This window comes from Gulosibacter sp. GYB002, assembly GCF_036577665.1.
GTDB lineage: Bacteria > Actinomycetota > Actinomycetes > Actinomycetales > Microbacteriaceae > Gulosibacter > Gulosibacter hominis.
In genome coordinates this window covers 1-55,892 of sequence record NZ_JARBDD010000009.1, presented here as the reverse complement: position 1 = coordinate 55,892, position 55,892 = coordinate 1, and the positions used below count along the sequence as shown (strand labels likewise).

The 55,892-nt window shown below is 61.8% G+C and carries 57 protein-coding genes and 3 tRNA genes (1 of these 60 running past the window's edge); 24 read left to right on the top strand and 36 right to left on the bottom strand.

The window, feature by feature from the left end:
• Positions 1–541 carry the 5' portion of a GNAT family N-acetyltransferase gene (locus tag PV375_RS05925; protein ID WP_332106548.1) on the bottom strand. 95 nt of this gene lie to the left of the window's left edge, so only the first 541 of its 636 coding nucleotides appear in the window; it begins with the start codon at positions 539–541; its stop codon lies off the left edge, out of view.
• Positions 538–1,482, bottom strand: coding sequence for a UTP--glucose-1-phosphate uridylyltransferase GalU (gene galU, locus PV375_RS05920; RefSeq protein WP_442903938.1), 945 nt, complete (start codon positions 1,480–1,482; stop codon positions 538–540). The genes PV375_RS05925 and galU overlap by 4 nt, the downstream gene beginning before the upstream one ends.
• 51 nt (positions 1,483–1,533) lie before the next feature.
• Here galU and PV375_RS05915 point away from each other — a divergent pair, with 51 nt between their 5' ends.
• Together PV375_RS05915 and mscL are read left to right on the top strand one after the other, a co-directional pair.
• Entirely contained in the window at positions 1,534–2,187 is a 654-nt protein-coding gene (locus PV375_RS05915) for a 5-formyltetrahydrofolate cyclo-ligase (RefSeq protein ID WP_332106546.1), read from the top strand.
• 80 nt (positions 2,188–2,267) lie between these two features.
• Entirely contained in the window at positions 2,268–2,669 is a 402-nt protein-coding gene (gene mscL, locus PV375_RS05910; RefSeq protein ID WP_332106545.1) for a large conductance mechanosensitive channel protein MscL, read from the top strand.
• Positions 2,670–2,820: 151 nt separating this feature from the next.
• On the opposite strand, the gene PV375_RS05905 is transcribed toward mscL, so the two are convergent.
• The 3 genes from PV375_RS05905 to PV375_RS05895 all read right to left on the bottom strand — a co-directional run bounded on the left by PV375_RS05905 (position 2,821) and on the right by PV375_RS05895 (position 8,607).
• On the bottom strand, positions 2,821–4,104 hold the full coding sequence (locus PV375_RS05905) for an MFS transporter (protein ID WP_332106544.1): 1,284 nt from the start codon (positions 4,102–4,104) through the stop codon (positions 2,821–2,823).
• A complete protein-coding gene (locus PV375_RS05900) occupies positions 4,091–4,330 on the bottom strand; it encodes a hypothetical protein (protein WP_332106543.1) in 240 nt (79 codons plus the stop codon). The genes PV375_RS05905 and PV375_RS05900 overlap by 14 nt, the downstream gene beginning before the upstream one ends.
• Positions 4,331–4,440: 110 nt before the next feature.
• Positions 4,441–8,607 carry an AAA family ATPase gene (locus PV375_RS05895; RefSeq protein WP_332106542.1) on the bottom strand — a complete coding sequence of 1,389 codons (4,167 nt, stop codon included), beginning with the start codon at positions 8,605–8,607 and terminating at the stop codon, positions 4,441–4,443.
• 96 nt (positions 8,608–8,703) lie between these two features.
• Here PV375_RS05895 and PV375_RS05890 point away from each other — a divergent pair.
• Both PV375_RS05890 and PV375_RS05885 read left to right on the top strand, forming a co-directional pair.
• Positions 8,704–8,775, top strand: a tRNA-Arg gene (locus PV375_RS05890).
• Positions 8,776–8,832: 57 nt separating this feature from the next.
• Positions 8,833–9,375 carry an SRPBCC family protein gene (locus PV375_RS05885; protein ID WP_332106541.1) on the top strand — a complete coding sequence of 181 codons (543 nt, stop codon included), beginning with the start codon at positions 8,833–8,835 and terminating at the stop codon, positions 9,373–9,375.
• A 125-nt stretch (positions 9,376–9,500) separates the two neighbouring features.
• Here the strand turns inward: PV375_RS05885 and PV375_RS05880 are convergent, their stop codons facing one another.
• From PV375_RS05880 to PV375_RS05870, 3 genes are all read right to left on the bottom strand, one after another.
• Positions 9,501–9,995, bottom strand: coding sequence for an HNH endonuclease (locus tag PV375_RS05880; protein ID WP_332106540.1), 495 nt, complete (start codon positions 9,993–9,995; stop codon positions 9,501–9,503).
• 410 nt (positions 9,996–10,405) lie between these two features.
• A complete protein-coding gene (locus tag PV375_RS05875) occupies positions 10,406–11,491 on the bottom strand; it encodes an NlpC/P60 family protein (protein WP_332106539.1) in 1,086 nt (361 codons plus the stop codon).
• A 152-nt stretch (positions 11,492–11,643) separates the two neighbouring features.
• Entirely contained in the window at positions 11,644–12,348 is a 705-nt protein-coding gene (locus PV375_RS05870) for a metal-dependent transcriptional regulator (RefSeq protein WP_332106538.1), read from the bottom strand.
• A gap of 130 nt (positions 12,349–12,478) precedes the next feature.
• Here PV375_RS05870 and serC point away from each other — a divergent pair, with 130 nt between their 5' ends.
• Complete coding sequence (gene serC, locus PV375_RS05865) at positions 12,479–13,579, top strand: phosphoserine transaminase (RefSeq protein WP_332106537.1); 1,101 nt, start codon at positions 12,479–12,481, stop codon at positions 13,577–13,579.
• A 68-nt stretch (positions 13,580–13,647) separates the two neighbouring features.
• On the opposite strand, the gene PV375_RS05860 is transcribed toward serC, so the two are convergent.
• Positions 13,648–14,460, bottom strand: coding sequence for a DUF3027 domain-containing protein (locus PV375_RS05860; protein ID WP_332106536.1), 813 nt, complete (start codon positions 14,458–14,460; stop codon positions 13,648–13,650).
• Positions 14,453–14,836 carry a cold-shock protein gene (locus PV375_RS05855; RefSeq protein ID WP_201518174.1) on the bottom strand — a complete coding sequence of 128 codons (384 nt, stop codon included), beginning with the start codon at positions 14,834–14,836 and terminating at the stop codon, positions 14,453–14,455. The genes PV375_RS05860 and PV375_RS05855 overlap by 8 nt, the downstream gene beginning before the upstream one ends.
• A 185-nt stretch (positions 14,837–15,021) precedes the next feature.
• Between PV375_RS05855 and PV375_RS05850 the strand changes: the two genes are divergently transcribed.
• The 3 genes from PV375_RS05850 to PV375_RS05840 are packed head-to-tail and all read left to right on the top strand — an operon-like array spanning position 15,022 to position 18,741.
• Positions 15,022–15,291, top strand: a complete 270-nt coding sequence (locus PV375_RS05850) for a hypothetical protein (RefSeq protein ID WP_332106535.1) — start codon at positions 15,022–15,024, stop codon at positions 15,289–15,291.
• A gap of 11 nt (positions 15,292–15,302) precedes the next feature.
• The gene (locus PV375_RS05845) at positions 15,303–17,063 is read left to right on the top strand and encodes a helicase-associated domain-containing protein (RefSeq protein WP_332106534.1); all 1,761 of its coding nucleotides are present in this window, start codon (positions 15,303–15,305) and stop codon (positions 17,061–17,063) included.
• A 34-nt stretch (positions 17,064–17,097) separates the two neighbouring features.
• Positions 17,098–18,741, top strand: a complete 1,644-nt coding sequence (locus PV375_RS05840; protein ID WP_332106533.1) for a DNA repair helicase XPB — start codon at positions 17,098–17,100, stop codon at positions 18,739–18,741.
• 31 nt (positions 18,742–18,772) lie between these two features.
• Here PV375_RS05840 and PV375_RS05835 read toward each other — a convergent pair whose 3' ends face one another.
• Positions 18,773–19,573, bottom strand: a complete 801-nt coding sequence (locus PV375_RS05835) for a methyltransferase domain-containing protein (RefSeq protein WP_332106532.1) — start codon at positions 19,571–19,573, stop codon at positions 18,773–18,775.
• A gap of 87 nt (positions 19,574–19,660) precedes the next feature.
• On the opposite strand from PV375_RS05835, the gene PV375_RS05830 reads away from it, so the two are divergent.
• From PV375_RS05830 to PV375_RS05820, 3 genes are all read left to right on the top strand, one after another.
• Positions 19,661–20,362 carry a response regulator transcription factor gene (locus PV375_RS05830; RefSeq protein WP_201518170.1) on the top strand — a complete coding sequence of 234 codons (702 nt, stop codon included), beginning with the start codon at positions 19,661–19,663 and terminating at the stop codon, positions 20,360–20,362.
• A gap of 4 nt (positions 20,363–20,366) precedes the next feature.
• Positions 20,367–22,127, top strand: coding sequence for a sensor histidine kinase (locus PV375_RS05825; protein ID WP_332106531.1), 1,761 nt, complete (start codon positions 20,367–20,369; stop codon positions 22,125–22,127).
• A gap of 92 nt (positions 22,128–22,219) precedes the next feature.
• Positions 22,220–22,510 carry a WXG100 family type VII secretion target gene (locus PV375_RS05820; RefSeq protein WP_201518168.1) on the top strand — a complete coding sequence of 97 codons (291 nt, stop codon included), beginning with the start codon at positions 22,220–22,222 and terminating at the stop codon, positions 22,508–22,510.
• Positions 22,511–22,620: 110 nt separating this feature from the next.
• On the opposite strand, the gene groL is transcribed toward PV375_RS05820, so the two are convergent.
• From groL to PV375_RS05800, 4 genes are all read right to left on the bottom strand, one after another.
• Positions 22,621–24,240 carry a chaperonin GroEL gene (groL, locus tag PV375_RS05815; protein WP_332106530.1) on the bottom strand — a complete coding sequence of 540 codons (1,620 nt, stop codon included), beginning with the start codon at positions 24,238–24,240 and terminating at the stop codon, positions 22,621–22,623.
• A 272-nt stretch (positions 24,241–24,512) separates the two neighbouring features.
• The gene (locus PV375_RS05810) at positions 24,513–24,725 is read right to left on the bottom strand and encodes a cold-shock protein (protein ID WP_201518166.1); all 213 of its coding nucleotides are present in this window, start codon (positions 24,723–24,725) and stop codon (positions 24,513–24,515) included.
• 174 nt (positions 24,726–24,899) lie between these two features.
• Positions 24,900–25,475: a LytR C-terminal domain-containing protein gene (locus PV375_RS05805; RefSeq protein WP_332106529.1), complete on the bottom strand. Its 576-nt coding sequence runs from the start codon at positions 25,473–25,475 to the stop codon at positions 24,900–24,902.
• Between the two features lie 29 nt (positions 25,476–25,504).
• Positions 25,505–25,759, bottom strand: a complete 255-nt coding sequence (locus PV375_RS05800; RefSeq protein ID WP_332106528.1) for a DUF3263 domain-containing protein — start codon at positions 25,757–25,759, stop codon at positions 25,505–25,507.
• 116 nt (positions 25,760–25,875) lie between these two features.
• On the opposite strand from PV375_RS05800, the gene msrB reads away from it, so the two are divergent.
• Positions 25,876–26,286, top strand: a complete 411-nt coding sequence (gene msrB, locus PV375_RS05795) for a peptide-methionine (R)-S-oxide reductase MsrB (RefSeq protein ID WP_332106527.1) — start codon at positions 25,876–25,878, stop codon at positions 26,284–26,286.
• Positions 26,287–26,306: 20 nt separating this feature from the next.
• Here the strand turns inward: msrB and PV375_RS05790 are convergent.
• Positions 26,307–26,382, bottom strand: a tRNA-Thr gene (locus tag PV375_RS05790).
• 120 nt (positions 26,383–26,502) lie between these two features.
• On the opposite strand from PV375_RS05790, the gene PV375_RS05785 reads away from it, so the two are divergent.
• Positions 26,503–27,591 (top strand): ABC transporter ATP-binding protein, encoded by a 1,089-nt coding sequence (locus PV375_RS05785; protein WP_332106526.1) that lies wholly within the window; start codon positions 26,503–26,505, stop codon positions 27,589–27,591.
• 89 nt (positions 27,592–27,680) lie between these two features.
• On the opposite strand, the gene rlmB is transcribed toward PV375_RS05785, so the two are convergent.
• From rlmB to PV375_RS05765, 4 genes are all read right to left on the bottom strand, one after another.
• Positions 27,681–28,625: a 23S rRNA (guanosine(2251)-2'-O)-methyltransferase RlmB gene (rlmB, locus tag PV375_RS05780; protein ID WP_332106525.1), complete on the bottom strand. Its 945-nt coding sequence runs from the start codon at positions 28,623–28,625 to the stop codon at positions 27,681–27,683.
• Positions 28,625–30,049, bottom strand: coding sequence for a cysteine--tRNA ligase (gene cysS, locus PV375_RS05775; protein WP_332106524.1), 1,425 nt, complete (start codon positions 30,047–30,049; stop codon positions 28,625–28,627). Before cysS ends, rlmB begins: the two co-directional genes overlap by 1 nt.
• Before the next feature lie 48 nt (positions 30,050–30,097).
• Complete coding sequence (gene ispD / locus PV375_RS05770) at positions 30,098–31,300, bottom strand: 2-C-methyl-D-erythritol 4-phosphate cytidylyltransferase (RefSeq protein WP_332106523.1); 1,203 nt, start codon at positions 31,298–31,300, stop codon at positions 30,098–30,100.
• A gap of 101 nt (positions 31,301–31,401) precedes the next feature.
• Positions 31,402–31,884, bottom strand: coding sequence for a CarD family transcriptional regulator (locus PV375_RS05765; protein ID WP_201518157.1), 483 nt, complete (start codon positions 31,882–31,884; stop codon positions 31,402–31,404).
• A 186-nt stretch (positions 31,885–32,070) separates the two neighbouring features.
• Here PV375_RS05765 and PV375_RS05760 point away from each other — a divergent pair, with 186 nt between their 5' ends.
• Positions 32,071–32,655 carry a hypothetical protein gene (locus PV375_RS05760; RefSeq protein WP_332106522.1) on the top strand — a complete coding sequence of 195 codons (585 nt, stop codon included), beginning with the start codon at positions 32,071–32,073 and terminating at the stop codon, positions 32,653–32,655.
• Between the two features lie 63 nt (positions 32,656–32,718).
• Here the strand turns inward: PV375_RS05760 and PV375_RS05755 are convergent, their stop codons facing one another.
• The gene (locus PV375_RS05755; RefSeq protein WP_201518155.1) at positions 32,719–33,402 is read right to left on the bottom strand and encodes a response regulator transcription factor; all 684 of its coding nucleotides are present in this window, start codon (positions 33,400–33,402) and stop codon (positions 32,719–32,721) included.
• 103 nt (positions 33,403–33,505) lie between these two features.
• Entirely contained in the window at positions 33,506–34,699 is a 1,194-nt protein-coding gene (locus tag PV375_RS05750; RefSeq protein ID WP_332106521.1) for a sensor histidine kinase, read from the bottom strand.
• Positions 34,700–34,806: 107 nt separating this feature from the next.
• Between PV375_RS05750 and phoU the strand changes: the two genes are divergently transcribed.
• Complete coding sequence (phoU, locus tag PV375_RS05745; protein ID WP_332106520.1) at positions 34,807–35,484, top strand: phosphate signaling complex protein PhoU; 678 nt, start codon at positions 34,807–34,809, stop codon at positions 35,482–35,484.
• A gap of 71 nt (positions 35,485–35,555) precedes the next feature.
• On the opposite strand, the gene PV375_RS05740 is transcribed toward phoU, so the two are convergent.
• The 7 genes from PV375_RS05740 to PV375_RS05710 all read right to left on the bottom strand — a co-directional run bounded on the left by PV375_RS05740 (position 35,556) and on the right by PV375_RS05710 (position 42,005).
• Positions 35,556–36,311 carry a phosphoglyceromutase gene (locus PV375_RS05740; protein WP_332106519.1) on the bottom strand — a complete coding sequence of 252 codons (756 nt, stop codon included), beginning with the start codon at positions 36,309–36,311 and terminating at the stop codon, positions 35,556–35,558.
• A 67-nt stretch (positions 36,312–36,378) separates the two neighbouring features.
• Positions 36,379–37,116: a hypothetical protein gene (locus tag PV375_RS05735; protein ID WP_332106518.1), complete on the bottom strand. Its 738-nt coding sequence runs from the start codon at positions 37,114–37,116 to the stop codon at positions 36,379–36,381.
• Between the two features lie 66 nt (positions 37,117–37,182).
• On the bottom strand, positions 37,183–37,977 hold the full coding sequence (locus PV375_RS05730; protein WP_201518151.1) for an ABC transporter permease: 795 nt from the start codon (positions 37,975–37,977) through the stop codon (positions 37,183–37,185).
• The gene (locus PV375_RS05725) at positions 37,974–38,936 is read right to left on the bottom strand and encodes an ABC transporter ATP-binding protein (RefSeq protein ID WP_332106517.1); all 963 of its coding nucleotides are present in this window, start codon (positions 38,934–38,936) and stop codon (positions 37,974–37,976) included. Before PV375_RS05725 ends, PV375_RS05730 begins: the two co-directional genes overlap by 4 nt.
• 110 nt (positions 38,937–39,046) lie before the next feature.
• Positions 39,047–40,198 carry a CAF17-like 4Fe-4S cluster assembly/insertion protein YgfZ gene (ygfZ, locus tag PV375_RS05720; protein ID WP_332106516.1) on the bottom strand — a complete coding sequence of 384 codons (1,152 nt, stop codon included), beginning with the start codon at positions 40,196–40,198 and terminating at the stop codon, positions 39,047–39,049.
• Positions 40,195–40,941 carry an FABP family protein gene (locus tag PV375_RS05715; RefSeq protein ID WP_332106515.1) on the bottom strand — a complete coding sequence of 249 codons (747 nt, stop codon included), beginning with the start codon at positions 40,939–40,941 and terminating at the stop codon, positions 40,195–40,197. Before PV375_RS05715 ends, ygfZ begins: the two co-directional genes overlap by 4 nt.
• A 764-nt stretch (positions 40,942–41,705) precedes the next feature.
• The gene (locus PV375_RS05710) at positions 41,706–42,005 is read right to left on the bottom strand and encodes a hypothetical protein (RefSeq protein WP_332106514.1); all 300 of its coding nucleotides are present in this window, start codon (positions 42,003–42,005) and stop codon (positions 41,706–41,708) included.
• 82 nt (positions 42,006–42,087) lie between these two features.
• On the opposite strand from PV375_RS05710, the gene mshD reads away from it, so the two are divergent.
• From mshD to pstB, 7 genes are all read left to right on the top strand, one after another.
• Positions 42,088–43,029, top strand: a complete 942-nt coding sequence (mshD, locus tag PV375_RS05705; protein WP_332106513.1) for a mycothiol synthase — start codon at positions 42,088–42,090, stop codon at positions 43,027–43,029.
• 13 nt (positions 43,030–43,042) lie between these two features.
• Entirely contained in the window at positions 43,043–45,154 is a 2,112-nt protein-coding gene (locus PV375_RS05700; protein WP_332106512.1) for an RNA degradosome polyphosphate kinase, read from the top strand.
• A gap of 73 nt (positions 45,155–45,227) precedes the next feature.
• Positions 45,228–46,178: an NUDIX hydrolase gene (locus PV375_RS05695; protein ID WP_332106511.1), complete on the top strand. Its 951-nt coding sequence runs from the start codon at positions 45,228–45,230 to the stop codon at positions 46,176–46,178.
• A 162-nt stretch (positions 46,179–46,340) separates the two neighbouring features.
• A complete protein-coding gene (gene pstS, locus PV375_RS05690; protein WP_332106510.1) occupies positions 46,341–47,459 on the top strand; it encodes a phosphate ABC transporter substrate-binding protein PstS in 1,119 nt (372 codons plus the stop codon).
• 136 nt (positions 47,460–47,595) lie between these two features.
• On the top strand, positions 47,596–48,555 hold the full coding sequence (gene pstC / locus PV375_RS05685) for a phosphate ABC transporter permease subunit PstC (protein ID WP_332106509.1): 960 nt from the start codon (positions 47,596–47,598) through the stop codon (positions 48,553–48,555).
• 3 nt (positions 48,556–48,558) lie between these two features.
• Complete coding sequence (gene pstA / locus PV375_RS05680; protein ID WP_442903935.1) at positions 48,559–49,734, top strand: phosphate ABC transporter permease PstA; 1,176 nt, start codon at positions 48,559–48,561, stop codon at positions 49,732–49,734.
• A gap of 35 nt (positions 49,735–49,769) precedes the next feature.
• Positions 49,770–50,549, top strand: a complete 780-nt coding sequence (gene pstB / locus PV375_RS05675; RefSeq protein ID WP_332106507.1) for a phosphate ABC transporter ATP-binding protein PstB — start codon at positions 49,770–49,772, stop codon at positions 50,547–50,549.
• A 269-nt stretch (positions 50,550–50,818) separates the two neighbouring features.
• Here the strand turns inward: pstB and PV375_RS05670 are convergent, their stop codons facing one another.
• Positions 50,819–51,463, bottom strand: coding sequence for a DNA-directed RNA polymerase subunit beta (locus PV375_RS05670; RefSeq protein ID WP_332106506.1), 645 nt, complete (start codon positions 51,461–51,463; stop codon positions 50,819–50,821).
• A 79-nt stretch (positions 51,464–51,542) separates the two neighbouring features.
• Between PV375_RS05670 and PV375_RS05665 the strand changes: the two genes are divergently transcribed.
• Positions 51,543–52,256, top strand: a complete 714-nt coding sequence (locus tag PV375_RS05665) for a hypothetical protein (protein WP_332106505.1) — start codon at positions 51,543–51,545, stop codon at positions 52,254–52,256.
• 10 nt (positions 52,257–52,266) lie between these two features.
• Positions 52,267–52,339, top strand: a tRNA-Lys gene (locus PV375_RS05660).
• A 184-nt stretch (positions 52,340–52,523) separates the two neighbouring features.
• Here the strand turns inward: PV375_RS05660 and PV375_RS05655 are convergent.
• The 6 genes from PV375_RS05655 to PV375_RS05630 form a co-directional block, all read right to left on the bottom strand.
• The gene (locus PV375_RS05655; protein WP_332106504.1) at positions 52,524–52,739 is read right to left on the bottom strand and encodes a phage holin; all 216 of its coding nucleotides are present in this window, start codon (positions 52,737–52,739) and stop codon (positions 52,524–52,526) included.
• Positions 52,739–53,035: a hypothetical protein gene (locus PV375_RS05650; protein ID WP_332106503.1), complete on the bottom strand. Its 297-nt coding sequence runs from the start codon at positions 53,033–53,035 to the stop codon at positions 52,739–52,741. The genes PV375_RS05655 and PV375_RS05650 overlap by 1 nt, the downstream gene beginning before the upstream one ends.
• A 12-nt stretch (positions 53,036–53,047) precedes the next feature.
• The gene (locus tag PV375_RS05645) at positions 53,048–53,458 is read right to left on the bottom strand and encodes a hypothetical protein (RefSeq protein WP_332106502.1); all 411 of its coding nucleotides are present in this window, start codon (positions 53,456–53,458) and stop codon (positions 53,048–53,050) included.
• Positions 53,459–53,468: 10 nt separating this feature from the next.
• Complete coding sequence (locus PV375_RS05640; RefSeq protein ID WP_332106501.1) at positions 53,469–54,326, bottom strand: N-acetylmuramoyl-L-alanine amidase; 858 nt, start codon at positions 54,324–54,326, stop codon at positions 53,469–53,471.
• A gap of 520 nt (positions 54,327–54,846) precedes the next feature.
• Entirely contained in the window at positions 54,847–55,254 is a 408-nt protein-coding gene (locus tag PV375_RS05635; RefSeq protein ID WP_332106500.1) for a hypothetical protein, read from the bottom strand.
• A gap of 87 nt (positions 55,255–55,341) precedes the next feature.
• Complete coding sequence (locus tag PV375_RS05630; protein ID WP_332106499.1) at positions 55,342–55,818, bottom strand: hypothetical protein; 477 nt, start codon at positions 55,816–55,818, stop codon at positions 55,342–55,344.
• Positions 55,819–55,892 lie beyond the last annotated feature (74 nt).

Sequence of the window (55,892 nt, the reverse complement as noted above, 5' to 3'; positions counted from 1 at the left end):
CGAAACAATAATGGTCGCGCCAGTCGCCATCGATATGGATATAGCCGCGGCGATACCCCTCATATCGAAACCCGAGTTTTTGCACCACGCGCAGTGATGCGGCATTTTCGGGCCGAATACAAATCTCGATTCGGTGCAGCTTCATCTGTTGAAAGCAATAGTCGGTCGCCATCGCCACCGCCCTCGGCGTGAGCCCGCGACCGGCGAGATCTTTATTCACCCAGTAGCCGATTGACGCCGACAGCACGGCCCCGTACTGAATATTCGACACGGTCAGCTGCCCAACGATGGTCTGGTCAATCGACATCACAAAGGGCAGCGCCAGGCCCTGCCCGGCAAGATCAAGCAGGCTCCGGATGCCCGCACGAACGTCCCAGCGCCCCTCATCCCCCGGCAGCGTTGCTTCCCAGGGTTGCAGCCACTCGCGGTCACGAAGCAGCACCGCTTCGAGCTCGCGCGCGTCCCGCATCCGCACACACCGCAGCCGCAGCTCGCCGTCGTTGAGCACCGGCACGAATGAGCCGGGCAGCATCTGGATCATGCCTCTGGCGGGCCGGCGATCTGGTCGACGTTTTCGCGCAGCCAGGCTCGCAACTCGGCACCAATCGTCGGGTGCTGCGAGGCAAGTTCGAGGTTGGCTTTCACATAGTCGAGTTTGTTGCCGGTGTCATAGCGGCGCCCGTCGAACACCAGCGCAATCACACCGCCACCCATGTCGGGATTCTTGGCGAGAACCTGCAGCGCGTCGGTGAGCTGAATTTCGCCGCCGCGGCCGGGTGCAGTTTGCTCGAGCACATCGAACACTTCGGGGCGCAACACATAGCGGCCAAGCACGGCGAGATTCGACGGTGCCTGTTCGGGTTCGGGTTTTTCGACAAGCTCAGCCAACCGCACGCAGGGCCAGCGGAAACCATCCACGCGCTCGGGCTCGCCGTCTGCCAGCAGCGGGCTGACGACACCGTACGATCGTACATCCTCAATCGGCACTTCTTGCACCGCAATCACGCTGGCGCCGGTGGCCTCATGCACCCGGATCATTTCGCGCATCAGTTCATCGCCGCCGACGATGATGTCGTCACCGAGCAGCACCCCGAAGCTGTCATTGCCAACATGCTGGTGGGCTCTCAGCACCGCGTGACCGAGACCGAGCGGGTTGCCCTGCCGCAAATAGTGCATATCGGCGAGCTCTTGCGGGGCACGAACCGCCGCGAGTTTTTCTTCGTCACCGCGCTGCGCGAGAGTCTCTTCGAGTTCTGCAACCCGGTCAAAGTGGTTTTCAAGCGGTGTTTTGTTGCGCCCGGTAACCATGAGCAGGTCGGTCAGCCCGGCTCCGGCGGCCTCTTCAACCACATATTGAATGGCAGGCCGGTCGACCACCGGCAACATTTCTTTCGGGATGGCCTTGGTTGCTGGCAAAAACCGGGTACCGAGACCTGCTGCGGGAATCACTGCTTTGGTTACGCGTCGAGCCATGGCGAGCATGTTACCCACTCATTGCAGCTTTCGACATGAACCCACGCCTACTCTGGAGGTATGAGCAGCTTCGATGCGCCCGAAACTCCCGATCCGATGGTTCCCGGATCGGTTCTCGACACCCCTCCGGCTGATGACCCAATAGTGCAGGCAAAACGCGCCCTGCGCATCGAAACACGCGAACGGCGAATGGCCCGCTCTGAGGCCGAACGCAACGAGCTCGGCGATGCAATCACCACCCGACTGCAAGAGCTGGTAACCAGTCGAAACGCAATGCGGGTGGCAGCGTTTTTGTCGACCCCGCTTGAGCCGCAGCTTGATCCGTTTCTGCGCTGGACACGCACCGCCGGCATCACGGTGCTCCTGCCGATTTCGCGCGAGGATGGGCTGCTCGACTGGGTGGTTGACACCGGCGAATACCGGCAAAATGAACAGTTGCGGGTTCCCGAACCGGTCGGAGTTCCCGTCGCACCGATTGAATTCGACAGCGTCGATCTCGTGATCTGCCCCGCCGCTCGAGTTGATCGCTGGGGTGGCCGACTCGGCTGGGGCGGTGGCTACTACGACCGGATGCTCGATTCGTGCACGCAGTGCCCCCCGGTTTTCGCGCTCATCCACGACGATGAACTGGTCGACTCGGTGCCGCTGGCCCCGCACGATGTCCGTGTCGATGGCGTGGTGACACCAACTCGGTGCATCGAATTCACCGAATAGCTGCCCAGACCACCTACTAATGACGCCAGATCCGCATAGAATGACTGGCGTTCACTGTCTATCGAATGCAAAGGACCCCAGTGAAGGGCTTTAAAGAATTCATTATGCGTGGCAATGTCATCGAACTTGCCACCGCGGTTATCATCGGTGCGGCTTTCACCGCCATCGTTGATGCGCTGGTTGCTGGCATCTTTGACCCGCTGATCGCCGCCGTATTCAATGCCGACAACATCGCCGATGCGGTGCTGCAGGTCGGCCCCGTGAAGTTCGGTGTGGGTGCGGTTATCGCCGCCATCATCAACTTCCTGATCATCGCCGCAGTCGTCTACTTCTTGATCGTGCTGCCGTTCAACAAACTCAACGAGCGCGCCTACATCATGCGCCACGGTCACAAGCCCGAGCCCGAGGTGGCAGCACCCACCGAGGCCGAGCTGCTCACCGAGATCCGCGACCTGCTCGCCGCAAACAAGCAGCAGCAGTAGTAGCAGCATCCAATAGTTCTTAGCTGGTCGCCACATTCGTGTGGCGACCAGCTATTTTTATCCGGATGCACCCAAAACCGGATGCAATCAAAATCGGATGCAATCAAAATCGGATGCGCAACGACACTGATTCGAGATATATCGAGCGAGTTCAGTGTCGCTTCAAGGTATCCGGTGCCGGCACCCAGGCAAGTAGCGCCATCAGCAAAATCGCCGCTCCCATGGCAAATGACCACGAGAACCCGAACATCGTCACCACCCAGCCGGCAACGATAGGGCCAAGAATCTGCCCCGCATCCTGTGACATTTGAAAAGCCGCCAGCACCCGGCCGCCCGAGCGTTCCCGACCAATAATGTCGCCCAGCGCCGCCTGTTCGGCGGGTGCGGCGAGCCCCGAACCAAATCCGGCCACCACGCTCGCCACAAACACAAACCACAGTTCGCTGGTGAGCGCGTACATCACAAACCCGGCCGCAGCCACCGCGAGACCTGCGATGATGAGCGGGCGTCGGCCCAGCCGGTCACTCGCCCGACCGGCCCACTGCAGGGCGAGCACATTGCCCATCGCCCCAACGGCAACGACGGTTCCCGCAACCCACGGCTCATCGGGCACGAGCGAAGCCACGAACAGCGGCACGACCGCCACGCGCATCCCCATCACGGCCCAACCGTTAGCGAGTCCGAATATGAGCGTGGCCCGGTAGGCCGGCAATTGCAGCGCCTCGCGAAATTTCATGGGCGGCGCTGCCTTGTCTTTGGCGCCGCGCTCATGTGGCCCACGCAGCGCGAAGGCGACGATCGCGCTCGCCACCAGTAGCGCACACCCGTAGGCCACAAAGGGCACGGTGATTCCGAGCTCGGCAAGTAGCCCGCCGATGAACGGGCCAGAGATACCGCCGATGAGAAACATCCCGGCCCACATCGAAGACACGCGGCCCCGCAGCTGGGGTGGCGAGTATTTCACCACCATCGACGCGGCAGCCAGTGTGAACATCACCGACCCCACACCACCCAAGCCACGGAATATCAGCAGCTGCGTGTAAGAACCTGCCATCGCGGTGGCAAAACTCGACGCCGCAACGATCACCATGCCGAGCGAATACATTGTGCGTTCGCCGAACCGGTCAGTCAGACGTCCCGCGATGGGCGAGGTGATTAGGCGCATAAAAGCGAAGGCACTGACCACCACACCGACGAGCAGTTCATCAACACCAAAGGTTTTGGTGTACTGCGGCAGCACGGGCACAATCAGCCCGAAGCCGATGGCCACAAAAAACGTCGCCGACAGCAGCACCCAAATTTCGGCGGGGATGCGCACTGCCGGTTTCGCGTCAAAAATGATTGGAATCTGCCCGGTTTCGAGTGATTCCAGTTGGGCGCGCTGCGCCTCGTGCGACTCAGCCGAATTATCGGGGCGCGGATTAATGCTCGACATTGTGTGGTGGTAGATCGGCCAGCAGGCGGGCATCGTTCGAGTCGCTGGTGTAATCGTCGCGCACCTCGAGTGAGCGGTCGGCGTCGAAATCGCCCCAGCTGTCGAGTCGGTCTTCGCCGGCCGGTTCGCCCTGTATGCGGGTGAACCCCTCACGCTCAAAACGCTGCGGTGTGGGGTCGGCACCGGGAACTGGTTGGGTGCGCACCCGTCGCTGCGGTTTGGCCATACCGGTGACGCCTCTCTACTCGAACGCTATTGGCACCCACTGTACGCTGCAGCGATCGGGCGAAACCGGATGCTGCTCAGCCTGGCCAATTCGCTGCTCAGCCTGGCTAATTAGCGGTCGAGATCCGTCAGCGCGGCCGACTCGGTATCGTTTTCGACCGGTTCGAGTTCGCCAGCCACTCCGCCCTGTTCGAGTTCACCGCGCGGCGCTGCGCCGGCATCCGGCATCGGCACTTCTAGTGCCACTGCGATGCGTTCGGCCACATCCGCCGGGTTCGCAAACAGTTCAAATGCGTGCACCCGCAGGTAGTACCAGCCGAGGCGTTTGAGCAACTCGGGACGCAGCCGCAGCTGTTCGCGCAGGGTTTGCGAGGCCGCCGGGCCCCGCACATCCAGATCAATCGCGATCGCGCGACTGCCATAGCTGGCCGCCAGCGGGATGCGACCGCGATAGTCGAACTCCACGCGCATCCCAAAACTTGCCAGGCGACGCCCCAGATCGACCAGCATTGGAGCGTCCTCGGGGCTCACCTGCCGCCCCTGACCGGGCCGCTCGGTGCGTTCCTCCAGCTCGGTGAGAATCTCTGCCAGGCCGATCGTGCCCGCATTCATCCGGGCCAGATCAAACTCGGCCGGACGCACGCAGGTGACGATCACCAGCGAACGGCGGGCGCGGGTCATCGCCACCGCCAACGAGCGTTCGCCGTCGGCGCCCGCAAGCACGCCAAATTCTGAAAGCACTCGACCGTGCGGGGTCTTGCCGTAGCCGAGCGAAAAAATCACCCGGTCACGCGCCAGGGCCGCAGCACCTTCGATCGTGGTCACCAAAAAGGGTTCGTTGCGTGGGCCCGTGAAAAAATCAACGACCTGCTGTCGGTGCGTGAGCGACGACCACACGGCCTGCTCAACTCGCTGCGCGTGCACGGCCGATGCCGTGACCACCATGAGCGACTCGCGCGGGCGGTGGATGGCGTGGTCGAGCACGAGTTCAACCACGCGCGTCACCTCGGCATCGGTTGCTTCAACCGCTCCCGATTCATCGTCGGGAAGCCCGGTGCCGCCCTCCACATACGAATAGGTCAGCGATGAGTGGCCCAAGAAGGCCCCAGCCCACGGCATCGTGTCAAGCCTGCCGCCATAGAATCGCGCGTTCACCAGGTCGACGAGGTCTTCGCCGCCGGTGCGATACGAGCGGGTGAGCGCCATCTTTGGTACGAACGCCGCCAGCCGAGCGAAGATTGAATCATTCGCGCGTTCGGCCACAACCTCAGCCGAAACATCCGCTGCCTGCCGCTGCTGATGCGGGGTCTGCACCGCAATCGAGAACGGTGCCGGCACCTGCGTTACCGGGTCGCCAAAAGCCACCACCTGCGAACTACGACGGATCGCACCGACAGTTTCGGCAGTCGACATATCCCCCGCATCCACAAGCAGCAGGGTGTCGAATCGGATGCGATCGTCGATACGCGGCACCTCGTACGGGTTCGCGATCCACACCTGAGCGATCGACCGCGACAGTCGCGGTGATTGCTCTACCAACGCCTGCGAATTAACACCCGGGCGGCGCAGCAGCTCGCGCAGCGCGTCTGCTTCGTCGGCGTAGTCGACCAGCCCCACCTTCCAGGCCTGCGAGAGCTGCCAAGCAAGCTGCTGCGCGCTGGATGCGGTGTGTGCCTCATCCACCACGCGGAAGTCGTTCTCGAGGCGGGTAAGCACTCGAGTGTTGGCATTCAACAGCGCCTTGTGTTCTTGCAGCTGGAATTCGAGCACCGATTGCCACCACGATTGCTCGAGCTCGTGTTCGACCAGCTCTTCGCCCACGCGGCGTTCGAGTAGGTCGTCGAGCAACTCGCCGAGCCCCTGCATCCGCAGCCGCTCGGTGAGTTGTAGCCGCTCAACAGCATTGTCGAGCACCTCAGAACCCGCCGCGAGTGCTTCAAGCCGCGGCTGCAGTTCGTCGATGGGGCACTCCGCCAGTAGCGGGATGCCCGAATCGCCCAGCAGATCATCAAGCGGGCGCAGCTGTTTGGCAATCGTGCGGTACTGTTCGCGCACCGGTTCGATTCCCACGGGCACGTTCGGCAGGGCGCCGTCTACCACGTGGCGGTGCCACAGGATGCGCTGCCGATGCACGAACTTCAGTGCCTCGTGCAAATCGTTCACGGTTACGCCGGGCCGCACGAGCTCACGGGCGGCGACCCGCAGTTCGCGGCGGCGGGATGCCGGCATCGAATTACCGTCACGGCGCGCGCCCGTTGCTTCGATGAGGTCGGGCAGATTGGCGTCGAACACTTCGGCGCTGAACCGGTCGAGGGTTTCGCGAATATCTGCCAGCAGGCGCAGGTAGAGGCCGAGCTCTGCCAGTGACTGGGGTGGGGCCAGATTGGTTTGTCCGACGATGCCGCGACCGGCATTGAGCAGCTCGGTGACCCTGCCGTCTGCGAGTTCGCGGGCGGTTTGGTGCATTTCACCGACTTCTTCGGTGGTCGAAAACACCACGCCATACCAGGGTGAGTCGTCGGGGCCGAACCTGAACGCCCCGAGCTGACTGAGTTCGCGCAGCAGCTCGGCGATTTGTGCGCGGCGCTCGGGCTCGCGTAAATCAACCAGCACGTCGCGGCGCAGCCGGGCCGTGGTTGAGGGTGGGGTGTCAAGCAGTTCGAGGCTACTGAGCCGTTCGAGCACGTCGAAGGGCGCCACCCCAAAATCGGGCGAGGGCTCGTTGAGGGCGGCGCGATAGTCGGTGAGCACGTGGCGCAAGCGCACCAGGGCATCATCAAGATCGCTCGTGTTGGGCCGCTCGGCGCGCTCGTCACGCGAGATGGCTGCCACGGTATCGCGGCGCAGGGTGCGTGGCGTTACGGCCAGCCCCGGCAGCCCGGCGCGGCGCAAGCGGGCGCGGATTTCGCGCACTGATGCGGCGCGCGGGGTGACGATCAGCACCTGCCGATCGCGGTCAACGAGCTGTCCCACGGCGTTCACCACGGTTTGGGTGAGGCCGGTGCCGGGAAGCGTTTCAACCACGAGGTTTGAGCCGCCCAGGATGGCATCAACCACGCGCTCCTGCTCGGTATCGGCGTCGAGCAGCAGCCGGTCGGCGGCGGGGTCGCGCAAATCGGGGTCGACGCTCGTTTCGACGCGCAGGTCGCCACCCAGTCGTATCTGCGCCTGTTCGTCACCGGCGAGTGCTTCGAGCATCGGGTGGTCAAGTTCGGTGGCGTCGGCAACCAACTGTTCGGCAACATCCCCGAAGGTCGACAGGAACGCGCGCGCATCCACATAAAAATCGGGCAGGGGTGCACCACGCTCACGAACCAGCTCAAATACCGCTTCGGGAAGCAGACTGCCGCTATCACCGACGGCATCATTGAGTTCGGATGCGCGCAGCGTCACGCCATCGTCGTAGAGCGCACGCAGCAGTGCCACATTTGGATGGGTGCGGCCGCGCAGTCGCAACTCGTAGTCACGACCCAATCGTTGCAGTGTCGCGGCGCGCAGCAGCACGGGACTGCGCATCTGACCGGTTTCGCTGGTCCATGACGCCAGACCGATGGAGAGCTGTACACAGCTCAGCCCGCGGGCCGACTCGAGTTCGGCACCCTTGCGAGCAACATGATCGGCCGCATCCAGTGCGTTACGGAAGGCGAGCGGCTCTCGCAACAGGCTGGTGAGCATGACCGGGCGGCCGGCAAGCAGGGTTGCCACGCCCGATGGGTGGGCGGTGGTCAAATCGATATAGGTGCCTCGCTCGCTACGAAAACGCGTGAGCGTGCTGATGCCGCCGGTTTTCGCAAGTTCGGCAAGCCAGCGTTCTTTCACCTCTTCAAACTCGGCGGAGCTGAGCGCCACAGGATCATCGGGATGCTCGGGCACCTCTACCCGGGCTGTGTGCTGATTCGCGGCTACCTGATTCGCCGCTTCCTGATTCGGCTGAGCGGCATCCTCGTCAGCTAGCGTCTGGTCTGGCGCAGTTTCATCGCCTTCGGTCGCTTCGTCAGCGGCGATTTCGTCGTCGCTCGCCGTGCCAGCTTCGTCGCTGTCTGTCGGAGGCGCGAATGCCGAGTCATCCTCGCGGGTGGCGCGAGCGGCAATTGCGCGGTCAACCCACTCCCCCGGATGCTCGCCGATTTCAACACCGTCAACCAGGTCGCGGTCTGCGCTATCGCGATCAAGGTCCAGCTCTTCAGTGGGCTGGGCACGCGACTCATCGACTGCCTCACGCTGCGCGTGTTCAGTCGACTGTCGCTTACGGAATAGACCCCACACGTAGCCCAACATATTGCAGATCCACCGCGCCCATGGTCAGCCTGTCGGGAGTTTCACGTATCTGCTAGGAATTCTCAGCTGGTTTGGCACGGTACGATAGCTCAGACTGCCCCCGTAGCTCAGTGGATAGAGCATCCCTCTCCTAAAGGGTGCGCGCAGGTTCGATTCCTGTCGGGGGCACCGCTGTGTTTGCATCCGGCATCCCAGTCACCGAGGCTGGGCAGGCATACTGGATGCATGGCTCAACAGACCGAAGCAAGCGTCATCGTCCCCGTCGACATCGAAACCGCATTTGCACTGGCACACACACTGGGTGATGATCGCACCGCGTGGGATACGCAGGTGGAGCGCCGCATGCTCATCCGTGATCATCGACGGGTGCAGCGCGGCGCGCAGGTGTTTGAGCGCGTCGATAATCGCCGCCGCGTCATCGTCGAGTACGACTCGTGGTTCCCACCGCAACAGTCGAGCACCCGACTGCTGAAGGGCCCGTTCTGGCTCGCTGAATACGGTGAGGGCTGGCATTTCAGCACGGCAGAAGCTGGCACGCGGGTCACGCTCAAGCTCACCTGGCGACACAACGCACCACTTTTTGCTGAGGCTGCTGCCCGCACCCTCAAGCAGGCGTTCACGGCCGAGGTCCAGCAGCGCCTGGCAGATCTACTCGCCGCATGCGAGGACGCTTCGTTCGTTGAGCGGGTGCGAACACGGGATGCCGCCGGCGAGCTACCACCGAATGCCCGCCACCGCGACCAGACTCACCGCTCGGGTACACCGTAAACCCTGAAAGCCACCGCTATAGCGGTGTACCCGAGCGGTAGCGGTGTACCCGAGCGGCTGCAGTGCACCCGAGGTGCCGCTGGCTGCATCCATCGAATCGCCCAGCGGCGACGCCTCGCAGCAAATCAGGCTGCCGACAGATATTCCGCCCACTCAGCAGCGGCCTCATCCACATCACGGATATGCCAGCGGCGCGCTGCCGGAGCGCTCGGTTCCCAGCGCAGCTTCCAACCAACTTCTGCGGGTGTGCGGTCGCCCTTAATGTTGTTGCACTCGAGGCAGCAGGCCACCAGGTTTTCCCAGCTGTCACGGCCACCTCGCGAACGCGGCATAACGTGATCGACAGTGTTCGCGAATTTGCCGCAGTAGGCGCAGCGGTGGTCGTCACGGCGCAGCACTCCGCGGCGCGAGACGGGTGTGCGCCGCACCATCGGCATCTTCACATAGCGGCGCAGCAGAATCACCCGAGGTCGCGCGAACTCGGCATTTACCGAGCACAGGGGATTCTCACAATCGGCTTCCAGCACCGAGGCTTTCCCGCCCAGCACCAGGATGAGGGCACGGCGGTCAGATACCACCGACAGCGGTTCATATCCGGCGTTAAGAACGAGCGTTCGCATTCGGGCGGTTCCTTCCGTTCAGCCACGTGGTTTCGTAGCGGACTGCGGTAGAGGTGTGATTGCTGCGGAAACGCAAAACGGCACCGCCGATTTGGCGATGCCGTGCACTCGCGACGCAGACACTTTCGTGCCGATGCGGGTGAGTAGCGTCCGATATTGAAAATATCCGATGGCGTTCAAACCCCGAGCAGCGTCCACTCGGGCACCGCGAAGCATCCCTGGCGGGGATGCAGCATTGCGGATACACGGGAACTCCTCGGATGTTGCGGAATCAATCTTTGGTGATATTACCGCGCGATTGGCGTCGCGCGGTGATTAGCGGAAGCAAAACGCCCAGCCGTCACGCAACGTTCATCTCGCTGTTGCTTGAGGGCTGGGCGCCGAGGGCGTGAATTCACGCCTCAAAGTGGCTAGTGAAGCCGGATGATCAGGTCGAACTCGTATGGCGATCCCATCTGCGAAGTGACGACGGTGTCGTCTGCGTCACCGTTCCAACCACCGTGCAGCGCGGTGTTGTCACCAAGGTAGATGGCAACGTGGTAGCCGTACGAGATCATGATGTCACCGGGCTGTGCCTGGTCGGGCGACACCGGCGAACCGAACTGGGTGAACGATTCGACACCCATGTCGTAGCCGCCCTGGTCGCGGCGGGTGGTGAGCCCGATCTCGGCGAGAGCGTTCTGCACCGCGTCGGTGCAGTCCTGCGTGATGCCGACCTGGTTGTAGGCGGCGGCAGCAAGCGCGGCACTGTGGCTACCGGCCGGAACGGTTCGCTGCTGCGGCGCGGGTGCTGCAGCTGCGTCTGCTGAAGTCTCTTCATAAGCAGCCGTGTCGACGTCCGCTGACTCGACCGGCACCGTGACGACCGCCTCGGCCGCTTCGGCGTTCGATGCGAGCGCGTCGGCACTGATCGCCGTAACCGAGGTATTCTCGGCGGTGATCTTGACCGGAGCGGCAGCAGCCGCGGTTACGGCGTCAGCCTTCACTACCTGCTCGGGCAGCTGCGATCCGCCACCGTTAACGACTGCGGCCAGGCTGGCGAGGTGCTTATCGGCAATGTCGTGTCCGTCAGCGGTCGCACCCAGCGACCCCATGCCGACCGTTGCAGCGGCAGCCACCGAGGCTGCAGCCGCGAAACCACCGATGGTACGGCGACGACGCTGAGCTACGAGCACAGCGGGAACGGTTGCGCGCACGGTCAGCGAACGCTCGCTGTCAGCGGCCGCTGCAACCTCAGCCTTGGGGGCCGGTTCGTCGCTCACGGCGGCGATGAGTTCGGTGGGCAGAACCGAAACCAGTGCAGCGACATCGTTGCGCTTGATTTCACCGGTGTCGTGGCGGAATGCCTCTCCCTCAGCCTTAACCGGCTTTACCGACTGGCCAGCGATCGGCCGAATGCCGGTACGACGTTCGATCTCGCGAGCCTGACGGCGCGTGAGCGGTGCATCGGTGATAGAAGTGACGTTGTCCAATTCGACCTCCCGCCGCTCACTCATATGAGTGTCCCCGCCCGCCAGTTGTCTGGTTGGGCTCAGTCGAGGGGCAGGGATGCGGCGCCTCGACGTGCGTTGAACACTTGGTGTGTTCGTCGACAGATAGAGACACTAACGAAAGATCACGGAAATGTCACGCCCTTATGACGGAAATCTCACGAATTGATAACGCCGCTGGCTACGTAAATGTGCTTGGCAGTATCGATGGGCACCTGAATTGCCCGGTCAGTACCGGAAACCGAAACCTCGATCAATCCGTTATCGAGTTTCCTTGCAATTACCTGAGAGTCGGGCCGGATGCCCGCCTCAACAAGCACCTCGAGATCGGCGCTGCTTGCCTGCACCGGCTCACCAATCCGCCGAATTTGCAGCACAGTCTCTCCGTCAAGGGGCGTCTGATCGAGCGAAACCACGCCAGATAAAAACGACTCGGAAGCGGACACGTCGAATTCTTCAAGCCCCGGAATTGGGGTGCCATAGGGAGACTCCTGCGGGCGACCAAGCAGCTCATAAATACGCCGCTCGGCCTCGTCGCTCATCACATGCTCCCAGCGGCAGGCCTCGTCATGCACCATCGACATATCGAGCCCGATCACATTGGCCAGGAGCCCCTCAGCAATGCGGTGCTTGCGCAGCACCCGCACGGCAATCGTTCGCCCCTCATCGGTGAGCTCCAGCCGGCGGTCACTCGCCACACGCACGAGCCCGTCACGCTCCATCCGCGCGATAGTTTGCGACACTGTCGGGCCGGAATGTCCGAGTCGTTCAGAGATTCGGGCGCGCAGCGGCACGATCCCCTCTTCTTCAAGGTCAAGGATGGTGCGCAGATACATCTCTGTTGTGTCCACGAGTTGTGCCACGCCCATACCTCCTTTACAAGCATCCCGCCGCTGCGATGGTGATATTACGCTGCGGCCGTGACGACAGCGCTCCTCGCTGTAGCCTACCCGCCGTGCGCCGAGAGACCGGTAATGAGCCTAGGCTGGATGCATGCAGATTCCCGCACACCTCCTCCCCCGCGACGGCCGATTCGGTTCGGGTCCGTCATTGATTCGTCAGCAACAGCTTGATGAGTTGCTCGACCGCGGACGTCACGTTCTGGGCACCTCCCATCGCCAGTCGCCGGTGAAACAACTCGTGGCTCAGTTGCGCCAGCAGCTCGCCAGACTGTTCCAGCTACCCGACGGCTACGAGGTGCTGCTGTCAAACGGTGGCTCGACAGCATTCTGGGATGCGGCTGCTTTCGGCCTGATTCGCGAACGCGCCCAGACCGCCGTCTTCGGGGAGTTCGGGGGCAAATTCGCAAAAGCGGCTGCGGCTCCGTGGCTGAGCGCGCCGGATGTACGCGAGGCGGCACCGGGCTCGGTTGCATTTTTAGAGGCAGCCGCGGACATCGACCTGTACGCAACCCCGCAGAACGAAACTTCGACCGGCGCGATTGTGCCGGTGCGTCGCGTGGCCGACGAGGATGCGTTGACCATGATCGATGCCACTAGCAGCGCCGGCGGTGTCGAAGTTGATCTGCGCGAGTGCGATGTTTACTACTTTGCACCGCAAAAAAATTTCGGCGCCGACGGTGGCCTGTGGGTGGCGATTGTTTCGCCAAAAGCACTTGATCGCATCGAAGAGATTGCCACGAGCGACCGCTACATTCCCGAGTTCCTGCGACTCGACACGGTGGTCACGAACTCGCGCAAAGAACAGACCTACAACACACCGGCCATCGCGACGATTTCACTGCTTGAGTCGCAGGTTCGGTGGATGAATGAGTTCGGCGGGCTCTCGGCGCTTGCTGCGCGCACCCGCGAATCGTCGCACCTGCTGTACGACTGGGCGGAGCGCACCGACTGGGTCACGCCTTTTGTTGCTGACCCGGCCCACCGCTCACCGGTTGTTGTCACGCTTGACCTAGCAGACGGTGTGGATGGAAAACAGCTGAGCTCGATACTGCGTGAGAACGGGGTGGTCGATATCGATCCCTACCGCAAGCTCGGCCGAAACCAGCTTCGCATTGGCACTTTCGCAGCCGTTGAACCGGATGATGTGCGGGCGCTGATTGACTGCCTCGAGTATGTGGTCGAGCGGCTGTAGCACCGACAACGCGACCCCGTGCAATGAACCCCAGAACGGAGTTTTTGCACGGGGTCATTTAATGGGCGCTACTCGTTGTCATCCGACTCAAAGTTGATGCCATCGAGCTGCTGATCACGCTCTTCGGCGAATTCGCGAATATCGTCGGCAACGGGGAGTTCGTCGTCTTCAGCGCTGGCAGCTGTAGATTTATCTTCGCCTGTCGCAGCACCGTTCGTGGTGCGGTCACGACGCAACCGACGCCGCGTGCGGGTGCGGCTCGAGGTGCGAGTGCGAGTGGGAGCTGGTTCGCTCTCATCCTTCGCCGTTTCGATAGTGTTGCCGTGCGAATCGTGTGTGGCGTTGAACTCGGCCAGCCGTTCTGCCCAGGGAATCCACTTCGGTGCCACCAAAGAGTCGGGGCCGGGCACGAGTTCACACTCGAGCACGGACGGTGCCGCTGTGTCGTTCGCTGCATCCACCACCTTGCAGAGCGTGACGTTCCAGCGCCAATCGTGGTAGCCGTCGCCGAGGCTGGCGAAACAGAGCGAATACACGCCCTCGCCCTCGTCCACAGCGCCAATCAGTTCACCGACTAGCTCAGCATCGGTAACTTCGGCCAGCGCCGTTTCGGCAAGCTGCACCGATTCGAGCAGCTGACCGGCCACATCCAGTTCACTGACGGATATGAACTTGCCCACACCCGGGCTGCTGAACGGCACCGGCGCCACTTCGCTTTCGCCCACGGTCCGATACCCGACAGGGTTGGGCAGTTCATTGAGATGGTATTCGTTCACGTCGATCGTCGAGTCACTGTTCGAGTGGTCGTCGGCCGGCTGGCTTTTGTGCTGGCTCTTGTTCTCGGCCGCGTCAGTTTCGGGTTGCAGTTCTGAATCAGGCATCAAGCTCATCCGCCACTCGACGCAGCATGGCGGCAATCTTGCGCCCCTGCTGGTGGTTTGGATAGTGACCGTGACGCAGCTGACCGCCGACGCGGTCGAGCAGTTTCACGAGGTCTTCAACAATGATCGCCATGTCATCGGCGGGTTTGCGGTGCATCTTGGTTACTGACGGCGGCGTTTCGAGCAACCGCACCGATAGCGCCTGCGCTCCGCGGCGGCCATCGGCAATCCCGTATTCGAGGCGGGTACCGCTGCGCAGCGAGGTCACGTGTGGCGGCAGCGCTGTTGCGTGCAGATACACTTCCTGCCCGTCATCGTCTTGGATGAAACCAAAGCCTTTGACTTCGTCATAAAATTTCACGCGTCCGGTCGGCATATTTTCTCCTTCGCCGCTTCCCGCGGCGGTGATCTGGGTGTTGAATTCGCACTTGCCCGATTGGCCACCGCATCGACTCGCATACGCATCAGCCACTGGCAATTACGCGCGTAGCATTCGACGCGCATTACGGCTCAAGTCTAGCCGCCGCCACCGACACTGTTCTGGTCGACTAGGCTGGTGTAGTGGCCAATTCCCAATCTCCACTAAAAGCGTCTCTCACCGAGAGGACCCTCGCGATCAGCGCGGTAACGCTCGCGGCTGTCGCGTTTATGTGTCTGGTCGTGGTGTTTGCAGCCCCGATGTTCGGCGTTGAGTTCGGAACTCCGCCGGCCTGGTACTGGGATGTGCTGCTCGCGGTTGGCTACTACGGCATTCCGATTGCATTCGTGCTGGTTGTCGTGGTCATTGTTCTCCGCACTATCGCCAACCGGAGGGCCAACCGCGAAGCATGATCCCCGCCAAAATGCCCGATTCACTCCACATTGTTGCCGGCCTCCGGCAACTTGATGAGGCCGGGTATGTGCGGGTTTTTCAGGCACGAAAAGTCAGCCCCCGAGGCATTAATACGCTGCTCGACCTCTCGGAAGCCCTCGCCGCACCCGAACAGATCCGAGCATCCCTCACCCGGCTCGACTGGCCCACGCTCAGGGGCATACGTAGAGGCGACACTGCGGCACTCAAAAAGGTTGCCGCCCATCAATTCACGCGCCCCGACACGAATCCGCCTGTGCTGCTTGATTCGGTGGCCGAGCCGCTCGCGCAGCTGCTGCCGAACGTCCCCGACTTCACCGAGTTTGTCGCTGCCGATGCCCGCAGCGGCTCCGAGGCAGCCCGGCTCATCGCCACAACCGCTGCCGACGCGATTGAACAGCTCGACCTGGCGCCGCGCACGGTTCGTCGCGGCCGTGGTGGCATCCGCATGAGCGGAGTCGAAGTGCGTCGCATCGCAGCCGACCTTGACCTCGACCCGGCCGTGGTCGGCTCGCTCTACCGCTGGCTCTTTATTGGCGGACTCATCGCTCCCCTCGACGACATCTGGCTTCCCACCGCTACCGGTCGCGATTTTGCCGAGCTGCCGGTCATCACCCGCTGGCAGACGCTCGCAGCGGCCTGGATGCGGGGGTTGACCAGCAGCGCACTGGCTGAACTCTGCCTGGTAGCCGCTATCCCCGACCCGTGCGTGCCATTCGACGATTACGTCGACGCCACGTCGACCACCTCAGCAATTCAACTTCCCGGCGATTTAGCAGCCCGGGCCCGGTCAGCCGCAGCGCTCGGCATCATCCACATCGATCCGGCAGTTGATCTTGAAGCACCCCTGGATGGCGTGGCACAACTCACCCGTGCCGGGGCGCTTTTACTCAATGACGACATCGCAGCCGCCGCGCAAACCCTTGCGTCCGAGTTTCCTGCCGAGGTGGATCGCGTCTATCTGCAACCCGACCGCACCGTAATCGCACCGGGGCCGCTCAAGCCAGACGTTGAGGTGCAGCTGCGTCAGGTGGCTGATCTCACGCATCGTGCCATCGCCAGCGAATATCAGATCACCGAGCAATCACTCACCCGAGCACGACAGGCCGGGATGACGGCCAACCAAATTTTGGCGCTGCTAAAAAACATCTCACTCACCGGCGTGCCACAGCCTGTGGCCTATCTCATTGGCGATCTCGCCGAACGTTACGGACAGGTGCGGGTGCGCGACCACGGCGGCGGCACCATCGTGCGCGCACTCACCGATGAGCTGGCCGATCAATTACTGGTGGATGCGTCGCTGCGACCGCTGCGCCTGCAGCCCGGTTCCGTTGGGCTCACCAGCGCGGTATCGCCCCCGGCGGTACTCACCACGCTGCGCGAATCCCGCTATCCGGCAATTCTCGAAAATCCGGATGGCAGCCCCGCCGAATCTGCCGGGCAGCTCACCGCCGAACCGTTTGTTGCCGAGGTGCCCCCCAGCATCCAGTCAACCGCCGAAACCCTCGCGGAGCTTGCCGCCCGCAGCCGCGAAAACGATGACCAGGAGTCATGGCTGCGCCGCCGACTCGAGCTGGCTCGACGCGACCGCCAAGCGCTCGAGGTGACTATCGATCTTGGCGGCGGCAAGTCACGCACACTGCTGTTGATGCCGATTTCGGTAACGCCACAGCGGCTGCGAGCGCTCGATGTGGATGCTGATGTGGAGCGTACGCTGCCGCTACGAGCCATCACCGAGCTCAGCGATGAGTAACCACCGCCACTGATACGAACTAGACTCGTCCCTCATGACTGGCCCACTAATTGTGCAAAGCGACCGCACCGTGCTCTTGGAGGTCGCGCATCCCGATGCTGCCCAGGCCCGTCATGATCTGGCGTTGTTTGCCGAACTCGAACGCGCCCCCGAACATATCCACACCTACCGCATCACCCGGCTGGGGCTGTGGAACGCGCGCGCTGCCGGTCACAGCGCCGACGAGATGCTGAACACCCTCAACTTGTACGCCAAGTTCCCACTGCCCGAGGCCCTGGTTACCGATCTGCGCGACACGGTGGCACGCTATGGCCGGCTCGTTATCGAACGCGACGATGAGGGGCTGGTGATGCACAGCAGCGATCCGGCCGTACTCGAGCAGGTTTCTCGCAACAAGCAAATTGCGTCAATGCTCGCTGGCAAGCTGAGCGACGACTCATACCGGGTGGCCGACTGGGCGCGCGGTTCACTCAAACAGCAGCTCGTCAAACTCGGTTGGCCTGCCGAAGACCTCGCCGGATACACACCCGGAACCCCGCACGACATCAGCCTCAATGAAGACGGCTGGCAGCTGCGCAATTACCAGCAGCAGGCAGTCGACCAGTTTTTCAAACACGGTTCGGGTGTGGTGGTACTCCCCTGCGGTGCCGGCAAAACTATCGTCGGTGCCGGAGCGATGGCCGCCGCCGACACCACCACGCTCATCCTGGTGACCAATACCGTCTCGGCACGCCAGTGGCGCGACGAGCTATTGCGCCGCACCTCGCTCACCGAGGATGAAATTGGTGAGTATTCGGGCGAATCAAAAGAAATCAAACCGGTCACCATCGCCACCTATCAGATCCTCACCTCGCGTCGAAAGGGCGAGTACACGCACCTTTCGCTCTTGGATGCGCTCGACTGGGGACTGATCGTTTACGACGAGGTGCATCTACTGCCCGCCCCGGTGTTCAAGCTCACTGCCGATCTGCAGGCGCGCCGTCGGCTCGGGCTCACCGCCACGCTGGTGCGCGAAGACGGCCGCGAAAGCGATGTGTTCTCACTCATCGGCCCGAAGCGGTTCGATGCGCCGTGGAAAGAAATCGAAGCTCAGGGCTTTATTTCGCCGGCAGAGTGCTTTGAGGTGCGAATTGATCTGCCCTATGAAGACCGGATGCAATATGCCTCCGCGGGCGACGACCAGCGGTATCGCATCGCGGCGACGGCGCCCGCAAAACTGGATGTGGTGAAACAGCTGGTGACAAAGCACGCTGGCGAACGCATCCTCATCATCGGTCAATATCTCGACCAGATCGATGAAATTGCCGCCGCGCTCGATGTGCCCGCACTCACCGGGCAAGCTCCGGTTGCCGAGCGTGAAGAATTATTTGCCGCGTTCCGGTCGGGTGCCGAGCCGGTGCTCGTGGTGTCGAAAGTGGCAAATTTTTCGGTCGATCTGCCGGATGCATCGGTGGCCATCCAAATCTCCGGATCGTATGGTTCGCGGCAGGAAGAGGCTCAGCGCCTCGGCCGGCTGCTGCGTCCGTCATCCAGCGGCATCAGCGCGTCGTTCTACACGCTGGTTTCCCGCGACACGGTCGACCAAGATTTCGCGCAGAACCGCCAGCGCTTTCTCGCTGAACAGGGCTACTCATACTCGATTCTCGACGCTGACGACCTCGGCGACCCGAGCAGCTAGCGTACTCGCCGGTCCGCAGGCCTGTCCCCAGCTAGCAGCGGGCCAGCAATTCGACATGCGGCATGACAAAGACCGCGTCCGGATGCTCACCCCAGCTTCGCCAGGCCCGGGCAATTTTCTGCAGCTCGGCGGCATCGGTGAGTCCGAGTCGCTGCGTTTCTTCAGCGAACTGCGAGTGCAGCGCCCGCTCGTGCCAGCTATTTCCCCACCAAGTGGTGAGTTCGGTCGTGGCGTACGTCCAAGTTGAGCTGGTGATCTGCACGTTCCCCAGCTCGGCCGCATTCGCCCAGGCGCGGAGTTGGCGTCCAGCATCCGGAGAGGCATGTTGGGCTCGAGCGGCGGCGAGATACAGCTCACGCCAGCGATCAAGTTCCGGCAGCAGCGGCCACCAGCTCATGGCCGGATAGTCGGCATCACGCGCGGCAACCACTCCGCCGGGAGCGGTGACTCGACGCATCTCGCGCAGGGCTGCCACCGGGTTGCTGAGGTGCTGCAGCACCTGATGCGCATGAACGATGTCAAAGCTCGCATCGTCATATGGCAGCGCGAAGACATCAGCCCGTTCGAACCGGGTGGTGTGATCGCTCCGTGCTTGCGCAGCGGCACGCGCGGTGGCCAGCACTGCATCCTGCGGTTCAACGCCGATCACGAGTCCTTGAGGGCCGACGAGTTCGCCAAAGTCGAGCGTAATTGACCCCGGGCCGCAGCCGATATCAAGCACCCGCTTGCCGGGAACGAGTTCAGGGAGCAGGTATGCGCACGAGTTTGCAGCGGTACGAGTTGCGTGTGATTCGAGCACCGATGGTGCATGACCGTGGAGATACTGGCTCATGACCTTAAGCTAGCACCGAGCAATTTGCTATGAACATGCAAGCATCCAACAGGGCACATTCAGCAACCGCGCGGAATAATGATCCACATGACTGATGGTGGACCCAAGATTCTGGTCGTCGACGACGAACCGAACATTCGCGAACTTTTGAGCACGAGCCTGCGTTTCGCAGGATTCATGGTGCGCACGGTGGGCAATGGCTCGGGCGCAATTGCCGCGGTAATCGATGAAGAACCCGACCTCATCGTGCTCGACGTCATGCTTCCCGACATGTCAGGTTTCGCTGTCACCAAGCGCCTGCGCGCATCCGGTTACACCTCGCCGATTCTTTTCCTGACGGCAAAGGATGACACCGACGACAAAATCGAGGGTCTCAACTCGGGTGGCGATGACTACGTCACCAAACCCTTCAGCCTCGACGAAATCGTGGCGCGTATTAAAGCCATTTTGCGCCGCACCATGCAGACCGAAGAAGAGGCGGTTATCCGCGTGGGCGACCTCACGATGGACCAGGACACGCACGAAGTGTTCATCAACGACGACCCGGTCGACCTGTCGCCCACCGAATTCAAACTGCTGCGCTACCTGATGCTCAACCCCAACCGGGTGCTGTCAAAAGCGCAGATCCTCGATCACGTGTGGGAATACGACTTCAACGGCGATGCGGGTATCGTCGAGTCGTACATTTCGTATCTGCGCCGCAAACTCGACAAGCACACCGAAGAGCCGCTGATCCAAACCAAGCGCGGCTTCGGATACATGCTCAAGGTGCCGGGCACCAAGGTATAACACCGTGGCCAAGCGGCTGCCCCGCTGGGACCACATTTCGATGCGGAACCAGCTCACACTTGTCAATGTTGCGCTGTTAATGCTGTCACTCGTGGTGGCCGGAATCGGCACCACGCTACTGCTACGACCGACGCTCGTAAACCAGGTCGACAGCTCGCTGCTGGCGATCGCAGCCGACCCGTCACTGGTCGTCGGTACCGATCTCACCACCGGTAAATTCGGCTACGACGATATCCAGACCGCACCACAGCCCTACTATGTTGCGCTGCTCGACAGCGACACCGGGCGCCTACTGGTTGACAACCGCAGCTCAAATCGCGGCGAAGCAGCCCCGGATGTTTCGGGCCTGGTGACGCTCGAACACCAACCTGACGGTCGCACCTACACCATCTTCGAGGTGCGTGATTCTCTGGGTTCGGCCTGGCGTACCGTCACCGTGTTCCAGCCCGAGTACGCCGCTGACGAGGTGCAGGGGGTGCTGGTGGTTGCCACCCCGATGTCGGCCGTGAACGCCACCATGGCGAGTTTTCTCGCAATCTTCTCGGGGTTTGGGCTCTCGGTGCTCATCTTCGCGGCCGCACTCACTCGACTGCTGGTGTCGATTACCCTGCAACCGCTACGCCAGGTCGAGTCGACCGCGATGGCATTCGCAGCCGGTGACTACGAACAGCGGCTGCCAGAGCTGACCCCAAACACCGAGGTTGGGCGACTATCACGCTCGCTGAACACCATGCTCGGTCGCATCGACTCAGCTTTCGATGAGCGCGACCGCACGATTTTGCAGATGCGCCGATTTGTTGGGGATGCCAGCCACGAATTGCGCACGCCACTGGTGACCGTGCGCGGCTACGCCGAGCTGTACCGGATGGGCGCGCTGAGCGACGACCAAAAAGTCGGCCAGGCAATGGACCGCATTGAGGGCGAGGCGAAGCGCATGGCGGGCCTTGTTGAAGACCTGCTGCAGCTGGCACGCCTCGATGAGCACCGCGAGATGCCAAAAGACGTCATCGATCTCGAACCGATCGTGGATGATGCGGCGCTTGACACTAACGCGCAGGCTCCCGACCGCACGGTGCGAGTGCATCCAATTCGAGTATTTGTAGCGGGCGATGATTTCAACGCCCAGCAGAGCGCTTTTGGCGCGCCTGAAACCGGTGCCGCGGCACCCGATGAACCGGCTCCGAAGTCGGCGACCGCTGCTGCCCAAGCTGCTGAGCGCCCGCAGCGCAAGGGTGCCGGCCGCATCCGCATCCCCGGTCTGGGTCGCAAACGCCGCACGCAATCAGACGAGGCCGCCCGCGAGGCTGGCACCGACCTGGCTGGCGAGCGGGCTCCCGAAACAACCGAATATCCGGGTGAATCGGATGTGCCGGCAATGATCTACGCCAATAGCGACAAAGTGCGCCAGGCCGTGCAAAACATCATCGGTAACGCACTGCGCTACACGCCCGCGGGATCGCCACTCGAGCTCGGCATCGTGCTGAATGTGCCCGATAAACAGGCGACGGTTGAGATTATTGATCACGGTCCGGGTATTCCGGCCGAAACCCGCAAACAGATTTTCCAACGGTTCTGGCGTGCCGACACGTCTCGCGACCGGCAGACCGGTGGCACTGGGCTAGGCCTGGCAATCGTGTCGGCGATCATGCAGGCGCATGACGGCACGGTGGATGTGGTTGAAACACCCGGTGGTGGTGCGACCTTCCGGCTGCACTTCCCGCTGTTGACCGCACCACCTGTGGAAAGTGATGCATCCACAGAATGATCCATGTCGGCGCCGCGCAAGTTGCGGCGCCGATACCTTCTTCGGTGTCACCCACAACGAGGGGGTGTGGGGACGCAGAGAAAGGGAAACTCATGGCACAGTATCGAGTCGACAGTGATGAGCTTGCGGGCGCGGTGGGCGCGACCCACTCGCAGATTGATCAGGTGCGCTCAGCAGCGGCACAGTTGACGGCAACACTCACCGCGCTCGAAAGCAGCTGGACCGGCCAGGGGTCGGCCGCATTCCAAAACGCCGTTCAAGAATGGCGCACCGCGCAGCTGACGGTTGAGGATGCGATCGCCAGCATCAACCAGGCACTCGGACAGGCCGCCGACCAGTACGGCAGCGCCGAGGCCAACGTTGCCCGGATGTTCTCGGTTTAGGGGGGGGGCGGTCCGCTACTGAGCTCAGACGATTGATTCGCGCAAAAAGCCGCGGGCGGCAGATGGGACCAAGCCATCTGCCGCCCGCGGCGGCTACCGCAAAGACTTGCTTAGAAGTCCATGCCTGCGGTCGGGTCGGCGGCCGGAGCGGCGCTCGGCGGCACCGGCTTGTCGGCAACGACTGCCTCGGTGGTGAGGAACAGACCGGCGATCGAAGCCGCGTTCTGCAGCGCCGAGCGGGTCACCTTCACCGGGTCGAGGATGCCGGTTGCGATCATGTCAACGTACTCACCGGTTGCGGCGTTGAGGCCGTGACCGGTTTCGAGGTTGCGAACCTTTTCGGCAACCACACCGGCTTCGAGACCGGCGTTAATCGAGATCTGCTTGAGCGGTGCGTCGAGGGTGGCGCGCACGATGCTGGCACCGGTTGCTTCGTCACCGTCGAGTTCGAGCGCGTCGATGACGGTCCCCGACTGAGCGAGCGCAACGCCACCACCGGCGACGATACCCTCTTCCACTGCTGCCTTAGCGTTACGCACAGCGTCCTCGATGCGGTGCTTGCGTTCCTTCAGCTCAACCTCAGTGGCGGCACCGGCCTTGATGACAGCAACACCGCCGGCGAGCTTGGCGAGACGCTCCTGCAGCTTCTCGCGGTCGTAGTCCGAGTCGCTGTTTTCGAGCTCGGCCTTGATCTGGGCAACGCGACCCTCGATCTGCTCCTGAGCGCCAGCGCCCTCGATGATGGTGGTCTCGTCCTTGGTGATCACGACCTTACGAGCCTGGCCGAGCATGTCGAGAGTTGCGTTCTCGAGCTTGAGGCCGACCTCTTCCGAGATGACCTGGCCACCGGTGAGGATAGCGATGTCCTGCAGCATGGCCTTGCGGCGGTCACCGAAGCCGGGAGCCTTCACCGCAACCGACTTGAAAATACCGCGGATCTTGTTCACCACGAGAGTGGCGAGCGCCTCGCCATCAACGTCTTCGGCGATGATGAGCAGCTGCTTACCGGCCTGCATCACCTTGTCAACGACCGGGAGGAGATCCTTGACGTTCGAGATCTTGCTGTTGGCAATAAGGATGTAGGGGTCTTCGAAAACAGCTTCCTGACGCTCAGCGTCAGTCACGAAGTACTGCGAGAGGTAGCCCTTGTCGAAGCGCATACCCTCGGTGAGCTCGAGGGTAGTGCCGAAGGTGTTCGACTCTTCGACGGTGACAACGCCTTCCTTGCCAACAGTGTCGATGGCTTCGGCAATGATCTTGCCGATTTCGGGGTCGGCCGCCGAGATCGATGCGGTTGCCGCGATCTGGTCCTTGGTCTCAACTTCCTTGGCGGTCTGCAGCAGGTGCTCAGTAACAGCAGCAACAGCCTTGTCGATACCGCGCTTCACCGACACCGGGTCGGCGCCGGCTGCGACGTTGCGAAGGCCCTCGCGCACGAGTGCCTGGGCGAGCACGGTAGCGGTGGTGGTGCCGTCACCGGCGACGTCATCGGTCTTCTTGGCAACTTCCTTAACGAGCTCGGCACCGATCTTCTCGAACGGGTCTTCGAGTTCAATTTCCTTTGCGATCGAAACACCGTCGTTGGTAATGGTGGGGGCGCCCCACTTCTTCTCGAGCACAACGTTGCGGCCGCGCGGGCCGAGGGTCACCTTAACGGTGTCGGCGAGTACATTCAGGCCACGCTCGAGACCGCGACGGGCCTCTTCATCAAAGGTGATGATCTTCGACATAAGTTATTGGGTCCTTTCCCGGACGGAAGCTTTCGGTCCTGGCAATTTGCACTCACAAGATCCGAGTGCCAGGTCCATATTTGCACTCGCTACCTGTGAGTGCAAGCCGAGTCGTGAGCTTGCGCCGAGGGCGAACAGCGCGCCGCAGCCTCGCATCCAGACTGATATTTCCGGGCCGGTAATGACCAAACGCATTGCGACTGGGAACGCAAAAAAATCGGGTAGGCAAAAACGCCCACCCGATTTCAGACACCGCGCCGCTGCCGCCGCAATTACGAGCTGGCTACTCGAACATCCTCGGCCTGCTGACCCTTCGGACCGTCAACGATGTTGAACTCCACCCGCTGTCCCTCATCCAGGGTGCGGAAGCCATCCATCTCGATCGACCTGTAGTGCACAAACACGTCTGGCGCATTTTTTTCATCAGGGGTGATGAATCCGAAGCCCTTCTCGGCGTTGAACCACTTGACTGTTCCGGTTGCCATGGGCCATCCATCCTGTCGTCTATTTTTGCCGCCGCACAATCAACAAGCGGCACTAACAGGTCGAACGTATGCCATCCAGGTGTGCCGCTCGTGTCTGTACGGCAAGCACCAGTTGAACGTTAAGAAAATCTCATCGGGCGCTCGGCAGCGTCGCATCGAGCTGCCCGGGGAGCACTAGCCCGAGATCAGACCGAGCGAATCATCCCCGAGCACAACCACCACGGTGCCGGGCGCGGCATAGTCGGTGTTCACGGCAGCCGCCCCGAACCCGAGCGTCGCAACAACGGCCTCGGCGGTGGGCAGTTCTTCTTCTGAAGCGACATAGACCATGGTGGTCGGGTTGTCGTAGCTATCGGCGTCACCCACATCGGCAATGGTCCAACCTTCGGCGGTCAGCAAATCGCTACCCGCGGTGGCCAGGCCGCCCGAGCCCTCACCGTTGAGCACCGTAATCGGCATCGTCTTGTCTGGTTCGGGAGTGGTTTCGGTCGGAGTTGGCGTCGGCGTGGGTGTGGCCGACGCTGACTGCGTGGGCTGCGCCTTATTGCTGCCGAGCGAGGCGGTGAACTGCACCTGGCGGTCGATCGCCCACATGACCCCAACACCAATCGCCACCAGCACCAACACCGAGGCCAGCGCAATCAGCCACGAGCCAAGTTTCGAAAGCCGTGTGCGCGGGGCGCGGTGGGCACCGCGACGCTGCACCGACTTCGGAAACTCATCGAATCGATCTTTGGGGTAGTTCGCCAAGCTCGTGAATCCTTTACTGGGCTGCCTGATTATTGGGCTAACCGTGCCGAGGTGCCGAAACGACGCGCACGCATTTCGTCTCGCCGCTGCTGCAAGCGGCGCACCAACAGCGGGTTGGCACGCAACGCAGCGGGCGTGTCAATCAGCGTACTCAAGGTCTGGTAGTAGCGGGCTGATGTCAACCCGAACTCTCTCCGAAGCAGGTCTTCTTTCGCTCGTGTGTGTTGCGGATGCGATTCTTCGAACGCGAGCAGCTGTAGTTCTAGCTCGGTCAATTCCATCATCGCCTCCTTTCCGCGAGCATGTTTTTTGAGTTTACTCCGCACCGCCCGGCGCAAATCAATTGCCGCGCGGTATCGTGCGAAGCATCCATTTTTCTCCCCTGCCGAAAGCGAGTGCCGTGAACGCATCCGAACGCACCGACGAACAGTGGCGCGAAATCCTCGACGCCAGCGCCTACCACGTGTTGCGTGAAGCCGGCACTGAGCCGCCCTTCAGCGGCGAATACAACGAGCACTGGGATGCGGGTCACTATGTGTGCCGCGGATGCGGCAATGAGCTGTTTCGTGCAGAGACGAAATTCGACGCCGGGTGCGGTTGGCCCAGTTTCTGGGAGCCGCTGCGACCCGAGGCGGTCACCGAACACGAAGACAATTCGCTGGGGATGCGGCGGGTCGAAATTCGCTGCGCGGAATGTGGCGGGCACCTCGGGCATGTGTTCCCCGACGGTTTTGGCACCCCTACCGGCAACCGTTACTGCATGAATTCGGTGGCGCTGCGGTTTGTGCCCGATGGCGAGGTCTCGCAGTAGCGGGCCACTGACTTTCCCCTTGGAGCCCGCTACAGGACTCGAACCTGCGACCTGCTGTTTACAAGACAGCTGCTCTACCAACTGAGCTAAGCGGGCATCTCGTCAATATTAGCCCGTCTTGCGCAGCTTGCGTTACCAGCCGTCGACCACGCGCTGTATTACACGCCCGCGTAACAACGACAGCCGCTCAGGCCGGGCCAGCTAGCATGTATCCCTATGGCTGCAGTGACGTTCAAAGGCGTAACCCGCCGCTTTCCCGGCGCAAGCAAGAATGCCGTGGATGCACTCGATCTAAAAATTGCCGACGGCGAGTTTCTCGTGCTGGTCGGCCCGTCGGGATGCGGTAAGTCAACGACGCTGCGCATGCTCGCCGGTCTCGACCCGGTGGATGAGGGCGAAATTTTTGTCGGCGATCAGAACGTCACCGACACTGCCCCCGAAAATCGCGACATTGCGATGGTGTTCCAAAACTATGCGCTGTACCCGCATATGACAGTGGCGAACAATATGGGGTTTGGGCTGCGCACCCGAAAAACTCCAAAGGCCGAGATTGAGGCGCGTGTGCGCGAGGTTGCCAAGATGCTTGATCTTGAAGATCTCCTCGACCGACAGCCTTCAGATCTTTCGGGTGGTCAGCGTCAGCGCGTGGCGATGGGCCGCGCGATCGTGCGCCGCCCGCAGGTGTTCTTGATGGATGAACCGCTGTCAAACCTGGATGCGAAACTGCGCGTGCAGACCCGCGCCCAGATCACTTCGCTGCAGCGCGAACTCGGCACCACCACGGTGTATGTCACGCACGACCAGACCGAGGCGATGACCATGGGCCACCGCATCGCGGTGCTCAATGATGGTCAACTGCAGCAGCTTGGCACGCCGCGAGAACTCTACGATCACCCGGCCAACGAGTTCGTCGGTCGGTTCATCGGATCGCCGGCGATGAGCGTGTGGACCGCTGAGGTTCGCAACGGTGCCCTCCAATTTGGGGATGCATCGGTGCCGCTACCGGCGGGTCACGCTGACGGTCCGGTGCGTGCCGGCGTGCGACCGGAAGATTTCCGAATTGTCGCCGCCGACGAGCCCGGTATTGACTTCACTGTTGAGATTCTTGAAGAGCTCGGCTCCGTTGCCTACCTGTATGGCAAGGCGCAGCTGGGTGGCTCCGGCGAAGCACCCACCGAGGTGGTGGTACGTCGCACGGGCCGCGATCACCCCGAACGCGGTGCGAGCGTGCGCATCGGCGTAGATCCCGAGCGGGTGCATCTTTTTGATACCGAAACCGGTAACCGAGTCTCCCCCGCTGTCTAGCTACATTCATTTGCCCGGCAGCGGCGCGCAATCAATGGTGCTGCCACCGACGCCCCAACCGGCGCTGACGGCCGAAACACTGTTCGCTACTACTCGGCAGCGGCGCGCAGTCGAGACACCTCGTAGAGCGCAACCGAGGTGGCGATTCCCGCATTCAGCGATTCGGTGGCCGAATCGATCGGAATCGACACGATCGCGTCACACAGCTCGGCGGTGAGCCTGGAAAGCCCCTTCCCCTCCGAACCAACAACGATCAGCAGCGGCGAGGTGGCCAGGTCGAGCCCCGGCAGCTGCACGTCTCCCCCGCCGTCGAGCCCAATCACGAACACCCCTGCACGTTTGAAATCAGCGATGGTGTTGTTGAGGTTGCCCGCGAGCGCCACCGGAAGCCGCGCTGCTGCACCCGCCGAGGTGCGCCAGGCCGCAGCGGTCATCCCCGCCGAGCGGCGCTGCGGCACGATCACAGCCTGGCCACCGAACGCTGCCGTCGAGCGGACAATGGCGCCGAGGTTGCGAGGGTCGGTAACGCCGTCGAGCGCAACGAACAGCGGCACCTGGGCGCGCGAAATCGCATCCTGTAGCAGGGCCACAGGGTCGGCGTACTCGTAGGCGGGCACCTTAATCGCCACCCCCTGATGGATGGTGTCGAACGGCACCATCCGGTCAAGTTCGGGACGGGTGATTTCGAGCATTGGGATATTGCGTTTGGCAGCCAGCTGCACAATTTCGCGAATCCGGTCATCGACCTCGATGTGCTGGGCAACATAAACCGTGGTTGCCGGGATCTGGGCGCGCAGCGCTTCGACCGCTGCGTTGCGTCCGGTCACGAGTTCAACACCATCGGGCATGGCGGGGCGACGACGCTGTGGACGTGCTTTAGCTCGCTCTTTTGCCTCGGCTGCTGCGCGGCGCCGACGGTCTTTCGCCCAGTGGCGGTCTTCGGCCCGCGGAGTTGGGCCGCGGCCCTCGAGCGCTTTGCGGCCGTGACCGCCGGTCCCCTTGCGGGGCTTCCCTTTTTTGCCAGTGTTGCTCATCAGTTCACGCTCCAGTGTGCCCCGTTGGGGGTGTCTTCCACGTTGATTCCGGCAGCCGCAAGCGAGTCGCGGATCCGGTCGGCGGTGGTCCAGTCTTTATCGGCTCGGGCCTGCGCACGCTGTTCCAGCAGCGCCCGAACCAGGGTGTCGAGAGCGGCGAAAGTTGTGTCGCCGTCTTCGGATGCATCCGCCCATTCTTCCGCATACGGGTCGCAGCCGAGCACATCCAGCATGATCCGCACCTGCAGCGCCAGCCGCGCAGCTTCGTCGGTGTTGCCGGCGTCGAGTGCCTGGTTGCCCGCGGTAACAGCCTCGTGAATCGCTGCCACGGCCTGTGGCACAGCGAAATCGTCGAGCATCGCCGCCGTGAAGGCTTCCGGCACAACAATATGGCTGGTGCGAAGGGATGCATGGGTGCTCAGGTCTGCTCCCGCTCGCCCGGCACGTTTTAAAAACCCTTCGATGCGCTCGAACCCGGCCTCAGCTTCGCGATACGCATCTTCGGACAGCTCGATTGTGGAACGGTAGTGGGCCGATCCAAGCAGATAGCGCACGATGATCGGGCGGTGCTCATCAAGCAGCTGCCGGGCAGAAACCACATTGCCCACCGACTTCGACATCTTGGTGCCACCGAGCGAAACCAGCCCGTTGTGCAACCAGTGGCGGGCGAATCCGTCGCCCGCGGCGCGCGATTGGGCGAGCTCATTTTCGTGGTGCGGGAAACGCAGGTCACGACCGCCACCGTGCAGGTCAAACTCGTTACCGAGATATTTCGTCGACATTGCCGAGCACTCAATATGCCAGCCGGGCCGGCCCCTACCCCAGGGAGATTCCCAGGCCGCCGACTCGGGTTCATTCGGCTTGTGCCCCTTCCACAGAGCGAAGTCTTGCGGTGAACGCTTCGCCCGCACAGGCCCGTCACCGGCTTCCATATCTCCCACCTGCTGATGAGTAAGCTCTCCGTAGTGCGCCCAGTTGGCGGTGTCGAAGTACACGTCCCCCGAGCCGTCCTCGGCCGGGTAGGCGTGACCGCGCTCAATTAGCCGCGCAATAATTGCTTGCATTTCTGGAATGGATGCGGTTGCCCGCGGCTCGTAGGTGGGCGCGAGCACCCGCAAAGCGCGATAGGCCGCATTGAACTCGCCCTCGACCCGGTACGCGAGCGCCCACCAGGGTTCGTGTTCGGTGGCGTTCGCGAGGGTCTTGTCGTCGATATCGGTGACATTACGCACGAGCACCACGCGCAGCCCGGTGCGTTCAAACCAGCGCCGGATCTGGTCGTACACCAGCGCCGATCGCAGGTGCCCGACGTGCGGGGCTGATTGAACCGTCGGCCCACAGACATACATCGTCACAACGCCCTCGTTCAGGGGCGTGAAGTCAACGAGCTGCTGCTGGCGGGTGTCATATAGGCGTTGCATCACGCAGCCGATTCTACTTGGGCACACCCGGCACCCGCGCGAGCAATCGCGCTATGCGCGCGTGATGGTGGCTACGGCCACAGCGAATACGCCCTCGGTGCGTCCGGTAAACCCGAGTCCGTCGCTGGTGGTGGCCGAAACCGAAACCGGCGCGCCAACATATTCGCTCAGCACTCGCCCGGCTTCAAAGATCCGGTCGCCGAATCGTGGCCGACGGCACACCACCTGTACGGATGCATTGAGCGGTCGCCATCCGGCTTCGGCGAGCAGCTCGACCGTGCCACGCAAAAAGACTTCACCGCTGGCTCCCGCATATCGAGGATCGGCGGTACCGAAACGCGAGCCGATAGTGCCGAGCCCGGCAGCGCCCAGCAGCGCATCCACGATGGCGTGCGCCGCCGCATCCCCGTCTGAGTGACCGGAAAGCCCTGGTTCGTTGGGAAAGTGCAGCCCGGCAAGCCAGCACTCGCAGTCGGTGTCGAAGGCGTGCGCGTCGGTGCCGATACCCACTCGCAGGGCAGCAAGCGGGTCGCTGGCGGTTTCGGGATGCGCGAGCAACTGTTCTGCGCGGGCGAGGTCGGCCGGTGTGGTCACCTTGAACGCCATCGGCGACCCGGCGATGGTCTGCACCTCACCGCCGGCCTGCGCGAACGTACCGGCATCATCGGTTGCCGATTGGTTGTCGGCCAGTCGGTACGCCTCGCGCAGCGCCGCCGCCGGAAACCCCTGCGGGGTTTGCACTGCCCGCAGCGTTGAGCGGTCGGGGGTGCCGATCACGCGGCCATCGCTGGACACTTCTTTCACGGTGTCATAAACCGGCAGCACCGGGATGATTCCGGTGCCGGTCGCCCGCACCGCGCCCGCGACCTCGGCGATAAGGGATGCGGGGGTGAGTGCGCGGGCGGCATCGTGGACGAGCACCACATCGCATTCGGGTAGCTGCGCAAGTGCGCGCGAGACGGATTCGGTGCGGCTTTGGCCACCATCCACCACCGACAGCGACTCGAGCCGCGCACCTAGCGGGGCCAACGCGTCGGCCGCCAGCTGCTGTGCCAGCGCGGCAAGCGCCGTGTCTCCGGCCGGCACCGAGATGCTCACCGCGATGCGGCCAGGAAGCTGGCGCAGCCCGCGCAGCGTGTGCGCCAGCATCGGCTCGCCGGCAAGCGGCACGAACGCTTTCGGCATCCCCTCCCCCAGGCGCGTGCCACTGCCAGCAGCAACGACCACCACGCCGGTGCGCGGTGGTCGTTGCATTACAGCTTGTTTGTCCACTTGGTTTTCGAAGACTAAGTTCTCGAAGCCGGGTTCACAAAGCGGTTGTGCCGTATTGAAACAGCGGCCGGTTCAGCGAGCGATTATGACTCGAGAACCTTGTCGAGGTGCTCGTTCGCGGCTTCTTCGTCGGTGTCTTGTGCCAATGCGAGCTCTGAGACGAGCACCTGGCGAGCCTTCGCGAGCATCCGCTTTTCACCCGCCGACAGGCCCTTGTCTTGGTCGCGACGCCAAAGGTCACGAACCACTTCTGAAACCTTGATGACATCGCCCGATGAGAGCTTTTCTTGGTTCGATTTGTATCGACGCGACCAGTTAGTGGGTTCTTCGGTAAGCGGCGCACGCAGCACGTCGTACACTTCCTGCAAACCAGCGTCATCGATCACATCACGCACACCGACCAGCTCGACGTTGTGGGCGGGGACCTCAATCGTCAGGTCGCCCTGGGCAACGTTCAGCTTCAGAAAGGTCACCTCTTCGCCGCGAATGACTCGAGTCTTGACTTCTTCGATTGTCGCCGCACCATGGTGGGGGTAGACAACGGTCTCTCCGACCTCAAGATTCATAGACAGGGTCTCCTTCCTAAGTGGTCAATTTTACCACGAATTGGTGCTAGTATTCCCCGCCTGAATCAACCGCCCCAACCGAACGACACGAATCGGTCACACAATCGGCTACGCTGAAGGTTGACCACGTGAGCGCGGCAGTTGAAGGTGTTGCTCGCTCGCACATTTCTACGGGAGGCTCCTGCAGTGAAGTTCCGCGCCGTCGCCGCATCCGCACTGGCCCTCGCCCTCGCGGCGGGGCTCACCGGCTGCAACCTCATCAGCCCACAGCGCACGACCATGGAATATGCCGCCAGCGACGGCGTGCACGCATCCGTTGGTGATCTCGAGGTTCGCAATGCGCTGCTCATCGTCGACTCCGACACTCAAGATGTGAACGAGGCCAACCTCGTGCTCAGCGTCGTTACCGAGTCAGACACCCCTGCAACCCTCGAGGTTGCCATTGAAGGCGGCTCAACCGTGAGCATCCCCGTCGAAAAGACCAGCGCAAACAAGGGCCTGGTCAAGGTCGGCTTCGACGAGGCCGGCGCGCAGATCGTTACCGGCAAGTTCCGCTCGGGTGACACTGTCAATGTGACCTTCCGCTCGGCCGACAGTGAAGCGACCGCAACGGTGCCGGTGCTTGGCGCTGACAACCCCGAGAATGTGCTCGACGAGTACAAGACTCTCGCTCCCAGCCAGATTCAGCCCAGCGACGCAGCCAACGAGACGGGAGCCCCCGCCCCGGTGGCGACCGAAAATGAGGCTCCTGCTGAGGAGACTAACGAGTAGTCGATGATCGACCTAAAACGCTGCGGGGCGCATCCAGTTCGGATGCGCCCCGCAATGTTTTGCTTAGCCCTCGAAGCGATAGCCGAGACCGCGGACAGTCACCAGCAGCTTCGGTGATGACGGGGTCTCTTCAATCCGCGAACGGATGCGCTTGATGTGCACGTCAAGCGTCTTCGTGTCACCGTAGTAGTCGGGGCCCCAAACACGGTCGATGAGCTGGCCGCGGGTGAGCACACGGCCAGCGTTGCGCAGCAAGTATTCGAGCAGCTCAAACTCTTTCAGCGGCATCTGGGTCAGTTCACCGCGCACGGTGACGGTGTGTCGGTCGACATCCATACGGATATCGTTCACTTCCACAATGCCGTCATTCTCGTCGTTCTCGGCCTGTTCACTGCGGCGCAGTACGGCACGGATGCGCGCAAGCAGCTCACGGGTCGAATAGGGCTTGGTGACATAGTCGTCGGCGCCGAGTTCGAGCCCCACGATGATGTCGACCTCGCTGTCTTTTGCGGTGAGCATGATGATGGGCACATTTGAAGTCATGCGAATCTGCTTGCACACCTCGCTACCGGGAATCCCGGGCAGCATGAGGTCGAGAAGCACCATGTCAGCACCGTCCCGATCGAACATTTCAATCGCTTCGGTGCCATCTTCTGCCACCTCTACATCGAACCCTTCCCGTTTCAGCAGGAACGACAGCGGTTCGTGCAGGGAGGCTTCGTCTTCAACAATGAGAATTCGTGTCACACAACCATTGTGCATACAGCAGGCTAACCGGAGGTTAATTCTGCCTTCTTCCGCGTGGTGTAATCGCCATCGGTGAGCATTCACCGTGACGGGTGTGGGATGTTTACTGCTCCGGCACCGATAGCGGAATCGGATTGATCTTGGGCGCTTCCGCCGAGTCGACGCCGGGCTTGAAAGCTTCGATCAGCGGCAGTCGAACCGTGAAGGTCGACCCCTTGCCTAACTGCGACCAGACGGCAATATCGCCGCCGTGGTTTTCAACCACGTGACGCACAATGCTGAGCCCCAAGCCGGTGCCGCCAGTGTTGCGTGAGCGCGCCGAATCGACGCGATAAAAGCGTTCAAAAATACGCTTTTGGTCCTCCTCCGAAATGCCGATGCCCTGATCGGTCACCGAAATCTCCACCACATCTCCCTGCCTGCGGGCGCCGACGCCCACTCGCGAGCCGGCCGGTGAATACGAGATGGCGTTGGTGATGAGGTTTTGCATGCACATGACCAACAAGCGCGGGTCACCCCAAACCACCAGGTCGGGATCAACCCGCACGCTCACGGTGGCCGACTTACCTTCGGCGATGGTCACGGTCTGGTCGACGGCGTTTGAAACCACATCGGCGATATTGACGTCTTCAGCCTCCGCCATCGCATCGGTTGACTGCAGGCGCGAAAGATCGATAATTTCGCGCACAAGACGGGTGAGCCGGTCACCCTCAATCAGCAGCCGGTTTGCAAAATACTCCACCTGCTCCTGGTCATCGGAGGCCTCACCGATGGCTTCTGCAAGCAGTGTTACGGCGCCGATCGGGGTTTTCAGCTCGTGCGACACATTAGCCACAAAATCGCGGCGCACCTCTTGCACGCGGATCGCCTCGGTGAGATCTTCAGCCAGCAGGATGAGGTAGCGCGGCGAGAGCTGGTTGGCGCGGATGCGTACGGTAATCGCAGCACTACCGTAGGGGCCGCGCGGCAGCATTAGCTGCGTTTCACTATGGTCATCAGCGCTCCAGGCGACCTGCGCTACCGCCTGCAGTCGCGGTGTGAGCCGGTTATCGCGGCTCACCAAACCTTTCACGGTCGCACCGGGCGATGCCCACACCACGTTGTATGAACGGTCGGTAACGATTGCCATTTGTGGCAGTGCTTTGAGCACTTCAATCACCGAATCGTTCAGCCGGGGTTCCAGCAGCTCGGCGAGGTTCTGCCGCCTGCGGTCCATCACCATGGTTACCGCAGTTGTGGCGACGCCAATGATCAGCCCAACAAGAAAAGTGATGAAAAGTGCGGCACCGACATGCATGTGTTCAAGGATACGGGCGAGGTTTTCACCGAAACGTCACTTTGGGCCGCTAACTTACTCCAGGTCACGGATTGGGCACGCACCATATGGGCTCACCGCATCCGTTGATGTCCAACATCGCAATCAAATGGGAGTTTTCAGTGCGCGAGGTTTTTCAGCAAGAACTAGCCAATATCCAGACCGGTCTCATCGAGGTTGCCGACGGTGTCGTAAACGCCATCCGTAACGCCACCCGCGCCTTCCAGACCTCGGATGTCGCGCTTGCCGATGAGGTCATCAGCAATGACATGAAAATTGACGAGGCCGCCGCACTCATCGATGATCTCACCATCGAGGTGCTGCTGCTGCAGTCACCGGTGGCTCGCGACCTGCGGTTTGTTGTTTCGACCATGCGTATTGCAAGCTCGCTTGAGCGCATGGGCGACCTCGCCGCCCACATCGCCCAGCTTGCTCGGATGCGTTTCCCCGTCGAAGTTTCGCCCGAGCCGCTGCGCGAACACTTCCGTGAAGCGGGCGAGCTCTGCGTCGCGCAGGCTGAGCGGGTACGCAAGCTGATCGAGACCGAAGATTCGGAGCTGCTCGACGAAATTATTGCCAGCGACGACGCCAACGACGCCCTCCACAAGGAGGTGCTCGACGGTCTTTCGACAGTCGACGATTCGGTTCCCGCCGAGCAGGTGGTGGATGCGACCCTCGCGAACCGCTACTTCGAACGCTTCAGCGACCACGCGGTCGCCATCGCTAAGCGGATGCGCTACCTGCAGGAAGGCGCCGCAGCCGAGTAGGCGGCCACAACCATAGAAACGGCGGGTCCGGTTCAAGTTCGAACCGGACCCGCCGTTTTGCTTAGTATTGACTACTTCTGGGCACCCTGATTGGCGACAGCTGCGGCGCCCGCCGCAGCAGCTTCGGGGTCGAGGTAACGTGCAGTCGAGATCGGCTTGAGCGTTTCGGCATCGAGCTCGTACACCAGCGGAATACCAGTGGGGATGTTCAGCGCCGAAATCTCGTCATCACCGATTCCGTCGAGGTGCTTCACGAGGGCACGCAATGAATTACCGTGTGCCGCGACCATCACGGTCTTGCCGGCACGCAGATCACTCACAATGTCCGACTCCCAGAACGGCAGCAGCCGCTCGAGCACATCCTTGAGGCATTCGGTGCGGGGGATGTCGTCGCCAAGGTTTGCGTAGCGACGCTCGCCCACCTGCGACCACTCGTTGTCGTCGGCGAGCGGGGGCGGCGGCACATCGTACGAGCGGCGCCAGATCATGAACTGATCTTCACCAAACTCATCGCGCACCTCGGCCTTGTTCTTGCCCTGCAGCGCGCCGTAGTGGCGCTCGTTGAGGCGCCAGTCACGCTTGGCGTCGATCCATGCAAAGCCGGCTTCTTTCAGCGCAATATTTGCGGTGTCGATCGCACGGGTGAGCAGCGAAGTGTAAAGAATATCGGGGATCAGACCCGATTCACGGATCAGTTCACCGGCGCGCTTCGCCTCGCCCCGGCCTTTTTCGGTCAGTTCGACATCGACCCAACCGGTGAACAGGTTTTTTTCATTCCATTCGCTCTGTCCGTGGCGGACGAGAATGAGCGTAAGCGGTGCATTCATGCTTCTAGCGTATCGGGGTCGGGTGACTGCGCATAGCGCGTAGGTGACATGCGCCCCGCGACCGAGGTTATCCTTCACCGAGCCCAGGGTTCGCCTCGACCAGCGCCTCCAGCGCGCTTTCTGAATAAACCTTGCCGTAGTCGCCGAGCATCGAATCACTGGCGACGGCGAAGCAGATCCACATGTCGCCGATAAAGGTGTGGAAAACAGTTTCTGAGCCTGCCCCTTCATGCACCACGTAATACTCAAATTGCTGAGCTCCGTGCGATTCGCTTTCCATCTCGACAAAATCGGGGTCGTCGCGCAGCGCCGCGATGAGTGCGGCTTTTGCCTCCGGTTTTAACTCAGCGTCGATCTGGAACACCGGCGTACCGAGTGAAAAGGCCCAGTGGCATCCTCGATACTTTTCAACTGAAGCAAGCGCTTTTCCAGCCGCCGGGCCAACCTTTTGTGAAAACTCTTCGCTACTCACTTCTCTCGCGCGCGAGTCGTATCTTCTATCTTCCGGCAGTCTCTCCATGAATCTCTCGTGCTCAGCCTGGGCCAGCGGATTCATCTCGGGGCAATCGGGGATGGTGATATCAACGGCCTGCGCGGTGCTTTCGGTCGCCTCTGCATGATGCCCATCAGCATCTGTTGCTACGCCGCCATCGCCGGCACTTTCGGGCGCGCCCGACTTGCTTTGTGTGGGCGCCGCGCTCACCGAGTTCTCGGCCGCTGACTGCGAGTCGTGCCGCTGACAGCCGCCGAGTGAAACCGCCAGCCCAATTGCAAGCACACCGACGAAGAGTCGTTTGTAAACCATGTCGCCTCGACACCGCCATCGCCTACCGGGTTGCTTTAATGCTAGCTGCTACGCAGCATCCATTCACTAACGGCGACTCGTTCCGCGGCGCACTCCGATCACACACAGCGCCGCAAAGATGGCGCCCCACACTGCCAGGTTGCACACCATCTGCCAGAGCTCATAGTGCACGGGCGAACCGTCGTTCCCGTCAAAATAGACACCCTGATCGAGCGGATACGCCGACAAGCGCACCACTCCCCAAACCGGAGTGAACACCGACAACTGCAGCAAAAATCCGCTCAGCGGCACAAAAGCGTTGCCGAGAAACATCAGGATGACGACAATACCGCTGGCAGCGCCCACCGCAGCTTCACTGCGCAGCAGCAACCCGAAAGCGAGACCGTACAGCGCGAACACCATCGCGCCCACCAGCAATAGGCCGGCGGTTGCTGCCCACACCCAGCCGTCCATCTTCGCGCCAACAATTACGCCGGCGATGTACACGGCAGTGATGGCCAAAATCGCGTAGCTCAGCGCAACGATCACCTTGCTGGTGATATAGCCTGCGTTCGAAAACGGGGTTAGCCCCAATTGACGCCCCCACCCCTGCTGCAACTCAACCGCTGCCGATCCGGCAAGCGATGTGGTGGCGGTGATCGCAGCATACGCACCCATCGACACCATGATGCTCGCGGTGATATTACCGCGACCGCTTTCAAGCGTCGTGCTCGAAAAATCCGACATGGTGCCAAAAATGATGAACATCGCCACCGGCAACACGATCACAAAAAACAGGTTGGTAAACATCCGCAAATTGCGGCGCAAATCAAACCCGATATAGCGCAGGTTCAGCACGCGACGCGGCGTTTCGGTGGTCATGATTGCTCCCTGTCGTCGTGGGCGGTGAGCTGTTCAAAGGCCTCGTCGAGGCTGGCCGCACGAATCTCAATATCGCTCGCGGCAGTGTTGGTGAGCAGATAGCGTGCCGCAGCATCCGCATCATCACATTTGAGTTCGATGCGCTGCGGGTCGAGGCGCACAGCCCGCTGCACCCCGGGCACCGCCTGTAATTCCGCCTCGGTAGCGCCATCAAGCCGGGCGGTGAGCGATTTACCACCGGCCAGCTCGCGAATCTCGCCAACCGCACCGTCGGCGACGAGCCTGCCATCGGCAATCAGCACAATGCGTTCGGCGAAGTCTTCGGCCTCTTTCAAATAGTGTGTGGCGAAGATGATGGTGCGGCCACGATGCGCTTCTGCCCGCATCGCATCCCAAAATTCACCGCGCGCATTAACGTCCATCCCCGCGGTTGGTTCGTCGAGCACCAACAGGTCGGGGTTGGGCAGCAGCGCCAATGCAAAACGCAACCGCTGCTGCTCACCGCCCGAGCATTTTGACACTTTGCGGCCGGCGATCTTTTCGATCCCCGCCCGACGCAGTGCCTCATCCACCCCGATGGTTTCGGCATACAGCGCGCCGATCATCTGCACCGTCTCTTTGACGCTCAGATCGGGCAGCAGCGCGCCGGTTTGCAACACCGCAGCTATCCTCCCCTGCTGCACGATCCCGTCGGGGGTTTCGCCGAGCACGCGCACCTCGCCAGAATCGGGCTGCGTGAGTCCCAACACAATATCGAGCGTGGTGGTTTTACCGGCACCGTTCGGCCCCAAAAAAGCCACAATTTCGCCACTCGGAACGGTCAGTGACAGCTCGTCCACTGCGCGGAACCGGCCACCGCCGGGTTTTCGAAACGACTTGACCAGGTTGGTAATTTGCAGCGCTGGCGGATGATGGCCGGCGCTACCTCTTGGGCTCGCAGGACGTGCTGTGTCGCTCATAGTGCAATCGTGCACAGTGAGTGTAAACAGCGGCTGGACGAGCCACTACGAACGCCACAATGACTGTTTCAGGTGGATGACCGCCCGCAGCACCCGGATGCGCGCGGCAGCTAGCGCTGGCCGCGAAATTTTCGGCGCAGCTCGGCCATCTGGGCGGCGTCACCGGCATCGGGCGCGACAATCACCGTCTGGTACGCATCCACCTGTTCGGGCGCACCGGCCTCCGACTCGGCGACAGCACCGTCGGCAACCTGGGCGGCGAGGTCGAGATCAACCCGCAGCGCCGCCCGCGGATCGACGTTCCGTTTGAGCAGCGCCAGCGCAATCGGCCCCTCGTCGTAGTGCAGCACCGTGCTCGTGACGCGTCCAACGGGCTTGTCGCCGTCACGCACGAGCGCACCGGGGGCTGGGAGCCGGCCGTCCATCCCATCTAGATCGAGAAACGCCAGGCGCCGCGGCGGATGCCCGAGGTTGTGCACCTTGGCGACCGTCTCTTGCCCGCGATAGCAGCCCTTGTTGAGGTGCACGGCGCTGCGAAGCAGGTCGAGTTCATGCGGCAGCGCCCGCTCATCAACTTCACGCGCGAACCGCGGGCGCCACGCGGCAACTCGCAGCGCTTCGAGCGCGAGCATTCCGGCCATCGTCAGCTCACCCGCACGCGCTGCCGCCAGCAGCCGATCGCGATCCTCGGCCGACACGATCGTGAACCGCATCCGGTATCGCGTGCCCGGGTGCTCGTCGGGTGCGATCGCGGCGTACTGCGTGCCTCCCGCGGCGATGCCGGTCCAGGGGTCGTCCCACACCACCGCATCCGAAATACCATCAAGCAAATTCATCCCGCCCATCGATGCGAACACAAACCGTTCGCTGGATAGATCGGTAACTTCCACCTGTTTCATGAACCGCATCCGGTTAAGAAACTCAGCCAGCGGTGCCGCACCATCGTGCTCTGTAATCAGCCAGGTGCACTCGCCATCATCCGCAAACGCGAATTGATGTTCGATGCGCCCCTGGGGCGAGAGGATGAGCGACTCACCATGCCCGCCAACCGTCAGCACTTGCGTACAAAGCGAAGTCAACCAGTCGGCCCGGTCAGGGCCCGCCACGCGCACAACCCCGAGGTGGCTCGCGTCCACAGCAGCGGCGCCGCGCGCCAACGCCCGCTGTTCACGCAGCGGTTCGCCGTAGTGCGCGGCCACTCCCGCATCGGGCACCACACCTTCAACAGCTCCGGGAAGCCGCAAAAACGGGCTATTGCTCACGCTGACACCCGCGTCAGCTGCGCCGAGGCGTGGGTTGCGAGTTCGCCGCCGAGAGCGGCAATATCCCACGCCCAAAACATCCGCCCCTGCACCAGGCCGTACATGCGGGTGGCCGAGCGGTACTCCTCGCTGCCGGATGAACGCACAACACCCTCGGTTGCCAGATCAACGCGCGGCCCGCGAATCATGCCGTAGTAAAGCTCACTCACGCCGGTGGGATGCGCGAGTGTCACCTCAAGGTTGAAACCGTTTTGGTCGTTGCGCAACTCTTCGACTGCATCAGCATTCGGGTACGAGGTTCTATCGCTCGGCGGGAGCATCCCCGGCCCCACGTCGCCGGCATCGCGCGGGCGAGCCAGGCGCCAAAAACCCATTTCGCTGGTCAGCGGCAACAGCCCGTCAAGCTCATCGGATGCGGCAGGGGTGACGGACGGACCCTTGGGCATGAGCGCATCCATGCCTTCGGGGAGGAACGGTTTTTCGGTTCCTTCAGCGGCGCCATTTTCGGCGCCGGGTTCGCTGGTTTCGCCAGCGTCGCTGGATCCGTCCGGCAACAGCCACGAACGCGAACGGTATTCGAGGAACGGCTGGCCGTTGTGGGTGAACTCGACGCGCTGGTGGAACGGATGCATCCGCAGCTTGCCGTCGACCTCGTACTCGACCATGCCCTCGCCCTCCCAGGTGCCGATGAGCCAGGTCAGCGGCACAAGTTCGGGTGGCAGATCAGTGGGAATATCAAACATCGCTCATCCCAGAAATCTCATTCTGCACGCCGCAGTGCTCCGTCGCGCGTGTCGTGTGCGCGGTGAGCAAGCGGCGTGAAAGCCGGCAGTGGTGCCTAGCTCTGCCCCTTGAACAGGCCGCGGATCACGGCAATCGAAACGCCAACGATGCCCACCATTACGGCACCGAGCAGGCCCATGAACAGAATCTCGAAGAACATCGCTGCATCCATGCCTTCAGTCTAGCCGATGCCATGCCGCACCCTCCGCGCCATTCCCGACCTGCATCCCCTGCGCCTGCCTGCATCTGCCCGCCTCCGCCTACAGACGCCTGCAGCTGTCTGCCCCTGCCCACATCTGCCTGCATCTGCCTACCTCTGCCCACAGGCGCCTGCAGCTGTCTGCTTCACATGCGAATTTTGTTTCCTGGCTGCAATTTGCGCCGGAGAATTGTTTCCTGACTGCAGTTTTTTGCGGAGAATTGTTTCCTGGCTGCACAATGCGGCGATTTGGCAGAAAAACACCGTTATCTCCGGGTTTTGCAGCCAAAATTCTGATGTCAGGAAACAAAATTCTGAGGCCAGGAAACAAAAATCTGCAGTACCCGGGCAAGGCAGCTGGGCCGGGCAAGGCAGCTGGGCTGGGCAGCTGGCCGGGACAGGCAGCTGGCCGGGACAGGCAGCGCGAGCAGGGATGCAGTGCAGCTGGCTAGGTCGGGCAGCGAGCAGGGATGCAGTGCAGCTGGCCGGGACACTCGGCCAGGGCTGGGCTGACCAGCAGTGCAGCTAGCGAGCTGTCACGAATCCGGATGCGCCAGTAAGCACAAACACCAGCGAGGCCAGCGCCAGAATAACCGCCGCACCGGCCAAACTCAGCGACATGCGGTGGATGAAGCCGGCCGGCTTGGCGACGATCAGCTGCAGCAGCGCCGACACAAGCACCAGCATCAGCATCGCGATTGAAACCCAGGCAAGCTGACGGTCACGCCCCGCGAGCACCCCAATGAGAATCGCCGCGAGCAGCGCGAGCGCCCACGCAATCCCCACGGATGCGCGTTCACGTTTGGTCAGCGGGCCAGTATCCATACCGCAATTGTGCCGCACCGCCATGACCCACAACACCTAGCATGTTCACACCACCATCATTTCGATGCGAAGGAGCAGCAACGTGGCGCAGCATTCCGGGCAGCAGTTCACCATTGCAATAGCCGGCGAGGCTGCCGAACTGACCGCCGAGATCCAGCAGCTCACCCGCACGGCAACCGAGACCGACGGCCTCCCGCCCTTCAACGAAGAAACCCTCCTCAATCTCGCGCAGCGGCAGGCAGTTACCGCACGGGATGCATCCGGTTCGCTACTTGGCGTGGCCCTGTTTCACGTCGATACCGCGGCCCACGCCGAAGAGGCGATTATGGCCGAGCTGGTCGTGCATCCCAATGCCCGACGCCGCCGAGTCGGCACCGCCCTCGCCCGCGAACTCACGTCCCTACTCACCACCCACGCGACACCGCAGCTACAGGTGTGGGCGCACGGCAGCCTGCCCGGATCTCGCGAACTCGCCGCCTCGCTCGGCGCCACCGCCACTCGCGAGCTCTATGTTCTGGCGCTGCCGCTGCACGCTCCCCTACCGCAGCCAGAACTTCCGGCTGGGATGCAAATTCGCGCTTTCGATGCTGACCGGGATGCTCGCGCCTGGGTTGCGTTGAACGCCAAAATTTTTGCGGCGCATCCCGAACAAGGACGGCTGCAGCTGGCGGATCTTGAGGCTCGGATGCGGCAGCCCTGGTTCAATTCGGAAGATTTTTTGGTGCTCACCTCCGACGATGAGCTTGCCGGTTATTGCTGGTGCAAAATCAACGGTGACGAATACGAAATCTATGTGGTCGGTGTCGCCCCGAACCTTGCCGGCCAGGGGCTCGGTCGCGCGCTCATGAACGCCGGGCTCAACCGCCTCCTCGAGCGCGGCGCCAAGCGCGCCATTCTTTATGTCGACGGCAGCAACACCCCGGCCATGTCGCTTTATCGCCGGCTCGGGTTTGTCACTGAGCGTCTGGATGTTCAGTATTTCCTCGACCGAACTACAGTTGAGACAAGCAGCGCCACGAACTGAAAGGACGCGCGGAATGACCCCGGCCGCAGACCGCCTCGAAGACCTCGGACTCGACCGCTACGTAGATCGCGAACTCAGCTGGCTGGCGTTCAACCAGCGCGTCCTCGAACTCGGTGAAGACCACAGCGTGCCGCTGCTTGAACGAGCAAATTTTTTGGCGATTTTCCCGTCCAACCTTGACGAATGGTTCATGGTGCGAGTCGCCGGGTTGAAGCGGCGCATCGACCTGGGGCTTGCGGTGCCGACCCCCGCCGGTGTGCCGCCCGCCGCCGAACTCGCACAGATTCGCGCCCTGGCGCACGAACTGCAGCAGCGTCACGCGCGCGTTTGGCGTGACGATCTCGAACCAAAACTCGCTGCCGAAGGCATCCGCATCCTGCAGTGGCATGACGTGGATGAATCGAGCCGCAAACACCTCCACAGCGTGTTCACCACCGAAATTTTCCCGGTGCTGATGCCGCTGGCAGTCGACCCGGCGCATCCCTTCCCCTATATTTCTGGCCTCTCACTCAACCTGTCGGTGCGGGTCCGCAATCCGCAAACCGGCCGAGTCGAGTTCGCTCGCCTCAAGGTGCCGCCGGTGCTCCCCCGCCTCTACCCGCTGCGCGCACCAGACGGGCAGCACTGGTTCATCCTGCTCGAAGATCTCATCGCGCAGCATCTCGACGAGCTGTTCCCGGGAATGGAGGTCATCGATTTCCACGCTTTCCGCATCACCCGTAACGAAGACGTCAATATCGAAGAGGACGAAACCGAAGACCTGCTGCAAGCGCTCGAACAAGAGCTGCTGCGCCGCCGATTCGGCCCGCCCATCCGCCTCGAGGTTTCGGACGATATGGATGCCGAGACGCTCTCTCTGCTGAAGGATGAGCTCGACATCACCGACACCGAGGTCACGGTGCTACCCGGGCCGCTGGATCTGACGGCACTGTTTGCACTGTCGGGCATTAAGCGCCCCGAGTTGAAGTTCGCCACACATGTGCCGGTCACCGCTCCCGAGTTTCGCCCCAGTGAGGGTGCCGACCCCACCGATCTATTCAGCGCGATTGCTGAACGGGATGTGCTGGTACAGCACCCGTACGAATCGTTCTCAACCAGCGTGCAAGCGTTCATTTCGCAGGCCGCCAGCGACCCGAACGTGCTTGCTATTAAGCAAACGCTGTACCGCACCTCGGGCGACTCACCGATCATCGCGTCACTAATCAAAGCCGCCGAAGCCGGCAAACAGGTGCTCGCGCTGGTTGAAATTAAGGCGCGCTTTGACGAACAGAACAATATCGTGTGGGCACGCAAGCTCGAAAAGGCCGGGGTGCATGTGGTCTACGGGCTGGTCGGCCTCAAAACCCACTGCAAGCTGCTCCAGGTCATTCGCCGCGAAGACGGACAGCTGCGCATCTACAACCACGTCGGCACCGGTAACTATCACCCGAAGACCTCCCGCATCTACGAAGACATGGGTCTGTTCACCTGCGCACCCGAAGTGTCAACCGATGTCACGCGCCTGTTTAACCAGCTTTCGGGTTATGCCATCGAACGCGATTTCACCCGACTGCTGGTTGCGCCGCTGCATCTTCGCAAAGGTTTGCTCGATCTCATCGAGGGCGAGCGGCGGGCTGCGCTCGCAGGGAAACCGAGCCGGGTGCGCATCAAGGTCAATTCGATGATCGATGAAGAAATTATCGACGCGCTCTATGCGGCCAGTCGTGCCGGAGTTACGGTTGAGGTGTTCGTGCGCGGTATTTGCGGCTTGCGCCCCGGTGTGCCAAATATGAGCGAGACGATGAAAGTGCGCTCGGTGGTGGGCCGATATCTCGAGCACTCGCGCGTGTTTTCGTTCTTGAACGGCGGTGACGAGCAGGTGTACATCGGTTCGGCCGACATGATGCACCGCAACCTCGACCGCCGCATCGAAGCGCTCGTGCTACTCACCGAGCCCGAACACGTGCAGCGCTGTCAGCGCATGTTCGATCTGGTCATGTCGGGCGAGGTGGCCAGCTGGCATCTTGATTCGGATGCGAACTGGCACCGAGTTGCGCACGGTGACGATGGCCAGCCGCTTGCCGAGCTGCACGATGTCATCATGAACGACTACGTGCGGCGGGCTCGTCCGCAAGCAATCCGCTAACCCCTGACCCAGAAGAACCCCTGAGCCAGAAGAACCCCTGAGCCAGAAGAACCCCTGAGCCAGAAAGGCAACTATGCAGCCCGCAACCAGCAGTCGCGATCAAACCGTCTACGCCGCCGGATCGGTGTTGTGGCGGTTCGATGGCAAAAAGCTACGAGTGCTGGTCATTCACCGCAATCGCCACAATGACTACTCATTGGCAAAGGGCAAGGTTGACCCTGGCGAGTCGCTGGCGCAAACGGCAGCGCGTGAAATTTGGGAAGAAACCGGTTACCGGGTCGATCTGGGTGCACCGCTGGGCATCATCGACTACACGCTGCCCAGTGGGCGCCCGAAAGAGGTGCATTACTGGTCGAGCGAGGTCAGCGACGAACAGTTCACGAAGCACAAGTTCAAGCCCAATAGTGAGGTTGACCGGCTCGAGTGGCTCTCGGTGAAAAAAGCGAAGCAGGTGCTCAGTTACGACCGAGATAAAGAGTTACTGCAATTGCTGGCCGAGCGCTACGAGCGAGGTATTGCCAGCACGTTCCCGATCGTACTGCTGCGTCACGCCACGGCCATTCCGGCGGCACAGTGGCCCGGACACGACGAAACCCGCCCGCTCACCTCACGAGGCTTGGAACAATCGCAGCACATTATTCCGATCCTGCGCGCGTTTGGCCCGCAACGCATCCTGACTTCGACTGCGGCCCGCTGCCGCGAGACGGTCGCGCCGCTGGCGGATGCGCTGGGAATCTTTCCCGAAAGCCACGCCTCGCTTTCGCAAAACACGTCGTCGGGCGATGCGGGACTGACCGAGGTGTTGGCGGAAGTGCTCGAGCGGCGCGAGCCCGTGGTGTTGTGCAGTCATTCTCCGGTCATGCCCGAGGTGCTCACCGTGCTCGCCGAGGCCACCAATACCCGGCTGAGCGGACTGTCGCGTCAGGCAATGCTGTCGACAGCCGAGTGCTCGGTGCTGCACGTACCGGCTGGCGATGTGCGTCTCGGGATTGTGGCGGCCGAAACGCACGGTCCGGTGATTTAGGCGGCAGACTCGCTCGTATTTGGTTCAGAACGAACATCACCGCCTGAATGAATGCCGTTCACCAAGCGTTTACCTTCAGCATGATGTCGCGTAACTCGCAGCGCATACTTTCACTTCGAACCCCGTTCTGGTTCCACAAACCCCATCTATGGAGGAAACTCAATGAAGCTTTCGCGCGTAGGCACTTCTGTTGCCTTCTCGGCAATTGCCGCTCTCGCTCTCGCTGGTTGCGCCGGCGGCGGTTCGGATGCAGGCGAGACCGCTGCTGCTACCGGCAATGAGGGCGGCGCATCGTCGTCACTTTCGGGCAGCCTCGGCGCCACTGGCGCTAGCTCTCAAAGCACCGCTCAGACCGAGGCTTGGGTTCCCGGCTTCCAGTCGGAGAACAACGGCGTGACCGTCGACTACACCTCGACCGGCTCGGGCACCGGCCGCGACAACTTCGTCGCCGGCACCTCGGACTTCATCGGTTCTGACCGTGCTTTCAAGACCGAAGAGATCGAGGAAGGCAAGTTCGGCAGCTGCGCCGAGGGTTCGGCCCTGGTCGAGTTCCCCGCCTACATCTCGCCCATCGCTATCGGCTACAACCTTCCCGAGGTTGAAGAGCTGAACCTCGACGGTGAGACCCTCTCGAACATCTTCGCCGGCAAGGTCACCAAGTGGAACGACCCGGCAATCGCCAAGCTGAACGAGGGCGTCGAGCTTCCCGACACCGCCATCAACGCTGTGCACCGCGCCGACGAGTCGGGCACCACCGGTAACTTCCTCAAGTACCTCGAAGCTGCTGCTCCCGAGGCTTGGACCTACGGCACCGAAGACGCCTTCCCGAGCGACCTCGGCGGCGAAGCTGCCGACAAGACCGGTGGTGTAGCGCAGGCCATCGCCGCTGGTGAGGGTTCGATCGGTTACCTCGATGCTTCGGCCGCAACTGAGCTGCAGACCGCCAAGGTCAAGTCGGGCGAAGACTTCGTTGCCTACACCCCCGAGGCTGCTGCCGCCGTTGTGGCTGGCTCGCCGAAGGCTGAGGGCCGCGAAGCGACCGACGTGGTCTACGACCTCGACTACACCGGCGTTGAGGGTGCTTACCCGATCGTTCTCGTGTCGTACCTCATCGGCTGCCAGGAGTACGCCGACTCGGCCAAGGCTGAGCTCGTGAAGGCCTACTTCAACTACGTGATCACCCCCGAGGCTCAGGATGCAGCCGCTGGCGTTGCCGGCAACGCTCCGATCTCGGACGAGATCCGCAGCGAGGCACAGGCTGCCATCGACACCATCAAGTAGTCATCTGCTACTTGAAGACGTTGAACTGATACGTCAAGAACAGTGATGTTGCCCGGCACTCCCCAAATCGGGGTGCCGGGCATCATCCGTTACCAAACTCCCCTTTGCAACCCACCAATTTTAGGAAGGCAAGCAGATGACGAGCGCTGATACTGCTCAGGCTCCGCAGGTATCTCGCCCTGCGACCGTCCGCCGCGCGGGCGACACCATCTTCCAAACTATTTCGACCACGTCGGGTGCGCTCATCCTCGCAATTCTGGCAGCGGTCTTCGTGTTCCTGCTCGCCCAGGGTGCACCAGCCCTCGTCGAACCGCTCGGATCTCGAGCCCCTGACAACTACCGACAGGCTGCAGGCGGTTTCTGGCAGTATGTTGCGCCGCTTGCCTTCGGCACCATCTGGGCGTCGCTGCTCGCAATGCTGCTCGCGCTCCCGGTAGGTATTGGTGTGGCGCTGTTCATCAGCCACTTCGGGCCGCGCCGTTTCGCCGGACCGTTCGGGTTTATCGTCGACATGCTTGCCGCGGTGCCATCGGTTGTGTTCGGTCTGTGGGGCATCATCGTACTCGCCCCCATCGCCGGCCCGCTCTACAAGTGGCTTAACGAATACATGGCATGGTTCCCGCTGTTTAGCGGCAACATCGTACCCTCGGGCCGTAACCTCATGACCGCCGCAATCGTGCTCGCGATCATGATCCTGCCGATCATCACCTCGCTCTCACGAGAAATTTTTAAACAAACCCCGCGTCTGCACGAAGAAGCCTCGCTCGCACTCGGCGCCACCCGCTGGGAGATGTGCAAGCAGGCAGTGTTCCCCTACGCCAGCTCTGGTGTGTTTGCATCCGGCATTCTCGCGCTCGGCCGCGCACTCGGTGAGACCATGGCCGTCGCCATGGTGCTCTCGGGTACCGGCGCCGTGAGCTTCCAGGTGCTCACCGCACAGAACCCCACGACCATCGCGGCATCGATTGCGCAAAACTTCCCCGAGGCGCACGGTATGAACAGCAACACCCTGATCGCTAGCGGTCTGGTGCTGTTCGCCATCACCCTCGCGGTGAACTCGATCGGTCGCTTCATCATCGCTCGAAACAACAAGTAGGAGATGCCAAACGTGACCACTGCAACTTCTGCAACCAAACACACGGGCAAGAAAAAAGTAAACTCGCTCGCTGCCGGGCGACTCAAGGATTCGGTCGCGCCGCTGCTACTGGTTGCCGCCTTCGTTGTTTCGGGCATTATTTTTGGCCTGATGTGGATGACCTCCGGTGACGAGTTCTCGAAGGTCAACGAACGCACCGGCCAGCTCACCGTGAACTTCAACTGGGGCGGTTGGATGGCCCTCGCCGCAGTGCTCTACCTGGTGGCGATCTACTGGGTTAGCCGCACCGTTGAGGGTGCCCGGCAGGCTAAAAACCGACTGGTTTCGGGCCTGCTGCTCACCGCCTTCATCCTGGCAATGATCCCGCTGCTGTCACTCGTGTTCTCGCTCATTGTCCGCGGTGTTCCCGGTCTCGGTCTCGAACACTTCTTCACCAGCGACGCTTCGCGCCCCGGCCAAAAGGGTGCGCTGCACGCCATCGTCGGCACCCTCTGGATCACGCTGCTGACGACACTCATCTCGGTGCCGATCGGTATTTTCACCGCGATCTACCTCGTTGAATACGGCAAGGGAAACATCCTCTCGCGCGCCATCAACTTCTTCGTGGACGTGATGACCGGTGTTCCGTCGATCGTTGCCGGTCTGTTCGCCTACGCCCTTTTCCTGCTTATCGTGCAGCAATCGGGCGGCGACCTCACCAACATCCGCTCTGGTTTCGTCGGTGCGATCGCGCTCATGGTGCTGATGATTCCCACCGTGGTGCGTTCATCCCAGGAGATGATCCGCCTGGTGCCACCCGATCTGCGTGAGGCTTCATACGCGCTCGGTGTACCAAAGTGGCGCACCATCGTGCGCGTCGTGCTGCCCACCTGCCTCGCGGGTCTGGTTACCGGTGTGCTGCTGGCTATCGCCCGCGTCATCGGTGAAACCGCGCCGCTGCTGGTGGCCGCCGGCTTCTCGATCAACATGAACACCAACCCGTTGCAGGGCATCATGACCTCACTGCCGGTGTTCGTCTACAACCAGCACGGTGGTTCGTTCCAGCTCATCGGTAACGCGAAGCACGAGGCCGAGATGCTCGCCTGGGGTGGCGCGTTCATCCTGCTGGTCATCGTGATCGTGCTGAACCTCATCGGCCGCGTTATCTCGCACTACTTCTCGCCCAAGGGCAACCGCTAACCGCGTGGCGGAACAACGTTAGAAAAGGAATTTCAATGGCTAAGCGCATCGAAATCAAAGACCTCGACATCTACTACGACAAGTTCAAGGCCGTTGAAGGCGTGAACATGACTATTGAGCCGAAGAGCGTTACCGCGTTCATCGGCCCCTCGGGTTGCGGTAAGTCGACCGTGCTCCGTTCGATCAACCGCATGCACGAGGTCATCCCCAAGGCCTGGGTTGACGGCGAGATCTTGCTCGACGGTGACAACCTCTACGGCCACGGCGTCGACCCGGTGATTGTGCGTCGCCACATCGGCATGGTGTTCCAGCGCGCCAACCCGTTCCCCACCATGTCGATTCGTGAAAACGTGCTCGCCGGTGTGAAGCTCAACAACAAGCGCATCTCGAAAGCCGATGCCGAAGAGCTCGTTGAGACTTCGCTGCGCGGCGCAAACCTCTGGGAAGAGGTGAAAGACCGTCTCGACGCTCCCGGTGCGGGCCTTTCTGGTGGTCAGCAGCAGCGTCTGTGCATCGCGCGCGCGATCGCGGTGAAGCCCGATGTGCTGCTCATGGACGAGCCCTGCTCGGCCCTCGACCCGATCTCGACGCTCGCGATTGAAGACCTCATCCACGAGCTCAAGGCCGACTACACCATCGTCATCGTGACCCACAACATGCAGCAGGCAACCCGTGTGAGCGACCGCACCGGCTTTTTCAACATTGCCGGTACCGGTAAGCCGGGCAAGCTCATCGAGTTTGATGACACCCGCACGATCTTCGAAAACCCCTCGAACCAGCAGACCCAGGACTACGTGACCGGCCGTTTCGGTTAAGTCTTTTTTCGGGTCAAACTGGCCTCGCCATCTTCGGATGCGCGAGGCCAGTTGTTTTTCTCCGCATCCAATCGGTGCCGGCTGAAGTATGAACGGGATGCGGGTGGCTACCGACGCGTGCCGGCAATAAAAATACCGGGCCGCAGAACGCCTCTCGGCGGAAGGCCGCTCACAGCGGCAAAAATTGGAGCCCGGGGTTACTGCGGCCCGGCGGGTCACCACGATACCGATATTTGAGTCGACTTACCAGTGGTGTTTTGTAAGCCGCGCTAGTCGAGCTTGCCCTGACGCTGCAGGGAGGCGGCAGCAGCCAAATCACGGCCGTACTCCAGGTAGCGGGCACCGCGGATCGCGGCTGCTTCAGCAAGTTTTTGCGGTTCGCTGGTGAGCCCATCCCCCGCATCAATATCGTCGGCGAAGGCTCCAAAACCGAGCGACATGACCATGCAGAAGGATGCGGCCCGGTCGAGTGCGTTTGCGAAGTCGCCGGTGAATGCGCCGCACAAAATTTCGTCGGTCAGTTCGCGTATTTCTGCCGGCCCGGTGGGTTCTGGTGCACCGGCAACCAGCGTGTGAATTGAGCGGTCTCGCGCCACTCCCCTGCGAAACGCAATGGCCGCGCTGTCGGTGTCGCGAGATACCGCTGCGTGCACGAGATAAAGCCGCCACAGCGCACCGGGCAGCGTGCGCGGCGCCGATTTGGCCCACAGTTCGGCCAGGTCAGACACACCGTGCTCGGCGGTATAGCGTACCGTGCGCTTGACCACACTCGGATCATCACTGCCGTGTACCCGGTGCAGGAGGGCACGGGCGGTTTCGTGTGCCACACGGCTGATGGCCGCCGGATCGTCACCGCCGATGTAGTGGTCGAATGCCTCGATTGGCATCCGCACTGGTCGATGATGTCGTTCCACAGGGCTCGCTTCCTTGCATCCGGTATTTTGCGGTCGCGCCGGCGTAGACGTGCGCGGCGATACCCCTAGGCTAGACGTCATGAGCCTGTCAGTTCACGACGCTAACAGCGAACCCACCGAACCGCTTGTCGATTCGCACCAGCAGCAGACGGCGCCGGGAGCCACCGTGAAGCGGGTGACCGCCGCGGTGCTGGCATTGATCATGCTGGTTTCGCTGCTTCTGCCCTGGTGGCAAACGCAATTTGATTTCCGGGATGCGGTGGGCGGCCCGCTGCATGGCTGGCAGCTCATCCAGATTGGTTTTGGGGCTGGCCACGCCGATGTGTCGGGGCTGTCGGCAATCGGCCGGGTGGCGCTGGGGCTGGTACCGACGCTGCCGCTGATTGTGTTGGCGCTGATGCTGGTGGTGCGGGCCGTGCGGCCGCACGCCATTACCGCGCCGACGATCGCGATTTGGGCGGTGCTCGAGCTGCTAGCAATCGGCTGGCTGCAGGTGCTGGGATGGGCGCAGCTCAATCGGTATCTGGGTGTGCACCCGGCGCTGTTCGGCACGCTGATTGCAGCGATGGCGTGCCTGTTTGCACTGATTGCCTTTTTGAACTGGTGGCGGCTCGGCGAACGCGATCATTTTGCGGTGCAGGGGCCCGAGCAATCGGATGCGGTGGCCTCGCTTGGTGCGGATGAGCTCGTTACCGAGTTGACCGATGGTGCGGATGCAGAGGAGGCTGCCGAAGACCGCGCTGCGGACTCTGATGATGGCGAGGATGTGCAAGGACGGGCAAAATCACGTTAGACTGCTCGTTGGGCCTATAGCTCAGTTGGCAGAGCAGTGGACTTTTAATCCATGGGTCGCGGGTTCGAGCCCCGCTGGGCCCACTTTTCTCTACCCGCCGACTTCCGCATGATTGCAACGAAGTCGGCGGTTTGCGTTTGGTCATAGAATCGCTTTTGGCCACATTTTGGCCACATTTCCTCGCAGCTCACCATGCCGGAAACGTGAAAAAGCGCCCCTGCCCGCCAAGCCAAAACGGCTCGGCAGAACAGGGGCACTAACGCTTTCCTACTCATCACCGGGGTTGCGGACGTTCACGCCCGCGAGCGCTGACGAACCAACCGCCAGCACCGCCGCGACCACGGTCAGGATCGCCTGACCCACGTCATCAGCTACCAGGCCAAGCAGCACCAGCAGCGGCACCACCGCCGAGGCGATGCCGTACAGCCACTTCCGCACCTGCACACTCGGCACCAGCGTGCCCTCAGCTCCGTGCTTTCCCATCACTCCCCTCCTTCCTCCCGTAGCTTGTCGACCAGCCGATCAACCATCGCGACCTCGGCCGGGTCCGCTCCCGCTTCCACTGCGAGGATCTTCATCTGTGCATACGCCTCACCCAACACGAGTCGCTTGCGCCACTCACGGTCACGCTCCGCTTTCGCGCTTCGCACCGTCACCTGCTCTCGATGCTCACGCCCGGTCAGCTGACGGCCCAGCCCCTTAAACCCAGCGATAATCGATCCAATTACACCGGTTGTGGCAAGTACCGTCACCAAGGCCGTCAGATCCCAATCAGCCACGACGGCCCCTTTCTATCGCGGATCACGATTCCAATACCGGATATCCCAGTGGCGCACCGCGAGCGCGAGAATGAACGCGACCACGAACCCGAACTGGGTCATCCGGTTGCCGTCCTCGATGATCTGGTTCGCGACAATGGTGGCGCCGTAGATCGCGGCTCCGTGACCGCACAGCAGAATCGCCATCCGCTCGACCACCCAAAACCGTGTGAGCGTCGACCATGCCCCCAGCCCGCCACCAGCGGTGAGCATGAGCCCCCACGTCAGAGTGAGTGCGTGGCCAAGCTGCCATTCCACCGACCTGGGCGGCATGATGACTGCCACCAGCCCGGCCATCAAAATGCTGGCGTAGATCAGCGACCACATCACCCGACGAGTGCGCGGTTCTTCTACCAGGTGCCAAAGCTTCTTCACTATTTCCACAGCACCGCTCCTAGCTCGAGAGACGACGCACAAAGCCCGCCCATGACTGGTGACCAAGCACACCGTCAATCGGGCCTCGGTACCCACCCGCCCGTGCGTACCGCTGCATCGCTCTCGCGGTATTGCGACCTGGGATGCCGTCAATCGGCCCCGTGTAGGAGTCGCGGTCACGGACCGTGATCTGGATACCCCGCCACGTTTGCTGGCCGGGGATGCCGTCGACGGGACCGTGATACCGGCCGAGTTTTCGCAGCCATGACTGGATCACTCGCCACTGGTCCCGGCTGGCCGTGGCGCCGATACCGAACGCGTCAGCCTGCCACGACCTTGGCTGCGAAGGAGTTTTTGATGTCGGTGCTTTTGTGGCAGCGTTGGCACCTGCGTATTTTCGAGCGCGCGCAATCAGCTCGCTCTTACGTCGCTGCAGGTCGCCCGGGCACGCGGTCGGATAGCTCGCACCGTACCGCGTATAGAGCTCCTGATGCGTAATGATGTGCGTGTCATCAATCGGGAATCGATACCGCGTCGCGACATCGGCGATCAATTTCGCGAGATTGTCAAACGTGCGTTCCGAGACGGTCCAGCCGTTGGCGCTGTTGTTGATTGTCTCGACGGTGATTGCGCGCCCATCCCAGTACGACGAAGCGCTCGTCCACGCGCGACGGTCTTCGTCCACCACGCACACGATGCGGTCACCGACGACATAATTCGCTGAAACTTCCCGAGTGGCGCGCACCATCATGTCGACCACGCCACTCAGCGAGGTCGAGGCTGCATGGTGAACGATGAACCGATCAACCTTCTGGCCACCACGGGCACTTGACTGCCCGGACAGTCGTATCTGATTCGTGAGTTTGGAATGCGTCATCCTGCTCTCCTTTGGAAAATGGAGAAGCACCACCCAGAAAATTGGATGGTGCTTCTCCTGCAATCGTTAGAAATTGTCAACTAGTCCGATTAGCATGTGCCGCATGCCCAGACTTGTCAGTCGCGCTACAGTCGCGACAGTTGTCACGTTTTTAGCGGCGAGCACACTCACCGCTTGCAGCTCGGACGCAGAGCATGACTCGGCACCATATACGGGAACTCCAGCACCCGACCCCACCCTGGCCACACCTGCAAAGAGGTTGCCACAGGCAGAAATTGAGGCCGCGCTCGCGGACTGCAAGGATCAATGGATCAGTCGTAGGCTCGGCATGGGCACGTATGAGTTTTGGAGTGACAACTTCGACCACGTGTATTTCGTGGATTCACCGTCAACAGAACTCGTTAACGGCACATGGGTGATCACCCTTCCGCCGAACCGGGCAGCAGACAACTCACTTCCGTTCGAGTGTTCCTGGGACGGGACCACCGCGATTGACCTCGCTGGCCCGTCGCAGACCTAGTTATACCTTTGAAAGCTTGTACTCAAAGTACTTCCAGACTTTTCCTGGGTCGGTACCCATTGCAGGGTAACTTGGACTAGCGTGACGATCAATCCACTGCGCGTCTACCCACTGGCCCGCGTCTTCGGCCCCTTGATATGCATACCTGATGACGCCAATGACCGTATTCTTGCCAACTGCACCATCGATTGGGCCGCTGTAGTAATTTCCAGCAGCAATCGACTTCTGAATCCCCTTAATCGTGTTTGGACCCCACGCCCCATCAATGGGTCCCGAGTACCTGCCCAGCCTTCTGAGATGAAATTGCACCAAAGCGCAGAGCCGTTGACCCGGTTCTGACCATTTGAAATTCAGCCCCCAGGTGCCGCTACCACGAGCTGACGGCTCAATCACATATTCGTAAGCCATTTCGTTTACCTTTCTTTTTCCAAGCCCCACGTTTGTGGGACGGTAAATAGCCGTCACTGAACAGTGACGGCAAACCATTCCGGTCGCTTACCGGTCGAGTCGTTTCGTAGCGCTCGTCAGCTCCCCAGCCGCGAGCCGATCCCACACCCGCACGTCTTCCTGCCCGAGCGTCCACAACGCGACCCCAGCAACCCCATAATCCAAGCGGGCACGGTCGCGCCAATACACGATCGTTTCGGCGTCCGACCAATACACGATGTACGCGCCATCCCTATCCACCAGCATCACCCGACCGACCCACACGTCATGCTCGACCGAGACCACCTCAATCTCAGTCGACACATCAGGTTTCACCGGCGCGTCTTGCCAATGGTCATACATCCAGTCCAGCGAAATCGAACGTCGATCCGTCCTCGTTTCCGGCTCGTCCACGTCCTCAACCGGGCGGAACCGCCCGTGACCATCCCACGTGATCCCCTCACGCTGAAACCGCCCCAGCAACCGCTCCTGACTGAAGTGCCCCAGGTTTTGTTCCGTTTGAGTAGATGGGAAAATCTGGAACATGCCTAGAAAATTTGATCAGGATGCTAAGGACCGTGTGGTCCGCCTCGTGGAAGATCGCATCCTGGCGGAGAACA

Excerpts from the sequence above, each read along its gene's own strand:
- PV375_RS05800 (WP_332106528.1), bottom strand. The coding sequence starts at position 25,759 with ATGATGGAATTGACCGAGCTAGAACTACAGCTGCTCGCGTTCGAAGAA.
- PV375_RS05915 (WP_332106546.1), top strand. The coding sequence starts at position 1,534 with ATGAGCAGCTTCGATGCGCCCGAAACTCCCGATCCGATGGTTCCCGGA.
- groL (WP_332106530.1), bottom strand. The coding sequence starts at position 24,240 with ATGTCGAAGATCATCACCTTTGATGAAGAGGCCCGTCGCGGTCTCGAG.
- rlmB (WP_332106525.1), bottom strand. The coding sequence starts at position 28,625 with ATGAGCAACACTGGCAAAAAAGGGAAGCCCCGCAAGGGGACCGGCGGT.
- PV375_RS05735 (WP_332106518.1), bottom strand. The coding sequence starts at position 37,116 with ATGGTTTACAAACGACTCTTCGTCGGTGTGCTTGCAATTGGGCTGGCG.
- PV375_RS05905 (WP_332106544.1), bottom strand. The coding sequence starts at position 4,104 with ATGTCGAGCATTAATCCGCGCCCCGATAATTCGGCTGAGTCGCACGAG.
- PV375_RS05885 (WP_332106541.1), top strand. The coding sequence starts at position 8,833 with ATGGCTCAACAGACCGAAGCAAGCGTCATCGTCCCCGTCGACATCGAA.
- PV375_RS05665 (WP_332106505.1), top strand. The coding sequence starts at position 51,543 with ATGAGCCTGTCAGTTCACGACGCTAACAGCGAACCCACCGAACCGCTT.
- PV375_RS05765 (WP_201518157.1), bottom strand. The coding sequence starts at position 31,884 with ATGAATCTTGAGGTCGGAGAGACCGTTGTCTACCCCCACCATGGTGCG.
- PV375_RS05810 (WP_201518166.1), bottom strand. The coding sequence starts at position 24,725 with ATGGCAACCGGAACAGTCAAGTGGTTCAACGCCGAGAAGGGCTTCGGA.
- PV375_RS05700 (WP_332106512.1), top strand. The coding sequence starts at position 43,043 with ATGACCCCGGCCGCAGACCGCCTCGAAGACCTCGGACTCGACCGCTAC.
- pstS (WP_332106510.1), top strand. The coding sequence starts at position 46,341 with ATGAAGCTTTCGCGCGTAGGCACTTCTGTTGCCTTCTCGGCAATTGCC.
- PV375_RS05835 (WP_332106532.1), bottom strand. The coding sequence starts at position 19,573 with ATGAGCCAGTATCTCCACGGTCATGCACCATCGGTGCTCGAATCACAC.
- phoU (WP_332106520.1), top strand. The coding sequence starts at position 34,807 with ATGTCCAACATCGCAATCAAATGGGAGTTTTCAGTGCGCGAGGTTTTT.
- PV375_RS05895 (WP_332106542.1), bottom strand. The coding sequence starts at position 8,607 with ATGTTGGGCTACGTGTGGGGTCTATTCCGTAAGCGACAGTCGACTGAA.
- PV375_RS05750 (WP_332106521.1), bottom strand. The coding sequence starts at position 34,699 with ATGCATGTCGGTGCCGCACTTTTCATCACTTTTCTTGTTGGGCTGATC.
- PV375_RS05860 (WP_332106536.1), bottom strand. The coding sequence starts at position 14,460 with ATGCCTGATTCAGAACTGCAACCCGAAACTGACGCGGCCGAGAACAAG.
- PV375_RS05640 (WP_332106501.1), bottom strand. The coding sequence starts at position 54,326 with ATGACGCATTCCAAACTCACGAATCAGATACGACTGTCCGGGCAGTCA.
- pstC (WP_332106509.1), top strand. The coding sequence starts at position 47,596 with ATGACGAGCGCTGATACTGCTCAGGCTCCGCAGGTATCTCGCCCTGCG.
- PV375_RS05730 (WP_201518151.1), bottom strand. The coding sequence starts at position 37,977 with ATGACCACCGAAACGCCGCGTCGCGTGCTGAACCTGCGCTATATCGGG.
- ispD (WP_332106523.1), bottom strand. The coding sequence starts at position 31,300 with ATGCAACGACCACCGCGCACCGGCGTGGTGGTCGTTGCTGCTGGCAGT.
- PV375_RS05785 (WP_332106526.1), top strand. The coding sequence starts at position 26,503 with ATGGCTGCAGTGACGTTCAAAGGCGTAACCCGCCGCTTTCCCGGCGCA.
- PV375_RS05900 (WP_332106543.1), bottom strand. The coding sequence starts at position 4,330 with ATGGCCAAACCGCAGCGACGGGTGCGCACCCAACCAGTTCCCGGTGCC.
- PV375_RS05725 (WP_332106517.1), bottom strand. The coding sequence starts at position 38,936 with ATGAGCGACACAGCACGTCCTGCGAGCCCAAGAGGTAGCGCCGGCCAT.
- PV375_RS05875 (WP_332106539.1), bottom strand. The coding sequence starts at position 11,491 with ATGAGTGAGCGGCGGGAGGTCGAATTGGACAACGTCACTTCTATCACC.
- PV375_RS05740 (WP_332106519.1), bottom strand. The coding sequence starts at position 36,311 with ATGAATGCACCGCTTACGCTCATTCTCGTCCGCCACGGACAGAGCGAA.
- galU (WP_442903938.1), bottom strand. The coding sequence starts at position 1,482 with ATGCTCGCCATGGCTCGACGCGTAACCAAAGCAGTGATTCCCGCAGCA.
- PV375_RS05845 (WP_332106534.1), top strand. The coding sequence starts at position 15,303 with ATGCCCGATTCACTCCACATTGTTGCCGGCCTCCGGCAACTTGATGAG.
- PV375_RS05820 (WP_201518168.1), top strand. The coding sequence starts at position 22,220 with ATGGCACAGTATCGAGTCGACAGTGATGAGCTTGCGGGCGCGGTGGGC.
- PV375_RS05855 (WP_201518174.1), bottom strand. The coding sequence starts at position 14,836 with ATGCCGACCGGACGCGTGAAATTTTATGACGAAGTCAAAGGCTTTGGT.
- PV375_RS05655 (WP_332106504.1), bottom strand. The coding sequence starts at position 52,739 with ATGGGAAAGCACGGAGCTGAGGGCACGCTGGTGCCGAGTGTGCAGGTG.
- pstB (WP_332106507.1), top strand. The coding sequence starts at position 49,770 with ATGGCTAAGCGCATCGAAATCAAAGACCTCGACATCTACTACGACAAG.
- PV375_RS05840 (WP_332106533.1), top strand. The coding sequence starts at position 17,098 with ATGACTGGCCCACTAATTGTGCAAAGCGACCGCACCGTGCTCTTGGAG.
- PV375_RS05635 (WP_332106500.1), bottom strand. The coding sequence starts at position 55,254 with ATGGCTTACGAATATGTGATTGAGCCGTCAGCTCGTGGTAGCGGCACC.
- serC (WP_332106537.1), top strand. The coding sequence starts at position 12,479 with ATGCAGATTCCCGCACACCTCCTCCCCCGCGACGGCCGATTCGGTTCG.
- PV375_RS05710 (WP_332106514.1), bottom strand. The coding sequence starts at position 42,005 with ATGGATACTGGCCCGCTGACCAAACGTGAACGCGCATCCGTGGGGATT.
- PV375_RS05880 (WP_332106540.1), bottom strand. The coding sequence starts at position 9,995 with ATGCGAACGCTCGTTCTTAACGCCGGATATGAACCGCTGTCGGTGGTA.
- PV375_RS05630 (WP_332106499.1), bottom strand. The coding sequence starts at position 55,818 with ATGTTCCAGATTTTCCCATCTACTCAAACGGAACAAAACCTGGGGCAC.
- PV375_RS05715 (WP_332106515.1), bottom strand. The coding sequence starts at position 40,941 with ATGTTTGATATTCCCACTGATCTGCCACCCGAACTTGTGCCGCTGACC.
- PV375_RS05695 (WP_332106511.1), top strand. The coding sequence starts at position 45,228 with ATGCAGCCCGCAACCAGCAGTCGCGATCAAACCGTCTACGCCGCCGGA.
- pstA (WP_442903935.1), top strand. The coding sequence starts at position 48,559 with ATGCCAAACGTGACCACTGCAACTTCTGCAACCAAACACACGGGCAAG.
- PV375_RS05830 (WP_201518170.1), top strand. The coding sequence starts at position 19,661 with ATGACTGATGGTGGACCCAAGATTCTGGTCGTCGACGACGAACCGAAC.